The 57,671-nt window shown below is 31.1% G+C and carries 50 protein-coding genes (2 of these 50 running past the window's edge); 29 read left to right on the top strand and 21 right to left on the bottom strand.

What is annotated here, in order from left to right:
- From ABHQ57_RS09020 to ABHQ57_RS09005, 4 genes are all read right to left on the bottom strand, one after another.
- Positions 1–335, bottom strand: the 5' end (the start) of a protein-coding gene (locus tag ABHQ57_RS09020) for an SCO family protein (RefSeq protein WP_167713876.1). Its footprint begins 385 nt before the window's first position; the window shows 335 of its 720 coding nt (coding positions 1–335); it begins with the start codon at positions 333–335; its stop codon lies off the left edge, out of view.
- Entirely contained in the window at positions 332–1,108 is a 777-nt protein-coding gene (locus tag ABHQ57_RS09015; RefSeq protein ID WP_167713877.1) for a formylglycine-generating enzyme family protein, read from the bottom strand. The genes ABHQ57_RS09020 and ABHQ57_RS09015 overlap by 4 nt, the downstream gene beginning before the upstream one ends.
- Positions 1,109–1,137: 29 nt before the next feature.
- Positions 1,138–2,592, bottom strand: coding sequence for a copper-containing nitrite reductase (gene nirK, locus ABHQ57_RS09010; RefSeq protein WP_167713878.1), 1,455 nt, complete (start codon positions 2,590–2,592; stop codon positions 1,138–1,140).
- 139 nt (positions 2,593–2,731) lie between these two features.
- A complete protein-coding gene (locus ABHQ57_RS09005; protein WP_159491212.1) occupies positions 2,732–4,162 on the bottom strand; it encodes an aspartate aminotransferase family protein in 1,431 nt (476 codons plus the stop codon).
- 138 nt (positions 4,163–4,300) lie between these two features.
- Here ABHQ57_RS09005 and ABHQ57_RS09000 point away from each other — a divergent pair, with 138 nt between their 5' ends.
- Positions 4,301–5,941, top strand: a complete 1,641-nt coding sequence (locus tag ABHQ57_RS09000) for an OstA-like protein (protein WP_167713879.1) — start codon at positions 4,301–4,303, stop codon at positions 5,939–5,941.
- A 5-nt stretch (positions 5,942–5,946) separates the two neighbouring features.
- Positions 5,947–7,125 (top strand): aspartate aminotransferase family protein, encoded by a 1,179-nt coding sequence (locus ABHQ57_RS08995; protein ID WP_167713880.1) that lies wholly within the window; start codon positions 5,947–5,949, stop codon positions 7,123–7,125.
- Between the two features lie 112 nt (positions 7,126–7,237).
- Here ABHQ57_RS08995 and ABHQ57_RS08990 read toward each other — a convergent pair whose 3' ends face one another.
- The 7 genes from ABHQ57_RS08990 to ABHQ57_RS08960 form a co-directional block, all read right to left on the bottom strand.
- Positions 7,238–8,392 carry a hypothetical protein gene (locus ABHQ57_RS08990; RefSeq protein ID WP_073184171.1) on the bottom strand — a complete coding sequence of 385 codons (1,155 nt, stop codon included), beginning with the start codon at positions 8,390–8,392 and terminating at the stop codon, positions 7,238–7,240.
- A 235-nt stretch (positions 8,393–8,627) separates the two neighbouring features.
- Entirely contained in the window at positions 8,628–9,602 is a 975-nt protein-coding gene (locus tag ABHQ57_RS08985; protein WP_167713881.1) for a hypothetical protein, read from the bottom strand.
- A 155-nt stretch (positions 9,603–9,757) separates the two neighbouring features.
- Positions 9,758–10,351, bottom strand: coding sequence for a hypothetical protein (locus ABHQ57_RS08980; protein ID WP_167713882.1), 594 nt, complete (start codon positions 10,349–10,351; stop codon positions 9,758–9,760).
- Positions 10,352–10,502: 151 nt separating this feature from the next.
- Complete coding sequence (locus ABHQ57_RS08975; protein ID WP_167713883.1) at positions 10,503–11,033, bottom strand: hypothetical protein; 531 nt, start codon at positions 11,031–11,033, stop codon at positions 10,503–10,505.
- A 160-nt stretch (positions 11,034–11,193) separates the two neighbouring features.
- Complete coding sequence (locus ABHQ57_RS08970; RefSeq protein WP_167713884.1) at positions 11,194–11,622, bottom strand: hypothetical protein; 429 nt, start codon at positions 11,620–11,622, stop codon at positions 11,194–11,196.
- A gap of 151 nt (positions 11,623–11,773) precedes the next feature.
- Positions 11,774–12,457, bottom strand: a complete 684-nt coding sequence (locus ABHQ57_RS08965) for a hypothetical protein (protein ID WP_167713885.1) — start codon at positions 12,455–12,457, stop codon at positions 11,774–11,776.
- A gap of 230 nt (positions 12,458–12,687) precedes the next feature.
- Entirely contained in the window at positions 12,688–12,825 is a 138-nt protein-coding gene (locus ABHQ57_RS08960; protein ID WP_167713886.1) for a hypothetical protein, read from the bottom strand.
- A 285-nt stretch (positions 12,826–13,110) separates the two neighbouring features.
- On the opposite strand from ABHQ57_RS08960, the gene ABHQ57_RS08955 reads away from it, so the two are divergent.
- From ABHQ57_RS08955 to thrC, 6 genes are all read left to right on the top strand, one after another.
- Positions 13,111–15,543, top strand: a complete 2,433-nt coding sequence (locus tag ABHQ57_RS08955) for a PAAR domain-containing protein (RefSeq protein WP_167713887.1) — start codon at positions 13,111–13,113, stop codon at positions 15,541–15,543.
- Positions 15,503–16,549, top strand: a complete 1,047-nt coding sequence (locus ABHQ57_RS08950; protein WP_167713888.1) for a hypothetical protein — start codon at positions 15,503–15,505, stop codon at positions 16,547–16,549. Before ABHQ57_RS08955 ends, ABHQ57_RS08950 begins: the two co-directional genes overlap by 41 nt.
- 1 nt (position 16,550) lies before the next feature.
- Complete coding sequence (locus ABHQ57_RS08945) at positions 16,551–16,796, top strand: hypothetical protein (protein WP_159495147.1); 246 nt, start codon at positions 16,551–16,553, stop codon at positions 16,794–16,796.
- 306 nt (positions 16,797–17,102) lie between these two features.
- The gene (gene thrA, locus ABHQ57_RS08940) at positions 17,103–19,547 is read left to right on the top strand and encodes a bifunctional aspartate kinase/homoserine dehydrogenase I (RefSeq protein ID WP_389863373.1); all 2,445 of its coding nucleotides are present in this window, start codon (positions 17,103–17,105) and stop codon (positions 19,545–19,547) included.
- A gap of 2 nt (positions 19,548–19,549) precedes the next feature.
- Entirely contained in the window at positions 19,550–20,479 is a 930-nt protein-coding gene (locus tag ABHQ57_RS08935) for a homoserine kinase (RefSeq protein ID WP_167713890.1), read from the top strand.
- A 49-nt stretch (positions 20,480–20,528) separates the two neighbouring features.
- Positions 20,529–21,809: a threonine synthase gene (gene thrC / locus ABHQ57_RS08930; protein WP_167714292.1), complete on the top strand. Its 1,281-nt coding sequence runs from the start codon at positions 20,529–20,531 to the stop codon at positions 21,807–21,809.
- 48 nt (positions 21,810–21,857) lie between these two features.
- Here the strand turns inward: thrC and ABHQ57_RS08925 are convergent, their stop codons facing one another.
- The 3 genes from ABHQ57_RS08925 to ABHQ57_RS08915 form a co-directional block, all read right to left on the bottom strand.
- Entirely contained in the window at positions 21,858–22,982 is a 1,125-nt protein-coding gene (locus ABHQ57_RS08925) for an alpha/beta hydrolase-fold protein (RefSeq protein ID WP_167713891.1), read from the bottom strand.
- An 85-nt stretch (positions 22,983–23,067) separates the two neighbouring features.
- On the bottom strand, positions 23,068–26,625 hold the full coding sequence (locus ABHQ57_RS08920) for a M1 family aminopeptidase (RefSeq protein ID WP_167713892.1): 3,558 nt from the start codon (positions 26,623–26,625) through the stop codon (positions 23,068–23,070).
- A gap of 3 nt (positions 26,626–26,628) precedes the next feature.
- Positions 26,629–27,510: an ABC transporter ATP-binding protein gene (locus tag ABHQ57_RS08915; protein WP_167713893.1), complete on the bottom strand. Its 882-nt coding sequence runs from the start codon at positions 27,508–27,510 to the stop codon at positions 26,629–26,631.
- A 207-nt stretch (positions 27,511–27,717) separates the two neighbouring features.
- On the opposite strand from ABHQ57_RS08915, the gene ABHQ57_RS08910 reads away from it, so the two are divergent.
- From ABHQ57_RS08910 to ABHQ57_RS08890, 5 genes are all read left to right on the top strand, one after another.
- On the top strand, positions 27,718–28,848 hold the full coding sequence (locus ABHQ57_RS08910) for a sensor histidine kinase (RefSeq protein ID WP_167713894.1): 1,131 nt from the start codon (positions 27,718–27,720) through the stop codon (positions 28,846–28,848).
- Positions 28,841–29,542: a LytTR family DNA-binding domain-containing protein gene (locus ABHQ57_RS08905; RefSeq protein WP_167713895.1), complete on the top strand. Its 702-nt coding sequence runs from the start codon at positions 28,841–28,843 to the stop codon at positions 29,540–29,542. Before ABHQ57_RS08910 ends, ABHQ57_RS08905 begins: the two co-directional genes overlap by 8 nt.
- A 66-nt stretch (positions 29,543–29,608) precedes the next feature.
- Positions 29,609–31,381: a long-chain fatty acid--CoA ligase gene (locus tag ABHQ57_RS08900; protein WP_167713896.1), complete on the top strand. Its 1,773-nt coding sequence runs from the start codon at positions 29,609–29,611 to the stop codon at positions 31,379–31,381.
- A 72-nt stretch (positions 31,382–31,453) separates the two neighbouring features.
- Positions 31,454–33,226 (top strand): long-chain fatty acid--CoA ligase, encoded by a 1,773-nt coding sequence (locus ABHQ57_RS08895; protein ID WP_047787841.1) that lies wholly within the window; start codon positions 31,454–31,456, stop codon positions 33,224–33,226.
- A 41-nt stretch (positions 33,227–33,267) separates the two neighbouring features.
- Positions 33,268–34,890: an RluA family pseudouridine synthase gene (locus tag ABHQ57_RS08890; protein ID WP_167713897.1), complete on the top strand. Its 1,623-nt coding sequence runs from the start codon at positions 33,268–33,270 to the stop codon at positions 34,888–34,890.
- On the opposite strand, the gene ABHQ57_RS08885 is transcribed toward ABHQ57_RS08890, so the two are convergent.
- Entirely contained in the window at positions 34,891–36,186 is a 1,296-nt protein-coding gene (locus ABHQ57_RS08885; protein WP_159495138.1) for an MFS transporter, read from the bottom strand.
- A gap of 67 nt (positions 36,187–36,253) precedes the next feature.
- Positions 36,254–37,063 carry a M48 family metallopeptidase gene (locus tag ABHQ57_RS08880; RefSeq protein WP_167713898.1) on the bottom strand — a complete coding sequence of 270 codons (810 nt, stop codon included), beginning with the start codon at positions 37,061–37,063 and terminating at the stop codon, positions 36,254–36,256.
- A gap of 132 nt (positions 37,064–37,195) precedes the next feature.
- On the opposite strand from ABHQ57_RS08880, the gene ABHQ57_RS08875 reads away from it, so the two are divergent.
- The 6 genes from ABHQ57_RS08875 (at position 37,196) to ABHQ57_RS08850 (ending at position 42,335) form a co-directional block, all read left to right on the top strand.
- Positions 37,196–38,068: an alpha/beta hydrolase gene (locus ABHQ57_RS08875; RefSeq protein ID WP_167713899.1), complete on the top strand. Its 873-nt coding sequence runs from the start codon at positions 37,196–37,198 to the stop codon at positions 38,066–38,068.
- Positions 38,065–38,532: a peptide-methionine (R)-S-oxide reductase MsrB gene (msrB, locus tag ABHQ57_RS08870; protein WP_167713900.1), complete on the top strand. Its 468-nt coding sequence runs from the start codon at positions 38,065–38,067 to the stop codon at positions 38,530–38,532. Before ABHQ57_RS08875 ends, msrB begins: the two co-directional genes overlap by 4 nt.
- A 111-nt stretch (positions 38,533–38,643) precedes the next feature.
- Entirely contained in the window at positions 38,644–39,198 is a 555-nt protein-coding gene (locus tag ABHQ57_RS08865; RefSeq protein WP_159616684.1) for a DUF1572 family protein, read from the top strand.
- A 171-nt stretch (positions 39,199–39,369) separates the two neighbouring features.
- Entirely contained in the window at positions 39,370–40,698 is a 1,329-nt protein-coding gene (gene ffh, locus ABHQ57_RS08860) for a signal recognition particle protein (protein ID WP_073182820.1), read from the top strand.
- An 89-nt stretch (positions 40,699–40,787) separates the two neighbouring features.
- A complete protein-coding gene (gene folD, locus ABHQ57_RS08855) occupies positions 40,788–41,672 on the top strand; it encodes a bifunctional methylenetetrahydrofolate dehydrogenase/methenyltetrahydrofolate cyclohydrolase FolD (RefSeq protein WP_167713901.1) in 885 nt (294 codons plus the stop codon).
- 234 nt (positions 41,673–41,906) lie between these two features.
- Positions 41,907–42,335, top strand: a complete 429-nt coding sequence (locus ABHQ57_RS08850) for a hypothetical protein (RefSeq protein WP_167713902.1) — start codon at positions 41,907–41,909, stop codon at positions 42,333–42,335.
- A 196-nt stretch (positions 42,336–42,531) separates the two neighbouring features.
- Here the strand turns inward: ABHQ57_RS08850 and ABHQ57_RS08845 are convergent, their stop codons facing one another.
- Entirely contained in the window at positions 42,532–43,101 is a 570-nt protein-coding gene (locus tag ABHQ57_RS08845; protein ID WP_167713903.1) for a hypothetical protein, read from the bottom strand.
- Position 43,102: 1 nt separating this feature from the next.
- Positions 43,103–45,103 (bottom strand): type VI secretion system tube protein TssD, encoded by a 2,001-nt coding sequence (gene tssD / locus ABHQ57_RS08840; protein WP_167713904.1) that lies wholly within the window; start codon positions 45,101–45,103, stop codon positions 43,103–43,105.
- Positions 45,104–45,497: 394 nt separating this feature from the next.
- On the opposite strand from tssD, the gene ABHQ57_RS08835 reads away from it, so the two are divergent.
- Positions 45,498–46,127 carry a hypothetical protein gene (locus ABHQ57_RS08835; RefSeq protein ID WP_167713905.1) on the top strand — a complete coding sequence of 210 codons (630 nt, stop codon included), beginning with the start codon at positions 45,498–45,500 and terminating at the stop codon, positions 46,125–46,127.
- 96 nt (positions 46,128–46,223) lie between these two features.
- Positions 46,224–47,060, top strand: a complete 837-nt coding sequence (locus ABHQ57_RS08830; RefSeq protein WP_167713906.1) for a hypothetical protein — start codon at positions 46,224–46,226, stop codon at positions 47,058–47,060.
- Between the two features lie 30 nt (positions 47,061–47,090).
- On the opposite strand, the gene ABHQ57_RS08825 is transcribed toward ABHQ57_RS08830, so the two are convergent.
- Positions 47,091–47,717 carry a JAB domain-containing protein gene (locus ABHQ57_RS08825; protein ID WP_389863358.1) on the bottom strand — a complete coding sequence of 209 codons (627 nt, stop codon included), beginning with the start codon at positions 47,715–47,717 and terminating at the stop codon, positions 47,091–47,093.
- A 420-nt stretch (positions 47,718–48,137) separates the two neighbouring features.
- Positions 48,138–48,845, bottom strand: a complete 708-nt coding sequence (gene pepE / locus ABHQ57_RS08820; protein ID WP_389863355.1) for a dipeptidase PepE — start codon at positions 48,843–48,845, stop codon at positions 48,138–48,140.
- Positions 48,846–49,102: 257 nt separating this feature from the next.
- Between pepE and ABHQ57_RS08815 the strand changes: the two genes are divergently transcribed.
- From ABHQ57_RS08815 to ABHQ57_RS08785, 7 genes are all read left to right on the top strand, one after another.
- Positions 49,103–50,191, top strand: a complete 1,089-nt coding sequence (locus ABHQ57_RS08815) for a thrombospondin type 3 repeat-containing protein (RefSeq protein ID WP_389863352.1) — start codon at positions 49,103–49,105, stop codon at positions 50,189–50,191.
- A 110-nt stretch (positions 50,192–50,301) separates the two neighbouring features.
- On the top strand, positions 50,302–51,078 hold the full coding sequence (locus ABHQ57_RS08810; protein ID WP_389863349.1) for a carboxypeptidase-like regulatory domain-containing protein: 777 nt from the start codon (positions 50,302–50,304) through the stop codon (positions 51,076–51,078).
- Between the two features lie 4 nt (positions 51,079–51,082).
- Positions 51,083–51,895, top strand: a complete 813-nt coding sequence (locus ABHQ57_RS08805) for a carboxypeptidase-like regulatory domain-containing protein (RefSeq protein ID WP_167713910.1) — start codon at positions 51,083–51,085, stop codon at positions 51,893–51,895.
- Between the two features lie 4 nt (positions 51,896–51,899).
- Entirely contained in the window at positions 51,900–52,679 is a 780-nt protein-coding gene (locus ABHQ57_RS08800) for a carboxypeptidase-like regulatory domain-containing protein (protein WP_389863346.1), read from the top strand.
- A gap of 90 nt (positions 52,680–52,769) precedes the next feature.
- A complete protein-coding gene (locus ABHQ57_RS08795; protein WP_389863344.1) occupies positions 52,770–53,567 on the top strand; it encodes a carboxypeptidase-like regulatory domain-containing protein in 798 nt (265 codons plus the stop codon).
- Between the two features lie 29 nt (positions 53,568–53,596).
- A complete protein-coding gene (locus ABHQ57_RS08790) occupies positions 53,597–54,088 on the top strand; it encodes a DUF6702 family protein (protein ID WP_047789562.1) in 492 nt (163 codons plus the stop codon).
- A gap of 71 nt (positions 54,089–54,159) precedes the next feature.
- Positions 54,160–56,388 (top strand): M1 family metallopeptidase, encoded by a 2,229-nt coding sequence (locus tag ABHQ57_RS08785; protein ID WP_253680327.1) that lies wholly within the window; start codon positions 54,160–54,162, stop codon positions 56,386–56,388.
- Positions 56,389–56,454: 66 nt separating this feature from the next.
- On the opposite strand, the gene ABHQ57_RS08780 is transcribed toward ABHQ57_RS08785, so the two are convergent.
- On the bottom strand, positions 56,455–56,889 hold the full coding sequence (locus tag ABHQ57_RS08780) for a hypothetical protein (RefSeq protein ID WP_047789560.1): 435 nt from the start codon (positions 56,887–56,889) through the stop codon (positions 56,455–56,457).
- Between the two features lie 254 nt (positions 56,890–57,143).
- Here ABHQ57_RS08780 and ABHQ57_RS08775 point away from each other — a divergent pair, with 254 nt between their 5' ends.
- Positions 57,144–57,671, top strand: partial view of a helix-turn-helix domain-containing protein gene (locus ABHQ57_RS08775; RefSeq protein WP_047789559.1) — the beginning only. Its footprint extends 1,176 nt past the window's final position; only the first 528 of its 1,704 coding nucleotides appear in the window; the start codon lies at positions 57,144–57,146; its stop codon lies off the right edge, out of view.

Here is a 57,671-nt window from a genome sequence, read left to right as displayed (position 1 = left end):
GTATAAATCATGACCATTACCAAAGTTTTTCCTCTTAAACCTTCTAAATGAATCGTTTTATTCTCTTCGGTTTTCCATTCTGATGTTAAATTAAATATAGAACTTTCAGAAATATCAGTAGCTAAAACTAACTCTTTAGGCTCTTTTTTATCTTTCTGTGTTAAATCCATTTTACAAACCGGACAACTTCCTTCTTCTGTATATGTTTTATCTTCCTCACAAAACATCGGACATTCATATACAGTTGCTAAATTTGTGTTGCTTTTTTCTTTTTTACAAGAACTTAATAACGTAATTGAAAAAAGAAGTATCGTTATATATTTTACTACTTTCATTGTGCTATATTTTTATCTTTTACACATCTAAAACCTAAGTTTCTCATTGTGTATTTAGCTTTTAAACTTCCACGGGTAGCATAACGCATAAAAGCTGCATAATTCATTAAATCTGTTGATCCTACTGCTGCACTACCACAAAACAAATTACTATCATTGTCAACGTCTTTTCTAGATTCTCCTGATACTAATACTGAATTAAAATCAGAGGTCCATTCCCAAACCAATCCGTGCATATCATACACTCCCCAATAGTTTTTAAATGTTGACCCTATAACATTATTAAATGTTCTTGGCTTTTCATACCAACTTAAAATGTATTCATTATACGTTTTTAAAGTTCTTGCATCTGATAGTTTTTGATTTGCCATTCCCACATATTCCCATTCATCTACTGTTGGTAATCGTTTTCCTTGCTTTTCACAGTAACATTTTGCTGCAAACCACGAAACATTGGTTACAGGTGATTTTAAGTTAACCTTCTCCCCTATTTCTGTATCATCTTTCCAATTAATAAGATAACTTTTGTCTGCAAAAAGTTTAATTACTTTTGATTTTCTCCACTTTGGGTTTTCTTTCACAAATTGTAAAAAATCTTCATTAGTTATAGGATACACATCCATTAAAAAATCTTGAATCGTTACTCTTGCTGAATCTCTTCCGTACAAAGGAATATAACTACCACCTTTAATAGGAACCATTTTAGATTGACAATTCATATTTGAAATGCCTAAGAAAAATATACAAATTGTCAATCTTAAAATAGTTTTCATTTCTTATAATTTAGAGTTTAACTACAATTTTAGTGAGTACTTTTTACTTCCATTACAGTATTTACACTAACGTTGGTTTTATTATTGCCCCAAGAATTATAAACATAGGTTAGTACATCTGCTACTTCTTGATCGTTCAACGCTTGCTTGGTCATTACACTATTATATTTTTGACCGTTTACTGTAATTTCTCCTGTTTTACCATGTAAAATAATATCTATAGCTCTCTTTACATCAGCATTTAAATAATCTGATTTGGCTAAAGGAGGAAATGCATTTGGAATTCCTTCACCATTAGCTTGGTGACAAGCAAAACACGTTTTCGTATAAATCTGTTTACCATCTGCTATTTTTTGTGCTAATGATTTTTCTTGCTTGGAAGCTACAGCTTTATCTTCTTTACCATTTGGCATTTCTTGAATAGTACCTCCTTCTGGATTGTAAATACCTTCTTGTTTTACTCCTGAATAAATCTTTTTGCTTTCTTCTCCCTTTACCTTTAACATTCCTAAAGCACCTTTATTAAACGCTCTAAAAATAGCATGATCTACTAAAATAAAAGTACCTGGAACATCTACCTTAAAGTCCACTATCGCAGCTCCTCCTGCCGGAATAGAAGTTGTTTGTACATCTTTGTTAATCATAGAACCACCTTCAACATGAACATTGTCAAAAATTTCACCAATAACATGGAAAGATGATGTTAAGTTAGGACCTCCGTTACCTACAAATAAACGTACTGTTTCGCCAACATTAGCGGTAATTGCATTATCTCCTGTTAAAGCTCCTACACTTCCGTTAAACACTACATAATCTGCATCTTCGTCTACTGCTTTTCTCATATCAAAAGCCTGTAAACCAGGTTCTCCGTTTTCTCCTTTTGTATAAAAATCTCCTTGCATAATATAGTATTCCTTATCTACTTTTGGTAAACCTCCTTCAGGCTCTACTAAAATTAAACCATACATTCCGTTCGCAATATGCATTCCTACAGGTGCAGTAGCACAGTGATATACATATAATCCAGGGTTTAATGTTTTAAATGAGAATGTTTTTTCATGACCAGGCGCTACAAATGAAGAAGTAGCACCTCCTCCAGGTCCAGTTACTGCATGCAAATCGATATTATGAGGTAATCTATTATCTGGGTGATTAGATAAGGTAAATTCTACTTCATCTCCTACTCTAGTTCTTATAAAGCTACCTGGAACAGAACCACCAAACGTCCAGTACACATATTCTACACCATCTGTCATAGTTCCTTCTTTTTCAATAATTTCCATATTTACCAGTAACTTTTTAGCTGATCTATTACCAACAGGTGCCGGAACATAAGGCGGAGCTGTTAATTCTGCTTCTATCGTTCCTTTAACTGCTATATCTGAAGCACTTTTCATTGCAATACTTTCAGATTTTTCATTTTTACAACTTGCCATTAAAAACATAGCTGCTAAAACCATTGAAATTGTTTTCACTTGTTTCATCTCTTCTATTGATGTAGTTATTAATAATCTTATAAAAGACTTTTTTATCTTTTATACAAACAAAGCTACTAAGAGAAAAGCTTTTGAAATATGATTTTTATCATAAAAACAAAAAAAGGAGCTTAGAGCTCCTTTTAATCTATTTTTCTTTTAAAATTTCTTTACCAAATTGATGACACAACTCCAAGGTTTCTTTCACATCATCCATAGTTGTTTTTGGGTTTATCAGACACATTCTAAGCACTACTTGTTTATTTAATATTGTAGTTACTAAAAATGCTTCTCTTGATTCCATTATCTTTTGAGAAATTTTCTGATTTAATTCATCAATTTCTTTTTCTGATAAGTTTAATCCAATAGGATTATATCTAAAATTAATTACTGCCAAGGTAGCTGGTGAAATAATTTCCCAATTTCTACTTTTACGCAGCATCTTTTCTACATCATCAGCTAATTGGATGTTGTAAGTAACAGCTTCTTTAAAAGCATCTAATCCATATGTTTTAATAGACATATAAAATTTTAAAGCTCTAAAACGTCTTGTTAACTGAATTCCGTAATCGTAAAAGTTAATCTCAGATTCATTTCCTTCAATATCGCGTAAATATTCTGGTTTTTCACTAAAAGTACCACTTAACCAAGAAGCATCTTTTACTAATAAGCAACCAATTTCATAAGGTTGGTAAAACCACTTATGCGGATCTACAGTAAGAGAGTCAGCTCTTTCAATTCCTCGTAAAGCTTTGGCTCCTTTTTCAGCTAAAATAGCGGCTCCACCATAAGCTCCATCAATATGGAACCATAAATCTTCCTCTTCACAAATGTCAGCTATTTCATTTAAAGGATCTACAGTACCTGTGTTGGTGGTTCCCGCAGAAGCGATGTAACAAAATGGTTGCAACCCTTCTAGTCGGTCTTTTGCTATAGCATTTTTTAATTTGTTAATACTAATTCTAAACTCTAAATCTGTTGGTAAAATTCGAATTTGCTCTTTTTTAAACCCTAAAACACGAATTGCTTTAATATTTGAAGAGTGTGCCTGATCAGACAAATAAATCACCGCTTTAGAAAAATCATCACCACACTTTAAACGTCTCGCGGTAACCAAAGCTGTTAAGTTTGCCATAGAACCACCACTGGTAAAAATTCCTCCTCCTTTTTCAACAGGGAAATTATACATTTTTAGTAACCAGTTCATTGTTACAATTTCTAACTCAGCTGCTGCTGGAGAAACCATCCATCCACCAGAAAAAATATTGAATCCAGTAGCTAAACTATCAGCCATAGTACTAATAAAGTTACTAGGTCCAGGTACAAATGAATATGCTTTAGGGTGAGAAATAACTGTACTGTTTGGTATTACATTATCCATCACAAAATCTAGTACCTTTTCAGCAGACATTCCTTCGTTTGGTGCTTCTTGTAAGAAAATACTATCCATTTCTTTTCTAGAAGCACTAGCTACAGGCTTTTTTTGCTCTAAAGTAGCCCAATGTTCTGCAATTATATCTACAATTTTATATCCGTAAGACTTCATCTCTTCTTTTGATAAATCAAAATGAGCGCTCATATCTTTATAATTTTTTAATTTGCTACAAAATTAACCATTTACTAAATGACAGCCTTTTATTTATCTTGATAATTTTATTTCTTTATTAAGATTTTGGCATATTCTTTTCATTATTTTTGTGCATTAAATCGTATTATTTTGAAAAAACTATTTCTACTAACTTTTATATTATTTTCTGTTGTAAGTTTTTCTCAAACAAAAAAAATCAAAATACTTTCTACCGAACTAAGTACTGCCGATGAAAGCAAGTACCCTGGAGCTACTATACTTATAGGAAAAGTTAAAATGTCACACGAAGGTGCTACTTTAGATTGTAAAAGAGCTCTACTTTACAAAGACAAAAACTTATTTAAGGCCATTGGTGAAGTAATTATTGAACAAGGAGATAGTATTATTCAATACAGTGATTTTGCTACCTATAACGGAAACACTAAAAAGGCGAAATCTTGGGGAAATGTAGAAATAAACGATAAAGAAATGACGCTAAAAACTGATACGCTTCATTTTGACAGAATTAATCAAATTTTGTATTACCCAAACGGCGGAACTATTCGTGATACTAAAAACACCTTGAAAAGTAAAAAAGGAACCTATCTTTTAAGAGAAAAAAAGTTTACTGCTAAAACAAAAGTAACAGTTGTAAACCCTGAAAATCATTTAGAGTCTGACCATTTAGATTATTATACCAATACTAACTTAGCTTATTTATACGGGCCAAGTACCATTACTAATTTAAAAGATAGCACTAAAGTATATTCTGAAAGAGGTTTTTACGATACGAATACCGATGTTTCATACTTTGTAAAACGTGCAAAATTATTTTTAAAAGAAAGAACCGTTTCTGCCGATAGTTTGTATTATGATAAACGTAACGGTTTTGCTTCTGCAACCAACAATATAAAAGTAGTTGATACCGTTCAAAATATGGTAGCAAAAGGAAATTATGCTGAATTATACGAACTCAAAGATTCTTTATTTATAATTGATAGAGCTGTTGCTATTTCTGTATTTGAAAAAGACTCTATGCATGTTGCGGGCGATAAAATTTTACTTACCGGTAAACCAGAAAAACGTATTGCTAGAATTTTTAACAATGTAAAAATATTCAAGTCCGATTTACAAGGAAAATGCGACTCTATTCACAGTAGTCAAGAAACGGGATTAACCAGAATGTTTAAAAATCCCATATTATGGTCTAATAAAAGTCAAATTACAGGAGACAGCATTCAGTTAGTATCTAATAAAGAAACAAATAAACTTGACTCTTTAAAAGTATTACAAAATGGTTTTATGATTCAACAAGACTCCGTTCATACAGAAAACTTTAATCAAATTAAAGGAAGAAATATTTATGGTAAGTTTGAAAAAGGAGAATTAAGAACAATGTTAGTTAAGGGTAATGCAGAGTCTTTATACTACAGTAACAACGAAAAAACACAAGAATTAGAAACAATTACCAAAGAAATAGCAAGTGATATTGAGTTTATTTTAGAAGATGGAGAAATAATACAAACTAAATACTTTAAAAAATCTGAAGGAAAAACTTTTCCTCCTTCTGAATTCCCTTCTGACGAAAAAAAATTCAAAGGCTTTTTATGGCGAGGAGATGAACAACCCTTAACTGTGGAAGATATTTTTATAAAAGACGCTACTTCTACCGTTCCATCAAAAAGAAAAAAACAACCTGATGTTGTAAAAGAAGCTAAGGAAATGTTTATCGAAGAAACTTCAAAAAACAAGAAAGAACAAAAAAAGCTAAAACTTAAAAAATTAAAATAATTTCTGTGAAAGACGATTTTTTTAAATACCAAGGCCAAACCACACCTCACCCATTAGCTATTGAAATCTCACACGCCAAAGGAAGTTATATTTATGATAGCAACGGAAAAGCGATGTTAGATTTTGTTGCAGGAGTTTCTGCAAATAGTTTAGGACATAATCATCCTAAGGTAAATGAAGCTATAAAAAATCAATTGGAACAATATACCCATGTAATGGTGTATGGTGAGTTTATACAAAAACCTCAATTAGAGTTGTGCAAAGCCTTGGCTGCTACCTTACCTCCTAACCTTTCGTCTGTTTATCTGGTAAATTCTGGTACCGAAGCTACCGAAGGTGCTCTAAAATTAGCCAAACGTTTTACGGGTAGAAGTGAAATTATTGCCGCTAAAAATGCGTATCATGGAAATACACAAGGTGCTATGAGTGTTTGTGGTGCCGAACAACAAAATCGTGCATTTCGTCCGTTAATTCCAGGAAGTAAGTTTATTGAATACAACAACGAAATAGATTTAGAAAAAATAACATCTAAAACAGCGGGTGTTATCTTAGAAACCATCCAAGGAGGTGCAGGATTTATCGAGCCTAAAAATAACTACTTAACAAAAGTAAAACAACGTTGTGAAGAAGTTGGAGCTTTATTAATTTTAGATGAAATTCAATCAGGAATTGGACGTACAGGAAAATTTTGGGGATTTGAAAATTACAATGTTATCCCTGATATTATTATTACAGGAAAAGGTTTAGGTGGTGGAATGCCAATCGGCGCTTTTATAGCTTCTTTTGAAATAATGAACTGTTTAAAAGAACACCCGAAATTAGGACATATTACTACGTTTGGCGGCCATCCTGTAATTGCGAGTGCTGGATTGGCGACCGTACAAGAAATCACTTCCTCTAACTTAATGGAAGAAGCCTTACGAAAAGAAAAAATTATTCGCGATGCCTTTAAGAATCATCCTGCGGTTAAAGAAATTAGAGGAAAAGGATTAATGCTTGCTTTACTAGTAGATACTCCTGAAGAAGCTTCACAAGTTATTTTAAACTGTTTAGATAAAGGGCTAATTTTATTCTGGCTACTTTTTGAAGGAAAAGCCATTCGTATTACCCCTCCACTCACCATTTCTGATGAGGAAATAGAAAAAGGGTGTGAACTTATTGTAAGTGAGTTGGATAAGTTGTAGTTTATCAACAATTCAACACCCTAAAATTATTATTATGTAAGAATTAAAAATAAATATAGTAACTTTAAACAACTGGACTAGTGTTTTTCATAGGAGCCATTGTTATGTGTAGTTATTCTATTTCTAAATCAAAGTTTAATTTAATTAAAGAAACTTTATGAGATGGGTAATTAGTTGATAAAGTATAAATATTTTTATTAGTTAAATCTATAGATTGTCCCCATTGCTCGTCATTTTCATTTCTATGATAATATGACTTTTCAAGGTTACCGTTAAGATCATATTTTGCTATTGCCATTCGTCTTGGTCCAAAACCTATTTGCTCATTAACAGCTCCGATTAAATATGTATTACCATTATTGTCAGTTTTAAAATCTTCAATGAACTCAAATCTGTTATAGGGAAAATTGTTAATAGTAATGTTTTTTTTCCAAATTAACTGTCCTTCAAATGATACTTTACAGAAAATATGTCTACCATTTTGTCTATCGGGCATTACAGATAAAATATAATTATTTGTTTTATTAATTATGAAATTATCATATCTAAATGTAAAGTCAAAAAAAGTGTGAAGCTTTAGTTCCCACAATATATTGCCTTGTAAATCAGATTTTATGATATATGGTTCTATTTCAGAGATACCTAATTCTTTTTTAAAACAAGATAAGATAATTGATTCGTTATCAAGACTGATAATGTCATTGAAATTTTTATACTCATCAGGAAAGTTTATTTCATTAATAAAATTGCTGTTTAAGTCAAATATCAAAATGCTTGATTTTCTATTTTCTTGATTTCCAACAATTAAATTTTTTAAGACAAAAAGATTGTTTGAAATAATCACAAAATTATTCACAAAAGTTTTATTATCTAGTTCTTTTTCCCAAATAAGATTGCCTTTATTTGAAGTTTTTATAAGCATAGATTTATTCTCATAGTCAGTTAGATAAGAATATGCTATGTAAAGATTATTGTTTTGTGGAATAGTAATTATATTTCTAGACTCAATGTTTCCGTTATGAAAACTAGAATTTTGATTAAACTGATCTCTAATAGGGGATTTCTTGTCTGTTATATTTAAGTTTTGGTCTAGATAATTAATAAATAGACCTTCAGAATTATTGTCTTTAAAAGAAATCCCAGAAACTAAAATATCATTATTAAAGATATTTAGATCTAACCAACTTATATAATAAGGATTTTCAACAGGGTAATATTGTTTCTCTCCAATAATCAATTGAGTAGGTTCACCTTGTTCTTCACTCATATCGATATCATCACTATTACAGCTAATGAAAGTTAAGAAAAATAAAAGTAAAACTGTTTTATTCATTTTTTAATTAATATTTTGTAGCTTATTACACATAACGGTTTGGGCTATGAACAGTTGGGGATTTTATGCCCTAACTTTTCAGTTTAGCACCGACCTTTGTTTTATGTTTATAGTTTGGTTTTATCACTTTCACCCCAATTGTTTATAGCCATTGTTAGGCACAGTTTTTTTAAAATCCGTAATATTTTCCAATTGCTTCGGCTAATAAACTTCCAGCAGCTCCAATTCCAACATTCCACGAACCATCTAAAGCTTTATTAACCATTTTTCCAATCCAACCATTTACTTTCGCTCCAAAAGTCTTCTTTACTGGGTTTGGTTCTTCTGTGTCAATGATTTCAACTAATTCAGCTGTGTCCTCTGCTGATATTCCATTTTGTTGTAAGAAATCAGAAAGTTCATCTTTGTTCCCTTTATTTATTGTAATGTTAGCTTCAATTTTAGCTTTGTCGCCAGTATTAATTACATTGCCATCTCCAGTCGTTGTAATATTATTTGTCGTCATATAATGTAATATTGTTTTGTTATTTGCTTCTCTTTGTTCGTTATAGTCAGTCAATCCAATTTCGTAGCCAAATTGCTCAGCGATTTCCATTGAAAATGCTAATAGATTTGTTCTTACAGTTTCAGTAATTCCGAGCATTTTACTGCTATTACCAATTAATCTTGCTCCAGTAACCTGCATTCTTATGTCACTTCTATAAAGTTTTGTCGCATAAGGTTGTATTTGAGGTAATAGCTCTAACGGAATAGGAAATTGAAGTTCATAACTACTACCTTTTTCGCTGAATTTTGAATTCATATTTTCTATTTCTCTGATACTTTCGTAAACAGGAATATATTTGCAAAATTCTTGAATGTCTTTATCAAGTCCAAAAATTGGTATTTCTTTATTTGGATGACTGTTCCAGCCAGCTTGAAAGTCCACGTACAATCTTGAGCCAATTTTTCTATAATCAGGTAGATTTGAATCCACCGAATAGCCTTTAATTTCATTTAGTGTGTATTCAGTCAATTCCGTATTTTTAGTAATTCGACCAAAATAATTAAGTTTCATCAACGGATTGATAAGACTTTTTTCAGCGTCTATTAAATCATTGATTACGTTATTTAAAACAAAGGTATTATTTGTTTTTTTTGTCATTTTGGTTCAAATTGTGCCTAACGTGTTTGGCTATGGTTTCGTTGCGTGAAAATCCGCGAGGATTTCTCCGCCGTAAACCGAAGATAGCAAATTTGCGAGGATTTTCGGTAGAAAATCCGAAGCAATGAACTATAGTCGGTGTTGTAAGTAGGGCTTTATCTTTTCAGTGCTATATTTTCATGAACCCATTTCACTTCGTCTTTTGGTTCAATTTCTCCAAGTTTACTACTACATCTACTAAATGTTGCTACAGGAAAGTCATAAGGTTTACTGTCGTCAAAATATGGTCCAACTACACCTAACATCCATCCATTTTCAGCAGCCCAATGTGGCTTATTTGTCATATACTTAAATACATGATAATATACATTGTTACCGTCAAAATCTATTTTTACTTTTTCAAGATGTTTTATTTCATCAGGTGCTTTGTCCAATTCAGTTGGGAATTCAAGCCAGTTAACTAGTTTGCTTTCTGCACCACTTTCAATTGTCAGATATTCTTTAGGGAATAGTTCCGTTTTATTATGTTCGGATAGTATTTGATAAGTCAGTTCGCGAGTTTTATTATCTTTTGCATATTCCAGGATTTCATCTTTCTGTATTTCTCTGCCGTTTTCTAATTTTTCCACAAGCGGTTTAATTCTTTCAAATCTCAACTTATGAGTTTTAGCACTTTCTCTTTTGAATGCAAAATATCTGTAAATTATGAACAGAACTATAATTCCAATTATTATAAATATTATTTTCATACGTCGTTTTTCAGCCTTACTTACAACGTTCTCGGCTATGAGTAGTTGCGTGGTTTAGCACTGAGATTTGCAAGCAAACACCGAGTTGGAAATTCCGCAGGAATTTCCAAAGTAGGCAAGAACAAGCAATTACTTATAGCCATTGTTGTGCTTAGTTTTTTATTTGTTCAAATTTATAAGTTTTTACCCATTCACTTCCAGCTCCTAAAATTAAAATCGCACCAGAGTTACTTATTCCTTGTACTAAAATTAATTCATTTTCCGATTTAGATAGGATAGCTTTTGCCTCATAATCCTTTGCATAAATTGGATAAAACGGAATTAATTCTCTATATCTTTTAAGCGAAAAAGATTTATCCTTGATTTTTCCATTTAGTCTAATTGATTTTAGTTTTTTTTGGTCACGAGTTAATGAGATTTCAATTTCATTTGGTTTAATCAATTCAAGTTTAATTATGTCCGATTCCAAGTCAGTTGTGTCATTGTATTTTTTTGAGTTTAATTGTAGTGTTCTCCACAAAGTCAATTCAGTGTTTGAATCAGAAGTATTACTATAAATTCCATTAATATCCGCACTATTTATTTCAACTTCACTTTTTTTAATCAGCTTTTTTGTTCCAAAACTTGGTATACAAGATTGAAGTACATAACAGTAACAAATTAATATTCCGATTTTTTTCATCAAATTAAGCACAACGGGTTTGCATAGAAGTCAGTTTGGGAGAAAATGGCAACGCCTTTTCGACCTTTGCACTGACTTTGGTTAAATGTACTTGATTTTCGATAGAAAATCAACCCCAAATTGCTTTTATGCGTTGTTGCCCACCGTTTTTTATTGTTCATCATAGCCAATTCAGAACTGAAAAAAAACCGATAATTGTCAGTCCAATTAGCAGAATTCCAATTCCGATACATCCTATTTTATAAGCTTTGTCTTTCCAAGTTTCTTTATATTCAGGGAATAATTTGTCTTTAGATTCTCTGTCTTTGTTCGTAAGTTCTACATAGTCAAAGAAGAATTCTCCATTTTCATCAGTCCAGTCTATGTTCAACTCAACAGATTCGACCTTGTTTTTTTCATACTCACGATTTTCAGATTCAAGTCCGGCTTTTAGTAATTCAACTGCATAAAGTTCAAGCCCTTTCCGGTTTGCTTTTATACAACTTTCATCTGGTCCACCACCATATTGATAAAATCCGAAATATGCTTTCTCTCTTTCATTTCGATTTTCTAATTCTGTTATTATCTTTTTTAGTTCTTCGTCTGTCATTTCTCAAATGGTGGGCAACGGTCTCGGCTATGAGTAGTTGCGTGGGTTAGCACTTAACTTTGCAAGTACACACCAAACTGAAAATCCGCAAGGATTTTCAGAAATAGGCAAGAACAAGCAATTACTTATAGCCATTGTTGTAAGGCGTTTTTTATTCAGTTTTATATTCTATTTTCACTTCGTTTCCTAGGAAAAACGATTCATTCTCCTTTTTTACAAAATTCAAATTCGGTTCATGGATTATTTCCAAGTTGTTATTGTCAATCCATTTCGCAGAAACTTTTTTACCTTTTCCATTAAAGTACATTATTCCAGCTCCACCACCTGAATTCCATTCCATTATTCCGCTTGTATGGATATATTTTCCGTTCGTAAATTCTTCGTTGATTCTGAATTCCTTTGTTCCATCAGCAGTTGAAATTCGGACGAGTTCGTTTGTCGTAAACTCAAATTTTTGTCGAACTCTTCTTTTTGCTTTTGGCTTTTCAGTCGATATTAATTTCAAGAAGTTCTGTAATTCAGTTTTTCTTTCCTGAATTGTCTTTTCATCTGCACCAAGTTCTTTCCACAATTCCAAGTCAGTTCCGCTATCAATTATTTCTTTTACTTGCTTTAAAATTTTAGGCTCAAGAGATTTTGTTTCCCATTGCGCTAAAGCAAGTCCGAATAATGAATTATTTCGGTCGTCCGAATCTGAAAAATAATCAGCAAATTCCGTTTTTATTTCGTTTGAAACCCAAACTTGATTTCCTCCATTATTATACTTTTCGAAAAAGTTCGAGTAAATATCTAATGTGGTATCATTTCCTTTTATTTCAGTGTTCCAAACTCCCATTCAGTTTCGATTTTCAAATGCCTTACAACTAGTTTATATGCGTAATAAAATTACTTATATATTCCTTTTACGGTAGGATATGCGGAACTTTTAGCAATTTTATTAACACCTTCAAATATAAAGAAATAAGATAAAAAAGTGTAATTTTTTTATCGGGATTACAAACTAAGCCTAATTAGGTTGTCTTCCTTCTTCAATAATAAAAGCAATTTTAAACAAGTTGACACACTTTATTGAATACTCCCCCATTGGGTCGCTGATATCACGGCGTGCTCCGAAGACACCACGGCACGGGTTGCTAATATCACGGCATGCTCCGTTAACACCTCGGCACGGATCGCTGATATTACGGCATGCTCCGAAGACACTACGGCATGAGTCGTTATTATCTCGTTACGATTAGTTAATACTTTTCTCTACTATGTTATTATTTTTTTTCTTAGGATATAATAAGCTAAAAGTATTTTCATTGTTTTTTAGAACATTATTTATGCTTTTAACTCAATGTTAAAGAACAAAAGATATATCATTACTTTTCTAGCTGTAACCATGGTTTCTTTTTTTGGCTCTACAAATAACCTCACTAAAAAAACATAAACAACTGATAATTAATGCTTTTTTTTATTATTTTAGTTCGCAAAAAATAAAAAGCTATGTCTAAAAAACCAGTTGTAACTCTAGGTAGTAATCACCTATGTCCAATGTGTAGTGGGTCTACACCTCATGTTGGAGGACCTGTTACCCAAGGAGAGCAAAACATTTTAATTAACGGTAAACCTGTGGCAACTATTGGTAGCATGTGTATATGTAATGTAGGTATGGATACTATAGTTACTGGAAACCCAAGCATTCTTGCTAATGGTAAACCTATAGCATGTATAGGTGATATGACTGCACATGGGGGAACTATTACTTCTGGAGAGAATAATGTTCTTGTTAGTAGTAGCTCACCACAATCAACTGTAGTGATGCCTATTGATCAAATTCCATTTCCTGATATTAGTTTTAAAGACAGAATTGGGGCTGCTTTTACTGGTAACACAAAAATGCTTAAACAAGCTGAAGCCAATCAACAAAAAATAAAAGAACTTGCTGAGCAACAAGAGCAAGAAAAAAAAGAAAAAGAACTCCCAAAATTACAAGGTGAAATTATTTTTATAAATGGTTATTTAAGCGACTTTAAAACAAACAGCGAATCACACTGGAATGCTATAATGGATTTAAACCCAGATAAACCAGGTTGGTTCACCTCAAGAGGTGAAAACACTAATGAATATAAACGTACTGATCATGATGATTATTATACTGCAGAACAACGTGAAAAGGACCTCCACAAAAGTAAATTTAGAAAAATTGTTGAAGAAAAGTTTAGAAATCCCAATACGTTAATTTTTAAAACTCCCGAAAGTAAATATTATGGTTACTGGAATGATATTGCTAATGACTACAAAGCTACAAAAACCTACGCCAAATACTTTAATGCAGAAGGTAGAGTGCACTACATTAATGGTTCACATGGGCTAGGAAGTAGCGGAGCACATAGAGTTGATCATGGTATTGCTTTAGGCTATGAATGGGCTCGTTATAATTGGAAGCTCATCAAAAAAGAAAAGGTTGATGCTAAAAAAGAAGAATCTCCACAAATAGAAAGCTATTCTCCACATTATAAACCCATAACTATTGTTGGTCATAGTCAAGGTGCTTGTATGGCAGCAGGTGTAAAACTGGGTATTATTAAGTATGCTAACGAAATGGGATGGAAAAAAGTAGCCATAAATACCATTTTTTTAGGAGTGCATCAACCTAAAGGATTGTGTGGAAAAAACTACGATAGTCTTATTAAGAAAAAAACACAAGAGTACATGGTTTACAAAAATGCTGTACTTAGAGGAAAAAATGAAGATAGCGGACATAAATTTTTAAGTGCTATTTCTGAATTGTATAGTCCCAAATATAAAAAGGTTTTTAACAAACGAGGTTTATTTGAACATGTAAAAGCTATTTGTTACGATTGGAACGCTTATAAGAGTAGAGCTGTACAATTTACTTTTCCGAACGACAGAGGTGATTTAGTAACTATAGATGGAGATATACCAGAAATAAAAAGTGCCTGTCACCCTAAAAGAGATAAAACGTTATTTAGTGCTGAATATTTTCATAAACAAGATAGTATTCCTTCGTATTACCAAACACAACAAAATAAAAAAATCATTGATTTGTCTATGTATGGAGCTGAAAGTGGCTATGTAGTTATTCCTCCTTATGTAGCTGAAGAACGTTACGATTACGATGCTTTAGAAAAGCTAGACTCTCCCACTATAAATCAACAAATACACGGTATACATTGGAAGGGTTATAGTAGAGTAGCCATACGTTGGGGTGCAGCTATGAATGCCTTCAAACTAGCTAAATCAAGCTACCAGAACTATACAAAACATAAATTTACCGCAAGTGCTGTTGGTGATCTTTTAATTGGGACTTACACGTTTATAGAAAACAATCATAAAAAAATAGCGTTATATAAAAAACTAATTGCTAGTTATAACAATAAAACGATTAAAACTAACCTTACTAATTTGTTTGAAGGACATTTTAAAACTCCTATTAAGGTACCAAAACACCTCACCCGTAAATGGAGATATTCTAGCAACGAAAAGTATGCTATCATTCTATATAATTTAGCCTATGTAACTTATCAAAATATGCTACTACAATACGCTCCCTTACAAAGTGCTGATTTATATGCTCACTTTGCTCCTGTGGGGCATATTTTACACACAAAATTATTACAAGACAATAGTGGTAGTTTTAATGATCAGTACGGTAATACTTCTATATTTGAACGTATAAAGAATGCTGGAAAAGATAAATTCTATAGAATGAAATATAAAGTAGAACTTGGAAAAGAGTTAACAGATGAAGAAAAACGAAAACAAGAAAAAAAGAAAGTTGAAGAACTAAAAGATAAACTTATTGATTCTTCTATTGCTGACACAGAATATATAAATAATGTTATCAAAGCATACGTACACAAAAAGAAAAGTTATGAATCTAAGTTATATGATGAAAGTAAAAATAAAAATTAGTGCTATTTGTTTGCTTTTGTTAACTAGTTCTAGTTGTAATTATTTAAAAAAGAAAAAAGCTATACAAAAAATGGAAAAAGAATATACAGAATATCAAGATTTACATAAACATCAAGGAACAGAAAATTATGATGTAATTACGTTGTTTAAAGAACACTCTATAATTGAAGAGAAATTAGCTGAACAAAAACAACTATTTTTATCTGTTATAGGTAAAGAAAAAGAAAAGTCTAAAAGAATAAAAGTAGATTTTTTCGGAAACCTATTAGGCACAGGTTTATCTTCTGAAACACTAATAGATGGTACTATGTCTGGGTATAAAACATATGGAAACTGGCTCATTAATAATGACACTACTTTAAATAAATATATAGACCCTTTTTTAAATAAAGAAATTAAAGATCCTTTAGATTATAATTTCAAAAATGTAGAAAAAAGAGAATGGTTACAAAAGTTCAAAGAACTATATTTAGATGCCTCATATGTACATATTGACTCATATGATTATTATTTTAAAATCAAAGAAAAGTGGTATTTAATTCAAACTTATAAAAAAGCAAAAGAGTTAAATATTGATATAAAAAAACAGTATCCTACCAAAATAGCTCCCGAAGAAGTACGTATGGTAAAAATTCCTGAGGTCTTTGATAATTTATTAGAAAACAAAACCCTACAATTAGCAGAATATGTAGAAATGGACAAACAAAAAAGTAGTGGTTTAAACCCTATTAGTTTTTCCTCTGGTTATTACATGTTCGAATTACATTTACCACAAGGGGATATCTTAAAATTTAGACGTTATGGTGCCATGGGGTTTAATGCTGATATGAATATATATCAAATACCTAAAGAATTAGGTGGTAGCGACGAAGTTTTTTTTATAGAACAATTACCAAGACAAACTTATCCTGATAAATCCTTTGCTGGTTTTTATGCCATACGACCTAAAAATTACAAAAAATTATCTGAGTATAAATCATATTCCGAAAAAGAGAAAAAAAATTAGCATGAATAAAAAAAGTGATAATTTTGGTTGTACACATGTGACATATGGTATTGTTTTCTCTGATATCATTGCTATAATTATATGGCATGAAAAATATATATCTGGTAAATGTAGTTTTTGTACAGGCTTAGGTGAGTTTATTATTTTGTTATTGTATTTAGGAGTAGCTTCAACTATCGGAGCTTTTCTATCACTACCTTTTCATTACATCTATCACTACATTAAAAAGAAAAAACAAAATAATTAATGTTAGCTTCATAAATTCTACTAAAACACTCAAAGTTTTATTTTTAACAAAAAAACAACAACTTTTCTTGTTTTTTAGAACATAATTTATACATTTGGCTCAATGTTAAACAACAAAAGACATATCATTTCTATTCCAGCTGTAACTACGGCTTCTTTTGTTGGCACAACAACTACAATTATTATTACAACCCTTTAGGGGTTATTTTTCTACATATCATTTCCGTATATATTTATTTTTTCAAAAGACTTGAAAACAGATAAATAGCTTAAAAAATCTTATTTTTAATTTATTATTCATTTTAAAATGAACGTTTTAAAATTTGGTGGTTCTTCGGTAGCCAACCCTCAAAACATAGAAAAAGTAGTACAAATCATTGCCAATGCCTCTGTAAACAGTCCACTTATTGTGGTGGTTTCTGCTTTTGGTAAAACAACGAATAAACTTATTGCATCGGCAGAACAAGCTGCTCAAAACAATGCGAATTATCTTGAAAACTATAAAGAAGTTGAGTTAGTACATTTTGAAGTAATTGAAAAATTAGTCCCTGATAATCAGCAAGAAGAAGTTAAAAAGCACATAACTTCCCTTTTTAAACAATTAAAAACCTTACTAGAAGGTTGTTTGTTACTAAACGAAATTACCCCTAAAACACTAGCTACCATTAGTGGTTTTGGTGAATTATTATCTTCTTACATTATTGCAAGCATAGCCAGTAAGGAACTGGATGTAGTATATAAAGATAGTAGAGAGTTAATCACCACTTCCAACGCTTTTGATAAAGCCCAAGTTGATTTTCAACTAACCAACGCTAATTGTAAGGAGTATTTTGACAAAAATAAACACCAAGTAACTTTATTACCTGGATTTATTGCTCGTACAAAAGAAGGGAAATCAACTACTTTAGGACGTGGAGGTTCCGACTATTCTGCGGCTATTTATGCGGCTGCTGTAAATGCTAATGAATTACAAATATGGACAGATGTTAGTGGTATGTACACTGCAAATCCGCATATGGTAAAGCAGGCATTTCCTATTCCACATATTTCGTATCAAGAAGCCATGGAATTGTCACATTTTGGGGCAAAGGTTATCTACCCTCCTACCATTCAACCGGTGTTGGAAAAGGAAATTCCTATCCGTATAAAAAACACGTTTGAACCTGAAAATGTAGGAACACTCATTTCTAAAATTACAGAAAACGGAAAACCTGTAAAAGGAATTTCTCATATCGAAAATATTACGTTATTAACCCTAGAAGGAAGTGGCATGGTAGGTGTTTCTGGCATTTCTAAACGTTTGTTTGAAACTTTATCGACACACAACATCAATGTAGTGTTAATCACGCAAGCTTCTTCAGAACACTCTATTTGTGTAGGGATTTATGATGAAGATGCCCAAAAAGCAGCCTTAAAAATCAACGAAGCTTTTGCTTTTGAAATAGAACGTCATAAAATAGATCCGATTATTGTAGAACAAGGCTTGGCAATTATCGCTTTGGTAGGTGATAAAATGAGAAATCACCAAGGTTTGAGCGGACAAATGTTCAGCTCTTTAGGCAAAAACAACGTAAATATTCGTGCCATTGCCCAAGGTGCTTCAGAAAAAAATATTTCTGCTGTTATCAATAGTTCAGATGCCAAAAAAGCATTAAATACGCTACACGAACAGTTCTTTGAAGAGAATATAAAGCAATTAAACTTGTTTGTTACGGGTGTAGGAAATGTTGGGGAACGCTTTTTAGCACAAATCCACCAGCAGAAAAAGTACTTAAAAGAACAGTTAAAACTGAATGTACGCGTTGTAGGGATTTCCAATTCTAAACAAATGATTTTTGATGAAGGTGGTATCAGCTTAAAATCATGGAAAGAACAATTACAAAACGGAGAAAAAAGTTCTTTAGAGCTTTTTTTCCAAAGAACAAAAGCGTTGAACCTTCGTAATTCAGTTTTTATTGACAATACAGCCAATCAAAAAGTTTCTGAAATATACGAACACTATTTAGCCAACAATATAGGGGTGGTTACTTGCAATAAAATAGCCTGTGCTTCTGAACTCAACAATTATAAAAAGTTAAAACACATTTCACGAAAATACAGTGCACCATTTTTATTTGAAACCAATGTGGGTGCTGGTTTACCTATTATTGATACGCTTAAAAACTTAATTGCTTCTGGTGATCGAGTGCATAAAATACAAGCGGTGTTATCGGGTTCTTTAAACTTTGTTTTCAATAATTTTAATGAAAGTATTTCTTTTCATGATGTCGTACAACAAGCACAAGAACAAGGATACACGGAACCAGATCCTAAAATTGATTTGAGTGGTGTTGATGTAGCCAGAAAAATATTAATTCTTGCACGTGAAAGTGGTTATGAACTAGAACTTTCAGATATTGAAAACAATGCTTTTTTACCTGAAAAGAATTTAAAAACTACTAATAATGATGATTTTTATGCTTCTTTAACTGAATTTGAGGCACAATTTCAACAATTATACAAAGAAGCTGCCGATAAAAATTGTCGCTTAAAATATGTTGCTGAATTCAATGATGGAAAAGCAAGTGTTGGCTTACAACACATTCCGTTTAATCATCCTTTTTACAATTTAGAAGGAAGCGACAACATCGTATTGTTTTTTACAGATAGATATCCTGTAAATCCCTTACAAATAAAAGGAGCCGGTGCAGGTGCTGAAGTAACTGCTTCTGGGATTTTTGCTGACGTGATACGAATTGGAAATAATATATAAAAATGAACTATTTAAAAATATTTTCACCAGCAACCGTTGCCAATGTTTCCTGCGGATTTGATGCTTTAGGCTTAGCGCTCGAAACGGTTGGTGATACGATGACTTTTACCAAAACAATTACAAAAGGTGTTAAAATCACAAAAATAACTGGAGCTGATTTACCATCTAACCCACAAATAAATGCTGCGGGAGTGGTTGCGCTAGCGATGTTAGAAAAGCATCCAGTTGATTTTGGTATCGACATCACCATTCACAAAGGATATACTCCAGGAAGTGGTTTAGGAAGTAGTGCTGCCAGTGCTGCGGGAGCTGCGTTTGGTGTAAATCAGTTATTGGGAAATAGCTTCTCCTCTCTTGAATTAACTCAATTTGCCATGTTAGGAGAAGAAGCCACTTGCGGAACTCCGATTGCCGATAATGTTTCTGCGGCTATTTATGGTGGTTTTACACTGGTACGTAGTTACAAACCTTTGAGTATTGTAAAAATTCCTGTACCTGCTGATTTAAGAGTGGTGGCTATCCATCCTCAAGTTGAAGTAAAAACTAAAGATGCTAGAGAGGTATTACCGAAAGAAGTTCCTTTAAAAGATGCGGTTACACAATGGGCGAATGTTGGCGGATTGATTAGTGGATTGTATACCAACGATTATCAATTAATCGCAGACTCTTTAACAGATATCATTGTTGAACCTGCTCGTAAACATCTGATTCCTCATTTTGATGAAGTGAAGCAACAAGCAATTAAAGCAGGAGCTTTAGGAGCAGGAATTTCAGGTTCAGGCCCTACAATTTTCACTTTATGTAAAGGGGATGCAACTGCCGAAAACGTTTATAAAACCATTCAAAACACGTATCAAGGCAAACAAATTGATTTTAACATGATTCTTTCAAAAATCAACACAGAAGGAATTAAAATTTTAGAAACTAACTAATATTAAATGTTCACTAAGCGTAGTCGAAGTGAAAAACAAACACGAAATTATGAACTATTATAGTCTCAATCATACATCACCTAACGTTAGCTTTGAAAAAGCTGTAGTAAACGGATTAGCTCCAGATAGAGGATTGTATTTCCCTGAAAACATAACTCCATTACCTAAAGAATTTATTGAAAACATTGATGAGTATTCTAATGAAGAAATTGCGTATGAAGCCATTAAACAATTTGTAGGTGATGAAATTCCGCAAGGCATTTTACAAAAAATCATTAAAGAAACTATCAACTTTGAGTTTCCTGTGGTATCTATTGAAGAAAATATCGGTACACTAGAATTATTTCACGGACCTACCATGGCTTTTAAGGATGTGGGAGCTCGTTTTATGGCTCGTTGCTTGGGGTACTTTAATCGCGATAAAAATCAACAAGTAACCGTATTGGTAGCTACTTCAGGCGATACTGGAGGTGCTGTTGCTAATGGTTTTTTAGGAGTTAAAGGTGTAGATGTGGTCATCCTCTACCCTAGCGGAAAAGTAAGTGATATTCAAGAGAAGCAATTGACTACTTTAGGACAAAACATTACTGCTTTAGAGGTTGATGGTGTTTTTGATGATTGTCAAGATATGGTTAAAACTGCTTTTTTAGATGCTGAAATCAACCGTACGTTAACCTCAGCAAACTCTATTAATATTGCTCGTTGGTTACCCCAAATGTTTTACTTTTTCTTTGCCTATAAACAAGTTTATAAAAAGCATAAAGAAATAGTTTTTTCGGTACCTAGTGGAAATTTTGGAAATATTTGCGCAGGAATTATGGCGCAAAAACTAGGGTTACCCATTAAACATTTTGTGGCTTCGACCAATGTAAATGATACTGTTCCTAATTATTTGGCTAGTGGTGAATATCAACCTAAACCATCTAAAGCGACCATTTCTAATGCCATGGATGTTGGGAATCCAAGTAATTTTATCAGGATACAAGAATTATTTAATAACGATTTAGCGCTTTTAAAAGCTGCATTTTCTTCTTTTTCTTTTTCTGATGATGAAACTCGTGAAGCTATGAAAAACATCTATAAAACCTCAACCTATATTACAGATCCACACGGAGCTGTTGGATATTTAGGTTTGAAAAAATACGGATTACAAAACGAGTATGGAATTTTCTTAGAAACAGCACATCCCGTAAAATTTTTAGATGTTGTGGAAGAAGTTTTAAATGTAACTGTTGAAATTCCACCACAAATAGCATCTGTAATAGACAAACAAAAAGAAGCTATACAAATTAGTTCCTATCAAGAATTGAAAGATTTTTTAAATGCTTAACACAAAAATGCCTCAAAAGTGAGGCATTTTAAATTTTATAAGGTTCATTTACAATTTGCCCTTTGCTTCTTGTAAGCCTTCTTTCATAACTTCGTCAAATTGAGAGTTTGGATAATCTTTTATACCTCTTTCAAAATACTTACTGGCATTTTTATAATCCTTATACTTTAAATAAAACTGCCCCAGCCTGTTTTGCCAGTATGCGCTTTTATATCTATTGGTTTCTAAAACGTCTTTAAATTCTTCCATAAAAAAACTAAAGTATTTAAAGTTATCACGTTTCCATGCTAACCAAATCAATGCATTTTTTGTACTATTATCTATTTTTCCGTCACCACCAAAACGTTTAGCTCTTTCTTTGAAATAAGATTTTAGATAAGGGATTCCTCCTGCTTTTTCATAGGCATCAATACTTTCAAACACCAATGAATCGTAGTTGTGATAATAATACATGATTCCCTTGTACATAGCTAAATGAGGCATTGTTTCATGTACCTCATCATTAAACAACTCATACTTCCAAAGTAAATTTTTAGGATTGTGCTTTTTTAATATTTTATTAAACTCTTCTGTAGATTCAATATAATATATATCTCTTTTAGAATTAGCCATGTATAAATACACATCACTATCTGATTTAAAATTTTCAACTAGCTTTTCAGAAGCATAGCCTCCATCCGTTATAATTGCTCCTTTAAATAAATCGTTTTCTTCTAAAATAAGTTTACTTATATAATATGCAGCAGCCTCCCAACCATAAATAACACGTTCGTTCGTAGTTCTAAATTTATCATCTATAAATTTGATTACTTCGTCTTTTAAAAAAGAAGTGAACTTTTGTCTCTCTCTATTAAATAATGTTCTTCTTAAAGGATTTTCATTTTTTATTCCTACAACAATCATTTCTGGAATTGCTCCAGGTGTTCTCAATGATTTCTGAATAGCTACACCATTGGTAAAAAACCACTGACCATCTAAAATGTACAAAACAGGATATGCTTCTTTTGAAGTAGTATAACTATCGGGTAAATAAACCTGAATCTCTCTATCTTGATTTAAAATAGTTGATTTAATAGTATAATTAGTTCCTATGGTTACCTTTCTTTCTGGTGTTTGAGAAAATAAATAGAGGGACCAAAATAAAGTGAGTAATAGCGTAATATGTTTAGTCATTTGATAAAAAGTTTAAACTCAAATGTAAAAATATGATTGCCATATAATTAACATTTGAGTTTTTTTATAAATACTTTAACTAAAATTAAAGTTCTATCACATTATCTACTAAATTTTCATCATTTCTTGTTCCGTAAGGATCTATAGCAATATAACTAGGTTTTTCATTTACTATGAACGAAACTTCTATGAGTTCTCGGTTGATTTGTTTAGACTCATAATACAACACAGTACTATTATCTTTTACTTGTAAAGGATGGGTTGTAAAGATTCCTATTTTGATAGGCTCATTAATCCCAATTTCTTTAATATCTCCGTTTTCCATTGTTTCAAACCGTTTTGCTTTTATGGTGGCGATAACTTCATAGGTTCCATCCGGCAACTCCTTATACGAACTTTTTTCTACAGCTATATCGTAAGTTATTACCTTTTTAAACCAATCTTTTACCAATGGGTGATATTCTTCGGGAGTAATCTTATATATTTCTTCAAGTAATTCTATAGTATGTGCTTTAGGAGAACTTTCAAATCGATGTCGGTGTGTAATGGTTTTTACTATGTCATTAACTTGCTTCTCTCCTATCAAATCTCTTAATGCCATTAATACGGTATAAGCTTTACCATAAGAAATATAACCTTCTTCTTGTACTTTATAAATTGGAGGTTCAATGTTTTCACCAAACGCTCTTCCTAAAAAATATCTCCTGCGTGCATCTTCAGCTAACTCATATAAAACACCTTTTCCGTACATCTTTTCTAACACTACGGCTTCTGTATATTTCGCTAATCCTTCTACTAATAAAGAACCACCCGCTACTGGCTTAGCTATTAACGTATGCCCCCACCATTGATGTGCTACTTCATGAATTGTTCTTTTAGCGACTAAATTAAAGGTGTTTTCATCACGAACATCTGACAAGTATAAACGATCTTCTGTCATACTAATAACCCCTGGATGTGCAAATCCACCAAATCCCCAATGTGAAGGAACTTCTGCGATTCGAACATGTTTAAAATTATACGTTCCAAAATTTTCTTGACAATATGCTAAGGTTTCTTTTGTACTTTTCTCTATTTCATCAATATTAAAATCGTGACTAGCGTTGTAATATTGTTCTATAGAGATTCCATTATATATTGCTTTTTTAGTTGTATATTTTGCAGAAAAATAGGCTACCATAGGTAATATTTTTCCTTTGGATTTGTAGTGGTAATAGTTTCTATCGTTTTCTGACCAAGTTTTAATTAAATCTCCTGAACTTATGGCTATTTGGTCTTTATTTGTAGAAACAACTGTTTCAAAACGCACTTTTTCAATTTTAATATCTTCTAAGGCTATATGCACATCTGAGTTATCATCCTCATCTCTTTCTGGTAATCCTCTTTTTTTACGTTCTGTTTTATCCAAAATTTCAAATCCAGAAGCATATCCTATAATAGGCTCAAAATTTCTAAAAGTTATATAGGTACCATTATTAACAATACTTTTGTCTTCTTCATATCCTTTTAGTTCTTTTTCTATAACAAAAGTATAAGCTACAGAATCGTTGGGTTGTAGTTTCTCTTTAAATTCAAACACATAGGCTCCATGTGTAGTATCTTTTGTTGATAAACGAGCTCTTTCTAAATGAATTTGTTTTATAGGTATTCGTTCAGTTATTAATAATTTGGATACTGCTTCATTACTCTTGTTTTTTAACACATAATTTGCCTTGACAGTATATTTTCTTTTCTTCGGAAAAATAGCTACTTCTGTTTTTTGAGAAACTGGATATAGCTTTTCTAACGTTTGATAATGTTTATACTTACGTTCGTAATCTTCACTAAGATTTAAGTTATCATCATTCGTATGATAATCTGAAAGAAAATTGGTATTGTAAAACACTAAGCTTCCTGCTCCAATAACTAACAAAGAAAAGCTTAAAAGTAATATCCTCTCTGTTAAGTTGTAACCTTGCTTTAGTTGCTTTATTTTATATGAAACCCCTTTTACCATTCCTCTATTCCAAACTTTAAAAGCTATTAAAACAAATAAGACTCCTATTCCTAGCCAATACAACCCTAAATGATTAAACTGTGTAGTATTGCTATTATACATAGCCATATCTCCCAAGGCTACTCTAGGCATAAAACCAATACTTGTTAAAGGGTGTTCTAAACCTAAAAGATTAGCTTTCATACTTATTATAACTAACAAACCAAAAGCTCCCATTCCTACATACTTACTTTTAGCTATACTATTTATAAACACGGCTAGCATAGCGTATATGATAAGCTGTAAACCATAATAATAAAATACAGAAGCATACATACCAATGTTTATACTTTCAAAACCTAAACTAACTTGAAAAGTAATACACATAAATATTCCTAAAGCAATTAATAATATGGGTAATAATGATAAACTAATAAACTTAGCCGCAAAAAACACCCAATTTTTAGTTGGAGTTGCCCCAATAATTAAATTAAAATTTACGCTATATTCTCTCCATACTATTTCTGAACCATAAAAAATTAGTAATAAAAGACCGAAAAGGGTTAACGGATTTGTAATAAGTTCTATTAGTTGATTTGTAAATGGATATACACTTACTCCGTATTCACGTCCTTCAACAAAGTTTGCATACAACTCAGAAAAAACAATTAGTAACCACATAGCTACAATTACTAAAAAAGGTAAACTTTTAAATACACTGTTTAACTCTAAACGTACTAATGACAAAAGCCCTTTTATTTGTGCTGTAAAATTGTATGTTCCTTCTATTGCTTTATAAGGAGTTAGCTGTTTTATATTATTTTTTAATGTTTTTTGTTTCTTTACTTTCTTCGTAATTTTTCTAAAAGAAAACCTTTTATAGGTAAGGAACAATATTCCAAGGGAAAAAGCTATCCAAAGTATTCTATTCCATAAAAACAATCCTGAAAAAGAAAGTAACTGCGTATTCTTCTGATGAGCTGTCCAATACTGAGTTTGCTCAAAAAAAGCTGCTATTCCAAAAGAATCTGCTATTGCGGCTACCGACATCATTTCTGGTGATGCAGGAACAGATTGGGCTAATAAGGGTGAATTTAAAAAAATAGAACTCACAAAATATAACATATAAATGCATACTGCACTTGCGTAAGTTGCAATGCTATTTTTAGTAAATATACTCACAGAAAATATTAAAGAAGTACATATAAAAATATTAGGTAGCACTATATAAAACCAAGGCTGTATATAATTAAGTAAACTAAAAGTTCCTAACCTTTCTGCATCTAAACCAGAAAAGTAGTTCCCTAATATATATCCGACTATAAAAGGAGAAAAAGCCAAAACACTAAATATAAATGCTCCTAAAAAGCGACTCCAAAAATAATGCTGTTTTGTTATTGAAGAACTATAAATTAAGCCCTCCATATGATGTTGTTTATCTCTTATGGTAGCAGTTACCGTAAAAAACATAATAATAAAAACACTTCCTAAAGTAAAAAGACCTGTATGAAAATAAACTTGATAAACAGCATTAAAGTTTACTCCAGTAGGCGCATAACCTTGACTTCCTGTAAAATAGCCTAATCCTAAAAATAATATTGAAAATATTGGAAAGGCTCGTTGTTTTAATTGATAATACGTTTCAAATTGTAATAATTTCTTAAACATAGACTAGGCTTTTTTATGGTGAAACAACGTAGTGAAATAGTAATCCTCTAAGTTTGGAGTAATTCTTTCAAATCCATTTGATAAAGTAGCTTCAGAGAAAACCCTTATTTGTGTTTCGCCTGATACTAATTTGGTTGAAATTATATCATATGTCTTTCTATAGTGTTCAATATCACTTTTAGCTATAATTTTTGTCCAAATATTGTTTTGAATACTCTCTACCAGCTCTTTTGGGTTTCCTTGAGATATAATTTGTCCTTCAGATAATATTGCCATTTTAGTGCATAGGTTTCTAACATCTTCTACTATGTGAGTAGATAAGATGACTATCACATTCTCTCCTATTTCACTTAAAAGATTTAAAAAACGATTGCTTTCTTCTGGATCTAAACCTGCCGTAGGCTCATCTACAATAATTATTTGAGGGTTTGCCAACAAAGCTTGCGCAATTCCAAAACGTTGCCGCATTCCTCCTGAAAATGTATGTACCGCTTTTTTTCTGTGTTGATAGAGGTTTACTTGCTGTAATAAAGAAGTTACTTGCTCTTTTCGCGCTGAGTTATTAGTAATACCTTTCAGAATGGCTAAATGATCTAACAATCTTTCGGCTGATATTTTAGGGTACACACCAAATTCCTGAGGTAAATACCCTAAGTATTTTCGTATTTCTTCTGGCTTATTAATAATATTACAGTCGTTAAACACAAGTTCTCCTGAAGAAGGCTCTTGTAAAGAAGCGATAGTACGCATTAAAGAAGATTTACCTGCTCCATTGGCACCTAACAAGCCAAACATTCCGTTCGAAATTTTTAAGTTAATTCCGTTTAATGCTTTAACTCCGTTAGGATATGTTTTTGTAAGGTCTCTAATTGTTAATGTATTCATATGTGGTTAGGTATTTGTTTTCTACAAATCTCCAATACCTTACCTTTCTGATAAATTAAAAATGATATATCAGCTTATTTTTAACACACATAATATTTATTTAAGTACTAACTAAAACTCAACTAAAAAAGCTACTTGTTCGTATAAAAAACAATAGTGTTTGTCAATATAATTGTGAAAACAGTTTTACATGAGTAATTTTGAAGTATGATTGATTTTTTAAAGAAATACAAAGCTTTTCTTATTGGCTTTTTAATTATAATTCCGTTGTTCATTTTATTAGATTATGTCAATTTTCTAAACATCCCAAATGATCAACCCGCTGAAGTTATCGTCATCACTCTTTTTTGGGCGCTAATTGTTGCCTTACCCATACATAATTATGAATATTTAAAAAGAAAAAAGAAAACGATAATGGGTATTCTTTCGCTTTTTCTACTGTTGTTTATTACGGTGTTGATTGATTCTTTTATGAAGCTTCCAGATAACCCAATCACATTCATTTTATTAATAATATTTTGGTGCGGATTAGCTTATTTTTTAGTACCTAACTTCATTAAAAAATATTGGAAATTCATAGCCCTTCTATACACTCCATTGCTCTTATACTTTTTTTATCTCAGATTATTTTCTGGTGATTTAGAAGCTTATTTAAAAGTAAAACAAGAAACCCCTTTTTATATATTCTTTTTGCCTATTCCTATTTTCTTTTTTCTTTGGATTTTTGAACAATTGAAATGGGTACAAGAGTTAAAAAAAGAAAAATCTAAAACTGAATTATCACTATTAAAAACCCAAATAAACCCGCATTTTTTCTTCAACACACTAAATAACTTGTACGCACTTACAGTAAAAAATTCTCCTCAAGCACCAGAAGTTATTTTAAAATTATCTGACATGATGCGCTATACCATTTACGATGGAGAAAAAGAAACAGTAAAAGTTTCAGAAGAAATAGAATACCTAAATAATTACATCGAACTACATAAAATCCGATATAAAAAGTCTGTAGAAATTACTTTTAATCACGACATCGATACCTCTTTAAACATTCCTCCTTTATTATATATTATTTTACTTGAAAATGCCTTTAAACACGGTATAGAAACACTTGCAGAAAATGCTTTTATTCATATAAATTTATATGAAGATGCTCATTTTATTTACTTTGACATAGAAAACAATTTTGATCCTAGTGAACTCAATAATTCTAAAGGTATTGGATTACAAAACCTAAAACGAAGATTATCTTTGCTATACAAACAACAACATGAACTAAGTATTAGTTCCACAAATAATATCTATAAAACACAGTTAAAAACACCAAAGCATGCTTAACTATATAATTATTGATGATGAGCCTTTAGCTCATGAAATTATAACAGAATTTTGTAGCATGCTCCCTCATGTTCTATTAGTAAAAAGTTGCTATAATGCTATGGAGGCTATGCAATTTTTAAATGAGCATACTGTTGATTTTATGTTTTTAGATATAAACATGCCCAAGTTAAAAGGCTTGGATTTTTTAAAGACGCTGTCTAATCCACCTAAAACCATTATTACCACTGCATACAAAGAATACGCTATTGAAGGATTTGAACTCAATGTTGTAGACTATCTTTTAAAACCTTTTAGTTTTGATCGTTTGGTAAAAGCTGTCAATAAAGTATCAGACACTTTACCTATCAAAACAATTAACAAAGAAAGTATACAGACAAGTCAAATCAATACTCGTATTTTTATCAAAGGAGATAAAAAACACCATCAAGTTGATTTAAATGATTTGTTATTTATAGAGGCTTACGGAAATTATACTAAACTATTTTTAATAGATGAAATGATTGTAAGCCACGAAAAGATTTCTCATTATGAAACTATCTTAGATGAAAACAATTTCCTAAGAGTACATAAATCATTTATTGTTGCTGTAGATAAAATAAAGTTTATAGAAGGGAATCGTATTATAATTCATGAGCATAAGGTTCCTATTGGTCAAACCTATAAAAGCCTAGTTAGTAAACTTTACAACTAACATTTATTTTATTTTTCTTTTATCTCTTTTATTTTCATAGATTTATGCATCAACAAAATCATTTACATGCATATATCTTCAAAAGTTACACGTCTTTTTGATTTCCCATATCACCAACTAGAAAACTACCCACAACAAGATTGCTTAGTTTCTAAAGAGAATAATGAATGGAAAAGTATTTCTACTAAAAAATATATTGAAGATGCTAACATCATAAGTAAAGCTTTATTGAATCTTGGAGTGAAACCAGGAGATAAAATTGCTGTAATTACTTCTGTAAATCAACCAAAATGGCATTTGTTAGATATTGGAGTTATGCAAATTGGTGCAGTAAATGTTCCTTTATACCCTACTTTTTCAGAAAAAGATTATGCATATATCTTAAACCATTCTGATAGTGTGTATTGTTTTGTTTCTGATGATGAACTCTATCAAAAAGTAATCAAAATTCAAGGACAAACACAGCTCAAAAAAGTATTCACTTTTGAAGAACTAGATGTAGATTATGGGTGGAGTTCTTTCTTAAGTCTTGGTAACGAAACAGCTCTTCAAACAAAAGTAAACGAATTAAAAGAGTCTATAAACCCATCTGACTTAGCCACCATTATCTACACTTCTGGTACCACAGGTACCCCAAAAGGAGTAATACTCTCTCATAATAACATTGTTAGCAACGTTTTTGCTGTTGGAAAAAGACTTAATCTACAAGACAATCAAAAAAAAGTGATAAGTTACCTTCCCATTTGTCACATTTTTGAGCGTGCAGCCTCTTATTACTGTCAATATATGGGCTTTGAAATTCATTTTGCTGAGAGTATTGATAAAGTTGGAGATAATTTACGGGAAATTCAACCTCATTTTATGGCTGTAGTACCTCGTTTATTAGAAAAAGTTTTTGATAAAATTGTAGATAAAGGCAGTAACTTATCTGGTCTAAAAAAGCGATTGTTCTTTTGGGCATTACAATTAGGTGAACAATATCAACCCTATAAAGCAAACGGTTGGTGGTACGAATTCAAGCTTTCTATAGCACGAAAACTTATTTTTTCTAAATGGAAAGAAGCTTTAGGAGGAGATTTAGAATTTATGCTAGCAGGTAGCGCTCCAACTCAAGCTAGGCTTGTAAGAATCTTTACTGCGGCAGGCATTCCTGTTTTTGAAGGCTACGGACTTACCGAAACCTCTCCTGCAATTTCTGTTACCGATATGCGAAACAACGGGTTTAAAATAGGAACTGTTGGGAAGGTAATTGAAAATGTAACTGTAAAAATAGCTGAGGATGGGGAAATCTTAGTGAAAGGACCTAATGTAATGATCGGCTACTATAAAGATATAGAAAAAACTAACGAATCAATTATAAATGGTTATTTCCATACAGGAGACATTGGAGAACTAGATAATGAAGGATTTTTAAAAATTACAGATCGAAAAAAAGAAATCTTCAAAACTTCAGGTGGTAAATACATCGCTCCTGCTATCTTAGAAAGTGAGTTGAAGAAGTCACGTTTTATAGAGCAAGTTATGGTAATTGGTGAAGGTGAAAAAATGCCGGCTGCATTAATTCAAATTGCTACTGAATTTGTTCAAGAATGGTCAAAAAGACACCACCATACAATTACAAATATTACTACAGATGAGAAACTACTCAAACGAATTCAAAAAGAGATTGATATTTGCAATGAAAAATTTGGGAAGTGGGAACAAATAAAACGCTTTGAAATTACTCCTGATGAATGGTCTATCAATTCGGGTCATTTAACTCCGACATTAAAAATGAGACGAAAAATAATCTTAGAAAAATACAATAGTTTGTGTCAAAAAATATATAATCCTCAATAAATCAACCAGTAAACTACAACTTGTGCAATCGGGGTATTTTTCATACTTTGCAGAGCCCAAAAATTTGAACATATGTCGATTGAAATTACACGTCTTTTTGATTTTCCTTATTATCAACAAGAAAACTATAATTTAGATAACACATTTACCACAAAATACAACGGTAAATGGCAATCTATTTCAACCAATGAATATATTAAACAAGCCAATGCTATAAGTAGAGGTTTGTTACGATTAGGAGTACAACCTAATGATAAAATTGCTGTAATTTCAACAAATAATAGAACTGAATGGAATGTTTGTGATATTGGAATATTACAAACAGGAGCTCAAAACGTTCCTATCTATCCAACTATCTCTAAAGAAGACTACGAATATATTTTAAATCACTCAGAAGCTACTTATTGCTTCGTTTCTGATGAAACTATTCTAGAAAAACTAAACCAAATAAAAGCAAATACTCAACTTAAAGAAATATTTACTTTTGACGATATAACTGACGAAAAAAGCTGGAAAGAGGTTTTAAAATTAGGAGAAGACGAAAGTAATCAAAATGAAGTTGAAGAACGTAAAAATGTTATTACAACTAACGATTTAGCAACCCTAATTTATACTTCTGGTACTACTGGACGCCCAAAAGGCGTTATGCTTAGTCATAAGAACATTGTATCAAATGTTTTAAGTAGTGAGAAAAGAGTACCATTAGTATATGGACAAGGTCGTGCATTGAGTTTCTTACCTGTGTGCCATATTTTTGAACGTATGCTTCTATACCTATATCAATACTGTGGTATCTCTATTTATTTTGCTGAAGCTATTGATAAATTGAGTGAAAATGCTCAAGAGGTTAAACCGCATGTAATGACCGCGGTTCCTAGATTGTATGAAAAAATTTATGATAAAATTTATGCCAAAGGAGCCGACTTAACAGGAATTAAAAAGAAATTGTTCTTTTGGGCTATTGAGTTAGGTTTACAATACGAACCTTATGGAGCTAACGGATGGTGGTATGAAAAAAAACTAAATATTGCTAGAAAACTTATTTTCTCTAAATGGCAAGCTGCTTTAGGTGGAGAATTAAAAATAATGGTTTCAGGTTCTGCCGCGTTACAACCACGTTTAACTAGAGTATTTACAGCTGCTGGAATGCCGGTAATGGAAGGTTATGGTCTTACCGAAACTTCACCTGTAATTGCTGTAAACGATATGCGTAATGGAGGTTTTAAATTAGGAACTGTAGGTCGATTAATTGATGGTGTTGAGGTTAAAATAGCCGATAATGGAGAAATTTTAGTAAAAGGACCAAATGTAATGCAAGGATATTATAAAGATCCTGAAAAAACTGCTGAAGCTTTACAAAACGGATACTTCCATACAGGTGATAAAGGTGAATTATGTGAAGATGGTTTCTTAAAAATAACTGGACGTACCAAAGAAATGTTTAAAACCTCAGGTGGTAAATACATTATTCCACCATTACTAGAAGGTCAATTAAAACAATCTCGCTTTATTGAGCAAGTAATGGTTATTGGTGAAGGTGAAAAAATGGCTGCTGCATTTATTCAACCAAATTTTGAATTTGTTCGTGAATGGGCAATTAGGCACAATATAACTGTTGGAGATAATAAAGACTTGGTAAATAACCCTAAAGTAATAGAGCGTATTCAAGAAGAAGTAGATTACGCCAATACTAAGTTTGGTAAATGGGAAACTATTAAAAAGTTTGAGTTAACCGAAGAAGAATGGTCTATTGACGGAGGACAGCTTACTCCTACCATGAAAATGAAACGAAACATTATCAAAGAAATGTATAAAGACTTATACGATAAAATTTATAGAGATTAATCGTTTAAAGTGTTGTGAAAGCAACACTTTTTCTTTTTATTATGACCAAAATTATTTCTTTTTCTTCGGATGTTTCTACTATTGAAATACCTAAAAAATTCGATTATCCTTATAATTATTCACCTCATACTCTAGCAAAAATAGCTGCTAAAGAACTACAAGAATATTTAACAAATCAAACTGATTTTTCGCACAACTTTGGAATTAAAAACCCTAAGGATACTAACTCACTAGGAAAAATGTTTGGAGTCTTAGTTGTGCAAGATCAAAATGGAACCTTAGGTTATTTAGCTGCATTTTCTGGTAAACTAGCTGAAAGCACACAACACAAACATTTTGTGCCCCCTGTATTTGATGTTTTAAATAAAAACGAATTCTATCTTACAACAGAAGAACGACTTAATGAGTTAACCCATAAAATAGCAAGTCTAGAAAGTTCCTCTGGTTTTATTGATGCAAAAAAAGCATATCAAAAAACACAACAACTGCACAAAAAGCTTTTAGCTGATGAGCAATCAAAAATTAAACAACGAAGAAAACTTAGAAAAAAACTAGGGCAACAAAACAATCAGTTAAATATAAATGAAGAGTTTTACTTGCGTGAATATGAAGTGTATTTAAACGATAAAATAGCGGCATCAAAAAAAACGTATCAAGAAAAGCAACATCAAGCTCAGGAGTTAAAACAACAGCGCACAAACCTTTCAGCTTGGACACAACAAGAAATATTTAAAAAGTATGCGTTTCTTAACTATCAAGGAGAAACTAAAAACTTATTAGATATTTTTACAGACTCCACTCAAAACATTCCTGCTGGTGCTGGTGATTGTTGCGCTCCTAAATTACTTCAATATGCATACAATCATCAATTAAAACCTATTTGTATGGCTGAATTTTGGTGGGGAAAACCTTTAAAAACTTCCATAAGAAAACATCAATATTTTTATCCTGCGTGCACTGGTAAATGCAAGCCTATTCTAACGCATATGTTACGAGGAATGACTGTAGAAGAAAATCCGTTAGTTGCTCTATTAAAGGAAGAAAAAGAAATTACAATTATTTATGAAGATTCAGATTTGTTAGTCATCAACAAACCACATGAACTCTTATCAGTAGCTGGAAAAGAAATAAAAGACTCTGTGTTCAGTCGTATTCAAAAATTATATCCAAAAGCAACAGGTCCGTTAGTAGTACATCGGTTAGACATGTCAACTTCTGGAATTCTCTTAGTTGCTAAAAATGAAGAAACTTATAAAGCTTTACAAGCACAATTTGTTCATAAAACTATACAAAAACGCTATGTGGCTTTATTAGATGGTATTTTAAAAGAAGATAAAGGAAAAATTGAGTTACCCATTAGAGTAGATTTAAACGATCGCCCTAAACAACTTGTGTGTTACCAACACGGAAAAGAAGCATTGACTACTTGGGAAAAAGTTGAAGTTCTAAACAACAAAACAAAAGTATACTTTTATCCTATAACTGGACGCACGCATCAATTACGTGTGCATGCTGCACATAATTTGGGACTAAACACTCCTATTGTAGGTGATGATTTATACGGAAACAAAGCAGATAGATTGTATTTACATGCCGAAAAAATCACATTTGTACACCCTACTTCAAAAAAACAAGTCAGTTTTACCTCTCCAGTTCCTTTTTAGTTATTCTACGTATTTTGTCTTTTTTAGTGTGCTTAAAATGATAAATGAGGCCAAAAAGAAAATAGCTAAACACAACACACTCCATTGCATAGAACCTGTAATCCAATTTAGTGTTCCATATACAGCAGTTCCTAAAACAATGGCTATTTTTTCAGTAACATCATAAAAACTAAAATACGTAGCATGATCTTCTGTTTCTGGCAATAATTTTGAATACGTAGAACGTGTTAAGGTTTGAATAGCCCCTTGTACCAATCCCAGTAAACCACCTAGTCCATAAAAGTAAATAGCTACATTTTCTTGAGATTTATCTAACATGAAAGCACAAAAACAAACTAACATCCATACTACAATAGTTACTTTTAAAGCTGTTATATTCCCCCATTTTTCTGAAAACCTTGAAAATAAAATCGCTCCTAAAATTGCTACTATTTGTACTAATAAAATGGTAATTATTAAACTTGTAGACGACAAGCCTAATTCTGAAGAACCAAAAATAGCAGCCATTAAAATAATAGTTTGTACACTAATACTTAACAAAAAGAAAGAAATTAAAAAACGTTTTAACGTTGGATAGTTTAATACTTCTTTTATCACTATTTGTAACTCTTTGTACCCTTTCCATATATAATCTTTTTCAGGCTTTTTATTATACACATTACCAGGTAATCGTTTAAAGGTTATTTGAGCAAAGCCTAACCACCATAAACCTACCATGACAAAAGAAATTCTAGATGCCATTCCTGCACTAATTCCTAGAGTTTCTGGGAACATAATCATCGCCAAATTGATGAGTAATAAAATTACAGAACCTACATAACCATATACAAAACCTTTGGCACTGGCTCTATCTTGTTGTTCAGGATGGGCTACTTCGGGTAAATAAGCGTTATAAAACACCAAACTTGCCCAAAAGCCAATACTTGCTAAAACAGTAAATAAAATACCTATCCATACAGTATCAATTCCATCAAAAAAGTACAAACTCATTACCGATAATGCTCCTAGAGTACAGAAAAACTTCATAAACTTTTTCTTACTTCCTGTATAATCTGCAATACCCGATAATATTGGAGAAATAAAAGCCACTACTAAAAACGAAAAAGACAATGCATAACTATATAAACTATCTGGATGCTCCCAGTCCATTCCTAAAAAGCTTACAATTTTACCTTCTGTTACTCCGCTGTAATACAACGGAAAAACAGCTGTGCTAATTACCAATGAATATACTGAGTTGGCCCAATCGTAAAATGCCCATCCGTTAATTAGCTTCTTATCTCCTATTTTATACATATAAATTCTAATAAAAAAACCGCTCATATAACATGAACGGTTTGCAATATACTATAATTTATCAATCTTATTTACTCGCAGACACGTTGTATTTTGCTGCTAACTTTTTAGCCTCTGGTAAAAAGTTTCTTAAAGTCTGAATACGAGTTTGATTAGATGGGTGTGTACTCATAAACTCTGGAGGAGCTCCTCCGCCTGAGCGTTCACTCATTCGTACCCATACTTCAGCAGCTTCTTCTCCTTCATATCCTGCCATAATCATAAAAACTAACCCTAACTTATCTGCTTCGGTTTCATGTTCCCTACTAAATGGTAACATTACTCCTACTTGAGTTCCTAAACCATACGCCATATTCCACATTTCAGCATTTTTGCTATTTTGAGTACCTAAGGCTAGAGCAACTCCTCCTAATTGTTGTAATTGACCTGTAGACATACGTTCTTGTCCGTGTTTTGCAAATGCATGAGCAACCTCGTGCCCCATCACAGCAGCAACCCCATCTTCATTAGCACAAATAGGCATAATTCCTGTATAAAACACCACTTTTCCACCAGGTAAACACCAAGCGTTAACTGTTTTATCTTCTACTAAATTAAATTCCCATTCATAAGCATTTGCTTCTGTAGTCATTCCATTAGCTCTCATAAAACGATCTACTGCTGCTGAAATATTTTTCCCTACTCGTTTTATTTGATTTGTTTGTTTTGTATTTGTAGATAATTTATTTTCTTCTAAAAACCCTTTGTATTGTGCAAAACTTGCAGGTAAGATTTGAGCATCGTTTACAAAGTTTAATCTTTTTCTTCCCGTAATTGGCACAGTACTACACGCTACTAAAAAAGCAGCTAAAAATGTTAGGGCTATAATTTTTTTCATTGTTTAATAGTTTAAAATTCTATGTTCTTGGTTGTATCTTTTATGACACGAAATTAACTTATTTGTCACAAACTTGATAATATATTATGTCTTTAAAGCTACAAATTCTATCTTTATCTTAAAAACTAATTCATGAATTTTACGCATTCAAAAACAGCTTTACCAAGTATAAAAATTCCTAAACCTGTCATACTTTCAGCTAAGACTTTACAGTTTATATCTACTAACAAAGCAGCTAAATTTGGTACAAGGCTTTTTACAACTCCTGTTAACTTTCCTATTCCTAAGAGAGAAAAAGTAATGTTAGAGAGTGCTCAAAAGAAAACAATAAATGTGCCATCCATCTCAAAAGACATTCAAGTACTATCATATGGTTACTCAACTAAAAAAGTATTATGGGTACATGGTTGGGCAGGAAGAAGCACCCAATTATATATGATTGCTGACAAACTCTTGGAAAAAGGCTATATGGTTATTTCTTTTGACGGACCTGCGCATGGAAAGTCTACAGGAAAAACTACCGAAATGCCAGAGTTCTTAGAAACCATTACTGAACTCAACAAACAATTTGGACCTTTTGATGCTGCTATAGGGCACTCGTTTGGCGGTGTATGCTTGTATAACGCTCTTTCAGAAAATTTTGCTGTAAACAAATTGGTTACTGTTGGTGCTGCTGATAAAATATCAGATGTTATTTTAAACTTTACTAAAAACTTACAAGTAAAACCAGTTATAGCTCATAAAATGAAACGCTTATTTGATAAAAAATGGCAACGAGATATTGATATACACTCCTCTAGCGTAAAAGCTAAAGATGTAAAAATACCTACTTTAGTTGTTCATGATTCATTTGATGGCGATGTTGATGTAAGTTGTGCAATAGCAATACGTCAAAACTTACAGAATGGAAAACTTTTAATTACGGAAGGCTTAGGACACACCAGAATTCTTCGTAACTCAAAAGTTGCTTCCAAAATTGTTGATTTTATAAGTAAAGAACCATGAGAAAATTAGTTGTTTTATTCCTTTTAGCAATAACAGTTAGTACTACTGTAAATGCTCAAAACAAGAAAAAGTACGCGGTAAACAAAACCAACAGTGAGTGGAAAAAGTTATTAACTCCAAAACAGTACTATGTACTTAGAGAAGCGGGTACAGAACGACCTAACTCAAGCCCTTTAAACTTTAACAAGAAAGAAGGAACCTATATATGTGCTGCCTGTAAAACCCCATTATATAAATCTGAAAACAAATACGATTCAGGTAGTGGTTGGCCTTCTTTTGATAGAGCTATTAAAGGAAATGTAGAACTAGATACAGATTATAAAGTAGGTTATGCTCGAACAGAATTAAAATGTAATACTTGTGGCGGACATTTAGGACACTCTTTTAATGATGGCCCTAAAAAAACTACAGGTAAACGTCACTGCATTAATGGAGTTGCTTTAGAGTTCATTCCTAATAAATAAAATTGTAAATTAAGGCTGGTTAAAACCAGCCTTTTTTATTGGCACAGAGAACTTTTTTCCTATAAATGCCTCGTGAGTTTGCCCCGAGGTAGTTTACTAAAAAATTATACCATGCAAAACTCTTATTTAGAAAGTGTAAAAAAACAAATAACCTACTATAAAAGTTTAGGCGATAAAACTTTTAATCAACTTACCCAAGAAGCGCTATTTTACCAATACAATCAAGAAAGCAACTCTATTGCGGTAATTGCAAAGCATATTGCGGGTAATATGTTATCTCGTTGGACTAACTTTTTTACTGAAGATGGAGAAAAATCGTGGCGAAATAGAGATGACGAGTTTATAAATACTTTTACAACCAAAGAAGAAATGATTGCCTATTGGGAAAAAGGTTGGGATTGCTTTTTAAACACTATTAACTCTTTAGAAGAAACTGATTTAGAAAAAATCATCTACATAAGAAACCAAGGACACACAGTAACCGAAGCAATTAACCGTCAAATTTGTCATTATCCGTATCACATCGGGCAAATTGTATTTTTAGGCAAAATGCTACAAAACGAAAAATGGGTATCGCTATCCATTCCTAAAAATGCCTCTAAAAACTTCAATCAAGAAAAATTTAGTCAAGAGAAAAGTCGCAAACATTTTACGGATGATTTATAGCTTTTACTCCTATTGTTACCAATACAAGAACTAAAAAAAGTGACTACTACTCTTACTAATTATTAAAAATCGAACACTTTTATACAATAATGTAGAAAAAATCTACTAACAAATTGCTAAAAACTAACAACTAATAACTAAATTTGTGCCTCTAAAAAATGAAGCCGATACATGTTTAATAATTTAAGCGAAAAGTTAGATAAGGCGTTACATACGCTGAAAGGACACGGAAAAATTACCGAAGTTAACGTTGCAGAAACTTTAAAAGAAGTTCGTAGAGCTTTATTAGATGCCGATGTTAACTTTAAAATAGCTAAGAATTTTACCAAAACAGTAAAAGAAAAAGCCTTAGGTCAAGACGTATTAACAACGTTAAACCCTGGGCAATTAATGGTAAAATTGGTTAAGGATGAATTAACCGAATTAATGGGTGGTGATACCGTTGGTATTAACTTAGGTGGTTCACCTACTGTAATTTTAATGTCTGGTTTACAAGGTTCGGGTAAAACAACCTTTTCTGGTAAGCTAGCTAACTATCTTAAAACTAAGAAAACTAAACAAGTTTTATTAGTAGGATGTGACGTATATCGTCCTGCCGCAATTAACCAGTTACGTGTTGTTGGAGAGCAAATAGGTGTTGAAGTATATGCTGAAGAAGGAAATCAAAATCCTGTAGAAATTTCTCAAAATGCTATTAAGCATGCAAAAGCAAACGGTAAAAACGTGGTGATTATCGATACCGCGGGTCGTTTAGCTGTTGATGAAGAAATGATGACGGAAATTTCTAACATCCACAAAGCTGTAAGTCCACAAGAAACTTTATTTGTGGTAGACTCTATGACAGGGCAAGATGCTGTAAATACTGCCAAAGCCTTTAACGATGTATTAAATTTTGACGGAGTTGTTTTAACTAAGTTAGATGGTGATACTCGTGGTGGAGCTGCTTTATCTATTAAATCGGTAGTAGACAAGCCTATTAAATTTATAGGTACGGGTGAAAAAATGGATGCAATTGATGTATTCCACCCTAGTCGTATGGCTGATCGTATTTTAGGAATGGGAGACGTTGTTTCGTTAGTAGAGCGTGCCCAAGAACAATACGATGAAGAAGAAGCTAGAAAATTACAAAAGAAGATTGCTAAAAATCAGTTTGGTTTTGATGATTTCTTAAATCAAATCAATCAAATCAAAAAGATGGGTAGCATGAAAGATTTAGTAGGTATGATTCCTGGTGCAGGTAAGGCCTTAAAAGATGTTGATATTGACGACGATGCTTTTAAAGGAATTGAAGCTATTATACACTCTATGACTCCTGAAGAAAGAAGTACGCCTTCTGTTATAAATGCGAGTCGTAAAAAACGAATTGCCAAAGGTTCCGGAACTTCGGTACAAGAAGTTAACCAGTTGATGAAGCAATTCGACCAAATGAGCAAAATGATGAAGATGATGCAAGGTGGTGGCGGAAGAAAAATGATGCAAATGATGAAAGGCATGAGATAATATTAAATAAAAGAGAAGTTTTGTCGACTTCTCTTTTTTCTTTTTTGATTAACAACAACACACTGAATAACACACAACAACACACACAAATGATTTTACTAGACGGTAAAAAGACATCAGCAGACATTAAAGAAGAAATTGCTTTAGAAGTAGCAGCATTAAAAGCTAACGATAAAAAAACACCGCATTTAGCAGCGGTTATCGTAGGTAATGACGGAGCTAGTTTAACCTATGTAAACGCAAAAGTAAAGGCATGCGAACGTGTAGGTTTTGAATCTACTTTACTTCGTCTTCCTGAAGAAACTACTGAAGAAGAACTATTAAACGAAATTGCTATTTTAAATATTGATAATGATATTGATGGTTTTATAGTACAATTACCCCTACCCGATCATATTGATGAACAAAAGGTATTAATGGCTATAAACCCTGATAAAGATGTAGACGGTTTCCACCCTATGAATGTTGGTAAGTTAGCTCTAAACTTACCTACGTATATTTCTGCCACTCCTTTCGGAATTTTAGAATTGCTAGACCGTTACAATATTGAAACCTCTGGTAAAGATGTAGTAGTTATAGGTCGCAGTCATATTGTAGGAAGCCCAATGAGTATTTTACTGTCTCAAAAAAGAAAAGTAGGAAATGCAACGGTTACTTTAACACATAGTAGAACAAAAAACTTAAAAGAGGTGACTAAAAGAGCCGATATTATTATTGCTGCTATTGGTATTCCTGAATTTTTAAAAGGTGATATGGTAAAAGACGATGTAGTAATTATTGATGTAGGAATTACTCGTGTTGCTGATCCTTCTAAGAAAAGAGGATTTAGATTAGTAGGTGATGTTGCTTTTAACGAAGTATCAGAAAAAGCATCGCACATTACACCTGTACCGGGTGGTGTAGGTCCTATGACGATTGCAATGTTACTAAAAAACACTTTATTAGCTTGTGAGCGTAGACAAGAAGAGTGTTAATACACACAGCTTAGTATAATAATATAAAAGACTGCCTAAGGGCAGTCTTTTTTTATAGAAAACAGTTTATACATTTCTCTTACTCTACTTATTTAATTTCCATTTTTTGCTATATTAGCTAACATTAAAAATTGCAAAAAGTACGTTTATACTACCTTTTTTATTGTTTAAAATACTGAAATTGTTTATACAAAAGAGTTGTAATACATTCAATTCAACTAAATAGAAATTATAATGAAAAGACTTATACTATTTTTACTATTTATTAACTTATTTATGAATGTAAACGCTCAAAATAAAACTGACATATTAACCAACAAAGAATATGTATCAAATATTGGTTATGGATGTGAAGAAACTCCCGAACCAAATCCTTGTGCTGGAGTAAAAATGTATTTAATATTAAACTTCTCCAAAGAACAAGTACTAATAACCGAAAAAAACATTTCTAGTTGTGGTTCAGAGTATATTACTTCAAAACTAAAATATAAATGGGAGCTAACGCAGGATTCTATTATTAAAATTTATAGTAAACCTGAAGAAATAGAATATAAATTCTTAAAGGACTTAGTTTTGAAAATAGAAAATGATAAAATGATTGGAAATAAAAAATATAGTAATAGTAAAATAGAGAATTTTATATTTAAAGAAAAGAGTAAATAATAAAACGTACTACAACACTGTATAATTTACTGCTAGTGTTATCTTATTAACTAACTTAATTCCTGAAACCCTTAATAAAACAAATATTATTAACGATAACTGCTCCTTATCTTTTTGTTATGTTTGGCTTGTTCCCATTTTTATCAAGAGCTGGCTTTTATCATTTAATAAAATAAGTTCTTAATAGTTTTTAACTTTACGAGCCTTCTTCAAATTCATTCTTAACATCTTGAAGTATTTTACCTGTTTTGCCATCTATAATAACATCATAAATATAAATCCCTTCAACATACGAAAAACGCCAGTTGCCATTTTCTTTCCTTATATCCGTATTTGTGGTATCTTTAATATCTACTTTGCGTTTTTCTAAATATTTCACCAAATCTTCCCAAGTATACTCGAAACCTTTGTCATAGTCTATTTCTTTAACTAAGTTACCTTGTTTATCATATTCTTTCCAAATACCTTTATTAAAGTCGTTAGGAAAAGTTTTACCTTCTAATTTTAATCCTCCATTAGAGTAAAATTCTCTATAAATTTGAAAAATAGCAGGAGAAGGAGGGGTTTCGTATTCTGCAAATCCAGAGTTTTTATTGCCAAACTGTTTTATATAAGTACTGTCTTTTAAATAATAACCGTCATAGCTTGGGTTATTTTTCTTTTTCTCTTGATATTGAATAATGTCAAATTTTTTCATCATTGTTTTTTTTTGAGCGTTACATGAAGCTACTAATATTGTTGATACTATTAATATTATATTTTTCATACTATTCAGGCTTTATTAATGTGTTATTCTGTATCTTTTTCCACTGCCATAACCAAGTTAATATTCGTTTTTTATTACCATAAACAGCCCAATGCGAATAATCCATAATATTATAAGTCTCTCCTTTTTTATACGTATAATTTGCTTTTGAAGAAAAAGTATGATACAAACCTAAAGCATGTAAGGCTTCGTGAGCTACTGTAGCCACATTATGCCCTTTAAACAATACAACTGCGTCCGAATTAAAATCTTTAGCTTGTCCATTAACTCTTCCTTTTTTATTTGTTTTTTTATCGAATGTGGGACATTTATCACCAATAAAATAAACTTTTAAATAGTTGTTGTATTTAGTATCCATTTTACCATTTAAATAATCGTGCAACCCCTTTCTACTATCTATGTAACCCTTTCCTTTAGGGTCTACTTTTTTATTAAACGTTTTATCATTTTTTAAGTCTAATGTTTCAATTATAATATTGGGCTTAATTAGGGCTTGTTGTAAATATTGAGTTAAAAATGTCTTTTTTCCTGTTGAACTACCTTTTCTCATCTTTGATAATTTAGTTTCAACTTCTACAAAAACAACATCCAGCTTTTTACGTTTACTTTTAGCATTGGCTAAAATGTTTAGTTGCCCTAATTGTTGATTACCATACATAACCTTAATGGTTTGGTCAGTACTAAACTCTTTTAAACATTTAACGGTTAAAAAGTCGTCTAATCTTTTTTTCTTTTTACTTTGAGCTGGTATAGTATCTGTACTTAACTTAAATAATTCGGTATTGTATTCTAAACAAATATCCAACTTTTTAGGGTTATTTATCGTTTCTAACTGCAAGCTTAATGTTACGGTTTGCTGTGGATATAAAGTTAACCAACTTTGTATGTACTCAATTTCTTTCCCTGCACTATCTTTATACCAAGGAAATGTAAGCGTTTTATACTCATTATCTTTTAGTTTTTTATATTTAAGAGGGTCTTTTTTAAACTTTTTTACTCGTTTTTTTAGTTTAAAATCATTGTACTGATTAGGTCCTACAATGTCTTCATAAGTAACATAATCATCTTTCTCTTTTTTATGTCTTATATAATCAAAACCGTATTCCCCACTATAATTTTTACTAGGTCTAAAGTCTACAATTACTTTAGGCGGTGCTATAATTTCTAAAGAAGTACTTTCTTTAGTACTATTAAAATAGGCTGCAGTAGCAACCAATTCATCTATCTCTACATTTTTAAAATCTTCCCACTCTTTCTTTATTTTAAAGTCGGTTATAGTTACTTTATTACCAGTAACATGTTCTTCTAATACTATTTCTTTAGTATTATTATCAAAACTAGTATTGTCTTTTTTTGCAATACTAATTTTTACCTTTCTTCCATTAGGATTATTCAAACCTATTTCAAGACCTAAGTTTTCTTCATAATGACTACTATTTACTACTTCATTACTCTTATTAATCCAGTTTACTTTTATAACTCGAGGTGTTGTGTCTTCCTGTGCCTTATATGGAGTATCTTCTATAGGCGGTATAAAACTCTCTTGCCATGGTTTTATATAACGAGTTCTACTTTTTCTTCTCCAGTCAGTACTATTGTTAAAAAAACGATAGTCTTGCATAGCAGGCGATATCGTTAACGTAACATACATACCATTTTGGTTATCAAAAACCTCATGGTAATTTATAAGTACACCGTCTTGAAAATTGTATTGGAATAGCTCTACTCCATCAAAATCATCTTCATAAAAAACTACTTTCCCATCTCTTAATAGATAAAGATTAAAAGGGTGATGTATTTTTTTATTGTCTTTTCTATCGGCTATGATCCATTCAATAAAGGTATCATCGTACATTTCTGGTTCAAAAGTAACGGTAAAAGCACCTCCCATTAGGGCTGATATGGGCTTACCGTTCCAGTCAGTAAGTCGAATGTAATTTAAACTGGTAGCAATTAATTCTCGTTCCTCTCCACATACAAAGAGCTTCGCTTTTATGTTCATAGAAATATTTTTGAAGGGTTAACAATTTTTTACCCTAAATATATAAAAAACATTAAAAAAACAAACAGGTAGTATATTGATTTTTAAGCTACTTACTGTAAAGTACTGTATACTAACAACTACCAATTAGTTTTGTACGAAGCTTACACCAACACAAACACGGTAGTGTACTTAACAAGTAAGTATGCTGTACTTATGTAACTACTAGTAATAACCAAATTACTTCTTGTTTAAGGACAGTATTTTAATACACAAGCACCTAAAACTATAGTTAATTACCTTTTTTTGTTATATTAGCTAGCATTAAAAAACACTAAAAAATTGCAAAAAAGCACGCTTATACTACTATATAAGGTGTGCAAATACACTAAAAAAGTTGCCTATAATAAAAAAAATGAATAATTCTGGAATAATAAGACAGCTTAAAGAGTTAAAAAAGTACAACTCTAATAATTCAGAAAAAAAGCCTAGAGGAGACAGTAATTTTATATCTTTTTTAGCACTAATAGTTTCTTGTATTGCTTTATATTTTCAATTTTTCTATTATCACTATGACTTAAAAACTGCATTCGTAAGTGGTGGAATTGAAAATGATTCTTTAAATGTAAACCTGGTATTTCACAATCAAGGAAATCAAGATGCTACAGTAATTTACTCAAGACTTTGGTTTTATCCAAAATCGCATATAGAAAAACCAAAAAGCCATCTAGGATTCAGAGATAAAAAATCTAATCCTTTTGTTTTGTCAAAGGGAGAACAAAAATTTCATAAAATAAATGAACCTATTGATTTTAAAGTTTTTGACTTTCAAGAAAAAGGAATGGACTCAAGAGATACTTTAAAAATTGAATTAGAGTTAAGATATTTGAATAACCTGAACTTAATTACAGAGAAAAAGGAAATAATTGGTTGGTTAACACTTGACAAGGGAATGAAAATTGAATATTTTTCTTTGAGTTTTAAAAACATTGAAATGGAATCAGACACATATATTTCCAGAACATATAGAGAAAAAAAACAATAATATTATATGAACTTTACTGTTTTTTTTTAGATTTTCTTGATCAATTTTTATTAAGTAATTTTACTATCAAACTATATAACAAAGCTTATATAAACTATGAATTTGGAAACTATAGATGAATTTTTATTTTTTAAGGGAAAAATAACTATTGAAAATTATTTGAGCTATTTAAAAAAAGGGCTTGACTTTGTAAAAAATAATGAAATTGATGATAATGAAGAACTACAAAAACTAATTGAAAAATATTACTCTAATGAATCTATTTATTATCAAGTAATCTCAACTACTTTTGTTAATGAGGTCTTTCATATTGTAGAAACTTACCTTAAAGCAAATTTAATCTCTGATGGAGAATATTTAATTTATCCATCAATAGATAAATATCCCGAGCATAAAGAAAAATTAATAAAGCATAATGAAAACCAAAGAAAAAATATTTCAAATGTTTTAACATCTTTTACAAAAGCAGTGTTAAAGAATAAAGAGTTAAGAGTTGAGCAGCTTTCAAAAGATGTAGGAAAAATAATGTTTCAAGAAGAAAAAGAAATACTCGTAAACTCAATAACTTGCTCAGAATCACTATATAGGTTAGAAAAATATTTAAATTGGGATATAAGTAAAGAAATGAAAGAACGCTTTAAACTTTTCATTGAAAATAGAAATGAAATAATCCATTTTAATAAGTTAACAAACTTGACTTTCTCTTGTTCTCACTCATTGTATGTTCTTTTATCTATTGCATCTAGTAATACTCAGAATTACCCTCTATTTTCCAAAATAATTAATTTAATAACAGATATTGAAAAGGAATATAATTTATTGATTCATAAAATTTTATATAATTCAGATACGTATAAAGCTCTTGATAAAATATCTAATAATTCAGAAAATTTAATTAAGGTAATAAAAAATCATAATAAAGAATGTGGCTAACAATGACTATAAATAATTGCTTGTTCTCGCTTATCTCCCCCTCCTAACACGCAACTTCTCTACCTCTTCAATGGTAAGACCTGTGTTTTTAGCGATTAATTCATTATCAAGACCACTTCTTTTAAAAGCTTTGGCAATCTCAATCTTTTCTTTCTTTTGGGCAATTTCAGCAGCCTCTTTTTTAAGACGCTGTTCCAGTACATACTTAGGAACATATTTGGTACTTTTTGCTAACTCTTGTAAAAGACCAACATCAGCAAAACTCAAATAACTTTTATCAGAAATAATTAAATGATCTATTACATGTGTATTTACTATAATACCTACTTGTATTAACCTATCTGTTAGGTTTTTGTCATTTTCTGACGGAGTTAACTCACCACTTGGGTGATTATGACATAATATTATTTTTACAGCTCTTTTTTGCAATGCAAGACTAAAAACTTCCATGGGTTCTACCAAAGTAGCATTAATAGTACCTAAACTTATTAACTCAATAAAAAGAATACGATTGTTGTTAGCTAAACCAATTACCCAAAAGTGTTCACGGTTTTGGTCTATCTTACTTTCACGAAGTAATATTTTTTGCATTATTCCGTAGATATCATCGGAATTTAAGATTTTTATCTTCTCTTGTTCTGTCAATTTTATGTCCATATCGTAAAAATAGGATTTTTTCAAAGATAGCCTATATAGTTTTTACAGAAAGTAGTTTTTTTAGCATACGTTGTTCTTTCATTTTTTATAGCTTAAAACAACATTTGTTACCTATTAAACCTGAATTATAAGGAGACCATGGCGAAGTAATCTGTTTATTTAAATTTCTATTTATAAAGTACTATTAAACTTGATATGTATAATGGAAATGTCTTTTCGTGCCTAATGCGAAAGATATTTAGTGCTTAGTAGAAGTGACATTTGGTGCCTAATGGAAAAGTCTTGATAATAAATAAGCCCAACAAGTTCGTTTCTTAACTTATCAGGCTTTAAATGGTTGTTTTCTTATAGTATGCCACAGTAACAATAAAAATAGCTTATAAAAAATCTTTTTAACTATAAAGTATTTCTTTTAAGAGGTTAAAAATACTGGCTAACCTCTGTATTTGTGGCTAACTCCTCAGCTTCCTTTCCTTGTTTAAATAAACGTGCGGTGTAAGTTCCTCTTAATATAATTGAATCTCCGTTAACCTCTAGCCAGCTACCTTCACGTAACCCTAGCACTGGTGTTTCATTAAATACATGATATTCTTTAATGCGTGTTTCACGCGTTTCACCCATGTGCGTAGAATCTGGATTTGGGTCTAAATAATGTGCGTTGATATTAAACGGAATAAACCCTAAGGTTTTAAAACTTGGTGGATACACAATAGGCATATCGTTCGTATTCATCATCGTTACTCCACAAATATTACTTCCTGCACTGGTACCTAAATACGGAGTTCCGTTTTCAACCGCTGTAGTTAAATCAGAAAGTATATCGTTTTTATATAGTTGATTTACCAATTCAAACGTATTACCTCCTCCTGTAAAAATAGCCTCCGCTTGCTGAACAGCTTCCTTCGGATTATCAAACTCATGGATACCTACAACTTTTTTATCAATAGTAGCAAAAGCCTTACGAGCTATTTCAGTATACTCATCGTAGGTTTTTCCGCTTGCTCGTGCATACGGTATAAATAATATGGTAGAGGCTTCTTTAAAAAAGTTAGTTAAGGTTGGTAAAATATATGCTAGGTATCCACTACCATGAACGGTAGATGTGCTTGCTACAATTAGTTTTTTCATTTTTTTCTTTGTTAAATGTTCTATAATTCACCTTTACAGGTGTTAAACAGGTGTTTTACAACCTACTATAAATAATATGTTTTGCGAGTATTTATGGCTAAAATATGTAGTTAAAAATAAACCGTAAAATTTTTAATATATAAAGTAGGGTTATTCAAGTCCTAGTTGTTTTGTTGGTGTAATTTAATAAATCAAAAATTTTATAAACTATGAAAAAACTATTTTTTATTTTAATATTTTCTTCCCTTTCAGTCAATATGAAAGCTCAATCAATTAAAATTATTAACAAAACATACAACTCTAATAGATGTATTACAAGCTATGGTGTAGAAGTTAATTCAACCGACAATTCTTTATATTTAAAAGTTAATAACAATAAAATACCCTTAGTCTTTAATAGTAATAAAGCTATAGTAAAAATAAAAGATGTATCAGAAAACATTGAGATAAAATTGATAAAAGATATCATTACCGATATATGGATTTTTCCTGTAACTAATCCAATCACTCTTATGTCCATTAATGAATATAAATGTCTTAATGATTTTGACTTAGATAATATTCCTAATAATATAGATAATTGTCCTAATAACTCAAATGAAAATCAAAGCGATATCGATAATGATGGTTTAGGTGATTCTTGTGATTCAAAAGACAACAGAGATTCAGATAAAGATGGAGTTCAGAACTGGCAAGACAAATGTCCAAATCAAGTAGGTCCTTCTTCCAATAACGGTTGTCCTTTTGCTGATTTAATTATTGATAAAAAAAATTCAACGACATATTCAACAGGTGAGTCTGGAACTACAAAAACACTAGATACCAACACATCACATAGTATATATATGGGGGATAATCTACAAATTAATTTAAAAATCATTAATGTTGGTGATACAAATTCTGGCTATACTAAAGTCGGATTTTACTTATCCACTACCAACAATATAGATAACGCTAAAGAAATAAGAGAAATTGACTTGGAAAATTTAAATCAAAATGATTCTCAAACAAAATTTATTAACTTTACACATTCAGACCTCATAAATGCTTGGGGAAGCGATCAAGTATTCCTTCACATAAAAATTGATAATGATAATAATGTAAATGAAGGCACTAGTGGGGAACAAAACAATACTTTTTCTAGAAGCTTATTTATTAAAAATTCAGTTAGGAGGCAATCTAAATTTCCATCTATTATAACTATTCATAATTCAAATGGAATTAAGATTGAAGAAACTACCATTAATAATAAAACTGAAGAAATTAAATTCCTCAAAGAATTACCTAAAGGTCTATACTTTATTGACCAAAATGGTAAAAAAAGTAAAATATACAAAGAAGATTAAAAACACTTAAATAAAAAGAGCTCGCTTTTAAAAGCGAGCTCTTTTTATTTAACAAAAGTTTACAAACTTCTTAAAACATTTTTAAGACTGCTTGGTAGTTTATTTGTGATATGAGAAAATTGTTACTTGTTCTTTTTACCATAACTACCTGTGCTATAACTGCTCAAAACACTCCTAAAATTATTACGGGTACTGTGTTTATAGATAGTATTGCTACCCAAGATGTACATATTATTAATAAAAAACTAACGCTTGGTGCTGTTTCTAATGAAAACGGACGTTTTGAAATTTTAGCTTCTGAAAACAACGTTTTACTTATTTCTCATCTTAACTTAGAGTATAAAGAGGTTACCCTTACCAAAGAGCATATTAAAGCTAAAAATATTGTAATTTTTGTTGATAGTAAAACGCACATGTTAGATGAGGTTGTGCTTGAAAAGCAAAGAAGTATTTTAGAAATTGATCCCGACATTCTTAACAACGCCCCTGTTGTAAATGCTAAAACCTTAAAACTACCTTATGCCAATGTTATACAACCAAAAGATGAAAAAACAGTAAAGGTAGAATCGGGCTTAGCTATTAGTGTAACGGGACTTATAAATTCACTTAACGGAACAAACAAACGAAAAAAACAATTAAAAAAGATTACTGTTGAAGATAGAAATATTGAAAAAATTAGAAAACACTTTACAGATGGCTTTTTTATACGTCAACTAAAAATAAAGAAAGAAAACATCAATCAATTTTTACAAGCCTGTATTTCTAAAGGAATTATAAACCTGTATAATAAAGACAAGGTTTTAGAACTTACGGCTGTTTTAATTGAAAATAGTAAATCCTCCCCTTACCTACTAGAAAATGAAAATATAAGAGTTACCAAAAAATAATTGCATGATTAAACAACTACCCATCACACTTTTACTACTAATTACTTTAGGAGCTACGGCTCAACAAAAACGAAAATTCGTTTACGGAACTTTAAATGATGAACTTGGTGCTATACCCAACGCTCATATTATCAACCTAAATACCCAACAAGGTACATTTAGTACCGACTTTGGTAAATTTAGAATTTTAGCAAAACCTAACGATACTTTACAAATATCTTTTGTAGGATACGAAACCCAAAAAATTAAGCTTACCCATATTCATTTTGGAATACAAGAAAATAAGATTACCCTAGTTAAAGTTCCTTTTGAATTGGATGAAGTGGAAGTAAAAAAACACAACTTAATAGGTTCACTTGCCATAGATACTAAACAAACACCTAAAGATATTGGTATGGAAAAAGCTAAAAAAGCTATTGATTTTTCTATGATTAATTTTCAAGACCCTATTATTATGCCTATTGATGAGATTGATAAAATGGGGGTTCCTAATATGAGAAAGGTAACTGACCCTACTGCTAAATTTGCTGGTGTTGGAGGCGCAATTAGTTTAGGGAAAGATAATTATTCTGAACAACTAAAAAGAACCCGAAAAACAATACAGTTTAAAGAGAATTTTCCTAAAATGCTCCTCTCAGCATTTGGAGAGTCTTTCTTTTTTAAAGAGCTTAACATACCTAAAGACAAGTATCTTCATTTTTTAGAGTATTGCAATCCACTAGGTATAGAAAAACTATATAAAGAACAACAGCTTTTAAAAGTCATTGCTATCTTGCAACAAGAAAGTAAGAGTTATTTAAAAGCAATTAATAACTAAACACATGAAAAATATACTCCCTTCAATTATTTGTCTGTTTTTTATAATAAAAGCTACAGCGCAAGAAAGTAGAAAATTCTTTTACGCTACCATACAAGATGAAGTAAGTACTGTTCCTAACGCACATGTAATAAACCTTAACACTAAACAAGGAACTTTTACTAATAATAATGGTGAGTTTAGGATTTTAGCCAAAATAAATGATACTTTACAAATTTCGTTTGTGGGCTATGAAACTAAAAACTTTGTAGTAGATGTCAATCACTTCGGAATACAAGAAAATAATATCCTACTAAAAAAAGTACCTATTGAGCTAGATGAAGTTGAAGTAAAAAAGCATAATTTACTTGGGTATATTTCTTCTGATTCAAAACATATAAAATCTGAAAAAGTAATAAATGCTGAAACATTAAACCTACCCTTTGCCGGTTCTAGAATACTTACCCCTGCTGAAAGAAGGCTACATACTGCTACAACAAGTTATGGAGGAATAATACCTGTAGACCTATTGTTAAATTGGATGTCTGGAAGATTAAAAAAATTAAAAAAACTTAAGGCTATTGAAGACAAAGAAAAAAGAATAGAAAACATACGTAGTAATTACTACATACTCATTCAACACGAACTAAACATACTAAAAGAAGATATTGACAGGTTTATTTATTTTGCTGAATCTGCCGATGACTTCAATACTCTTTATTTAAATAATGAAGTAGCAATGATTACATTTTTACAAAAGAAATCAGACGAATTTAAAAAACTTAACCCTAAAAAATACAATTAAAACCTCTTCCCTATTTCGTTGTTATTGGTTACGCTTTCTTAAAATATTTCGTACCTTTAGGTGTATACTAATCTAACCTAATAAAGTACCATGAAGAAAGTTCTAATAGCCTTATTATTTTTATCACAATTCGTATTCTCTCAAGAAGAACGAAAAACACTTTTTGGAATTGTTTATGATGAAAATGGTGTGCTAGAAAATGCTCATATTGTTAACTTTTCAACAAACCAAGCCACGTTTTCTAACGAGAATGGAGAATACAGACTTTTTGCTAGACCTACAGATTCTATTAGATATAGTAGTATAGGTTATAAAACCATTTATGAAAAACTAACCAAAGCCGACTTTAATACCTACAGAAAAAGAACTACTCTTGAAAAACAAGATTATGAACTAGATGAAGTTTTACTAAGAAACAACGAATTATCAGGTGAACTTGCCAAAGACCTTAGAAAGGTAAAGCGTGATAAAAACTTAGAAATAGCAAGTAAAGCTACCGACTTTTCAAATGTTAATTACAGTAATTACCATTCAGACGATTATATAAGTAAACACGTAAAACCTAATGTTGTAAATGTTGACCCTACAAAAGCTTTTGAAGGAATGGGTACTACCAACACATTTCCTGTAAAAAACTCAGAAAAACTAATAAAACTTCGTAAAGAATTAGCTTTTAAAGAAAATATGCCTGCTAAATTACTTAATGAATTAGGAGAAGACTTCTTTTTTGTTGAACTTAAAATTCCTATTGATAAATATTATCACTTTTTAGAATATTGTAATCCGTTAGGAATAGAAAAACTATATCAAAACCGTGAAGTGTTAAAAGTTATTAAAATATTTAGAAAAGAACATACAGGATACCTCAAACTTATTGGAAAAGATTAATTTGGCGCAATAATTGACCTTTATTAACCATGAAAAAACTTTTTGTTCTCTTATTAGTCCTTCCCTTACTATCATTCACTCTGCATAAATACTATGTTGCGTTAACTGAAATTGAATACAGAGAAGATACTCAAAGCGTACAAATGATTATGAATGTTTTTATGGATGATATTGAGCTCGCTATAAATAAAGATTACAATACCAACCTACAAATTGCCACTAAAAACGAATTACCGTCTATTAATGAATACTATTACAAATACTTAAAAACTCATTTTAAAGTTATTATTAACAATGAAGAAAAAAACTACAAGTTTATAGGTAAGGAATACGATGGTAATATTGTTTACTTTTATTTAGAGATAGAAAATGTTTCATTGCCAAAATCAATAAAAATAGAAAACAATGTTTTAGTTGAGCATTTCCCTGATCAACAAAACCTTATTAAAGCAACTGTTAAAAAGGAGCGCAAAAGTTTGTTTTTATCAAGCAATAATGATAAAGGTTTGTTAAATTTTTAATAAAGCTTCTTTTTTAGTAATAAGATTTCATTAACTTTCCGCTTATTTATTCAAAAACTAACAAGCATATAATGAGAAAATATTCTACGCTATTATTTTCAGCGCTCTTTGTATCAGCTTCTTTATTTGCCCAAGAAGCACCTAAAAAAGAACGTCAACAAGGTCATACCGACCAAAACAAATTTCGACAATTAAAAGATGTATTAGCTACTCCTAACGATCAACGTACAGCATCAGGAGCCCCTGGTCATGCATACACACAACAAAAAGTTGATTATGTAATGAACTTACGCTTAGATGAAGCTACAGATAGATTGTACGGAGATGAAGATATTACTTACCATAACAACTCTAAAGATCATTTAGAGTATTTATGGTTACAGTTAGATCAAAATATGCGAGCTCCTGATTCTAAATCTCCCTTGGCAGAATCTAATGCAGCAAGAAGTTTTCAAACTCCTGATAAATTTGTGAGTGACAATATGGATAAACCAAAAGCATTTGGTTTTAATATTGAAGCCGTAAAATATGCTGATGGTAGAGATTTATCTCATACTATTAACCGCACGATGATGCGTATTAACTTACCTAAACCATTAGCTCCTGGTGAGGTTTTTAAATTCAAAATTAAGTGGAACTACTTAATTAACAACTCTGTTGAAGACGGTGGTCGTTCTGGTTTTGAATCTTTTCCTGACGGAAATAAAAACTATACTATTGCTCAATTTTTCCCAAGATTATGTGTGTACAACAATGTTGAAGGGTGGCAAAACATGCAATTTTGGGGGCGTAGTGAATGGGCTTTAGAATTTGGTGATTACGATGTAAAAATTACTGTTCCTGCCGATCATATTTTAGAGGCTACTGGTGAACTACAAAACGAAAAAGAGGTATTAAGTAGAGAACAACGTAAACGTCTTGAAAAAGCTAGAAAATCTTTTAAAGACCCAGTGTTTATTGTTACTCAAAAAGAAGCTGAAGAAAACGAAAAGCAAGGAACTACTAAAACTAAAACTTGGCACTTTAAGGCAAATAAAGTACGTGATTTTGCTTTTGCTTCATCAAGAAAATATATTTGGGATGCTATGGCTGTAGATATTAATGGTAAAACCGTTATGGCATTATCTTTATACCCAAAAGAAGGAAATCCGCTATGGGAAGAGCACTCTACTCGTGTTGTTGCTAATACATTAGAAGAGTATTCTAAAATGACTTTTGATTATCCATATTCTAAAGCAGTATCAGTACACGCTAAGCGTCAAGGAATGGAGTATCCTATGATTTGTTTTAACTACGGACGCCCAAATCCTGATGGAACCTATTCTGATAGAGTTAAAAACGGAATGATTGGAGTAATTACTCATGAAGTTGGTCATAACTTCTTCCCTATGATTGTAAACTCTGACGAGCGTCAGTGGACTTGGATGGATGAAGGCTTAAATTCATTTGTTGAAATTTTAGCTGAATTAGACTACGATCCAAACTTTAACACTGGTAACTTACCTAAAGATATTGTACGTTACATGAGTTTAGATCAAGATAGGTTAAGCCCTATCATGTCTCAAGGTGATTATGTACATAATTTCGGGCCTAATGCTTATACAAAACCAGCTGCTGGTTTATACATGTTGCGTCAAACAATTATGGGACCTGAGTTATTTGACTATGCTTTTAGAACATACTCTAAAAGATGGATGTTTAAGCACCCTACCCCTGCCGATTTCTTTAGAACAATGGAGGATGCTTCTGGTATGGACTTAGACTGGTTTTGGAGAGGTTGGTTCTACACCACTGATTATACTGATATTGGAATTAAAGAGGTTAAGCCTTTATATTTAACCAATAAGCCAAATGAAGAAAGTAAGAAGTTACAACAGCAATATCCTTCTTATTTTGCGCAATTAGGTAAGTTAGTTTACTTAACTACTAAAAAAGAAGATGCTGATAAATCTGAAATAGAAGCATATATTAATAGCTTACCATCAGACAAGAAAGCTAATTTAAAAAATATACCTAATTATATTTATCAAGTTGAGTTTGAAAAACCAGGTGGTTTAGTAATGCCTATTATTGTGGAATTAACGTATGCAGATGGTTCTAAAAAACGCCAAACTTTCCCTGCTCAAATTTGGAAAAAAAATGAGCATAAAGTAAAAAGAGTATTTACATCTACTCAAGAAATTAAAAGTATTGTTGTAGATCCTGATTTAGAAACTGCCGATATTGATACTTCAAATAACAGTTGGCCTAAACAAACAACAAATAAGTTTGATGCTTTTAAAAAGAAAGCTAAAAACTAATATAGTTTTATTTAAACCTAACAAAAAAGCAGCCTATGGGCTGCTTTTTTATTGCTGTTATTTTAACTATTTGCTAAATAACTTATTTACTTCTTCATATGTAAGTAATTTAGAAACTGTCATAATATCTGGATCTCTACTTACATACTGTTGAATTTGTAACATTACTACTCCATCAACTTTAGTATATTTTAACCAGATTACATCTCCATTTGCTTTAATTTTATAAGGATCTCTAGGGTTTTCTTCAAAGCCTTTTACAATTATTTGATGTAATTTTTCTACATCATTATCTAAGTTTTTAAATGAAAAATGAACATATTCATGAATAGGATCATTTATATTCTTATAGTAAAAGTTGTAAGCTTTATCTCCTATTTTCTCTAAATAAACGTACTCTATTTTTCCTACTATTTCTGTTTTAGTAGTTTCAATAAATTCAATCTGAGAATACGAGGCTACAGAAAATAAAAGACCTGCTAATAAAAAAAGTTTTTTCATGAAATTTAAGGGTTTAAGTTTTATATTACTTTTTAAAAATTTTTTAAATATAACTAAAACAACAACGCTTTTTATTTATAAAAAGTATTTTCTCTTTTTATTTACATATTATCTTATTATGTTCTTATAACATTTTTTTTAGAAATAAACTAACTTACTGTAAATCAAAAATAGAATAGAAGAAATAGCTTTCTTGTTAAATTATTTTTATTTTGCAACTACTATTAATTTTCCTCTAACTCTTCAAAAAAATTATGTTAAAGCAAATTTTATTTCTCTTCTTAGTAATTTTTAATTGTATTCTTTCTTTTTCTCAAGAAATAGAGAAGTATAACGAAAGTGACTTGATAAAAATTAAAAAAAAGTTCTATTTAAATAAAGAAATTGGTGTTGATAGTTCTTTATACTTTATGAACAAGCTTCTACTAAGTAATAATACTGCTTATAAAACTTTTGGATATGCTGCTATAGAATATTTAAAAGTAAGAGAAAAACAATCTATAAACACTTCTTTTAAAGATAGTATTAATAAATATCTTCCTAAAATAGTAAGAGTAAATAAAAATTTTCCTTTACTGTTTGATATTCATATTCTCTTAGGCAACTCTAATAAAAGAAGAAAGTTAATTAAACCAGCTTTACAAAATTATATTACAGCCGAAAATTACGCTTTGTTAGCCAAAGATATTGAGCGAATTATTAAAATAAAAGGGAACATCGCACTTATTTATCAAGACATGGGAGAGCTTGATAAAGCTCTTAATAAAGCAAAAGAAACTCTT

Source organism: Tenacibaculum sp. ZH5_bin.1, from assembly GCF_042865525.1.
In the GTDB taxonomy this organism is placed as follows: Bacteria; Bacteroidota; Bacteroidia; order Flavobacteriales; family Flavobacteriaceae; genus Polaribacter; species Polaribacter mesophilus.
The sequence above is the reverse complement of the archived record's forward strand: the minus strand, read 5'-3'. Positions and strand labels throughout refer to the sequence as shown.

Excerpts from the sequence above, each read along its gene's own strand:
- ABHQ57_RS09015 (WP_167713877.1), bottom strand. The coding sequence starts at position 1,108 with ATGAAAACTATTTTAAGATTGACAATTTGTATATTTTTCTTAGGCATT.
- nirK (WP_167713878.1), bottom strand. The coding sequence starts at position 2,592 with ATGAAACAAGTGAAAACAATTTCAATGGTTTTAGCAGCTATGTTTTTA.
- ABHQ57_RS09005 (WP_159491212.1), bottom strand. The coding sequence starts at position 4,162 with ATGAGCGCTCATTTTGATTTATCAAAAGAAGAGATGAAGTCTTACGGA.
- ABHQ57_RS08990 (WP_073184171.1), bottom strand. The coding sequence starts at position 8,392 with ATGAGTGAAGAACAAGGTGAACCTACTCAATTGATTATTGGAGAGAAA.
- ABHQ57_RS08985 (WP_167713881.1), bottom strand. The coding sequence starts at position 9,602 with ATGACAAAAAAAACAAATAATACCTTTGTTTTAAATAACGTAATCAAT.
- ABHQ57_RS08980 (WP_167713882.1), bottom strand. The coding sequence starts at position 10,351 with ATGAAAATAATATTTATAATAATTGGAATTATAGTTCTGTTCATAATT.
- ABHQ57_RS08975 (WP_167713883.1), bottom strand. The coding sequence starts at position 11,033 with ATGAAAAAAATCGGAATATTAATTTGTTACTGTTATGTACTTCAATCT.
- ABHQ57_RS08970 (WP_167713884.1), bottom strand. The coding sequence starts at position 11,622 with ATGACAGACGAAGAACTAAAAAAGATAATAACAGAATTAGAAAATCGA.
- ABHQ57_RS08965 (WP_167713885.1), bottom strand. The coding sequence starts at position 12,457 with ATGGGAGTTTGGAACACTGAAATAAAAGGAAATGATACCACATTAGAT.
- ABHQ57_RS08955 (WP_167713887.1), top strand. The coding sequence starts at position 13,111 with ATGTCTAAAAAACCAGTTGTAACTCTAGGTAGTAATCACCTATGTCCA.
- ABHQ57_RS08950 (WP_167713888.1), top strand. The coding sequence starts at position 15,503 with ATGAATCTAAGTTATATGATGAAAGTAAAAATAAAAATTAGTGCTATT.
- ABHQ57_RS08945 (WP_159495147.1), top strand. The coding sequence starts at position 16,551 with ATGAATAAAAAAAGTGATAATTTTGGTTGTACACATGTGACATATGGT.
- thrA (WP_389863373.1), top strand. The coding sequence starts at position 17,103 with ATGAACGTTTTAAAATTTGGTGGTTCTTCGGTAGCCAACCCTCAAAAC.
- ABHQ57_RS08935 (WP_167713890.1), top strand. The coding sequence starts at position 19,550 with ATGAACTATTTAAAAATATTTTCACCAGCAACCGTTGCCAATGTTTCC.
- thrC (WP_167714292.1), top strand. The coding sequence starts at position 20,529 with ATGAACTATTATAGTCTCAATCATACATCACCTAACGTTAGCTTTGAA.
- ABHQ57_RS08925 (WP_167713891.1), bottom strand. The coding sequence starts at position 22,982 with ATGACTAAACATATTACGCTATTACTCACTTTATTTTGGTCCCTCTAT.
- ABHQ57_RS08920 (WP_167713892.1), bottom strand. The coding sequence starts at position 26,625 with ATGTTTAAGAAATTATTACAATTTGAAACGTATTATCAATTAAAACAA.
- ABHQ57_RS08915 (WP_167713893.1), bottom strand. The coding sequence starts at position 27,510 with ATGAATACATTAACAATTAGAGACCTTACAAAAACATATCCTAACGGA.
- ABHQ57_RS08910 (WP_167713894.1), top strand. The coding sequence starts at position 27,718 with ATGATTGATTTTTTAAAGAAATACAAAGCTTTTCTTATTGGCTTTTTA.
- ABHQ57_RS08905 (WP_167713895.1), top strand. The coding sequence starts at position 28,841 with ATGCTTAACTATATAATTATTGATGATGAGCCTTTAGCTCATGAAATT.
- ABHQ57_RS08900 (WP_167713896.1), top strand. The coding sequence starts at position 29,609 with ATGCATATATCTTCAAAAGTTACACGTCTTTTTGATTTCCCATATCAC.
- ABHQ57_RS08895 (WP_047787841.1), top strand. The coding sequence starts at position 31,454 with ATGTCGATTGAAATTACACGTCTTTTTGATTTTCCTTATTATCAACAA.
- ABHQ57_RS08890 (WP_167713897.1), top strand. The coding sequence starts at position 33,268 with ATGACCAAAATTATTTCTTTTTCTTCGGATGTTTCTACTATTGAAATA.
- ABHQ57_RS08885 (WP_159495138.1), bottom strand. The coding sequence starts at position 36,186 with ATGTATAAAATAGGAGATAAGAAGCTAATTAACGGATGGGCATTTTAC.
- ABHQ57_RS08880 (WP_167713898.1), bottom strand. The coding sequence starts at position 37,063 with ATGAAAAAAATTATAGCCCTAACATTTTTAGCTGCTTTTTTAGTAGCG.
- ABHQ57_RS08875 (WP_167713899.1), top strand. The coding sequence starts at position 37,196 with ATGAATTTTACGCATTCAAAAACAGCTTTACCAAGTATAAAAATTCCT.
- msrB (WP_167713900.1), top strand. The coding sequence starts at position 38,065 with ATGAGAAAATTAGTTGTTTTATTCCTTTTAGCAATAACAGTTAGTACT.
- ABHQ57_RS08865 (WP_159616684.1), top strand. The coding sequence starts at position 38,644 with ATGCAAAACTCTTATTTAGAAAGTGTAAAAAAACAAATAACCTACTAT.
- ffh (WP_073182820.1), top strand. The coding sequence starts at position 39,370 with ATGTTTAATAATTTAAGCGAAAAGTTAGATAAGGCGTTACATACGCTG.
- folD (WP_167713901.1), top strand. The coding sequence starts at position 40,788 with ATGATTTTACTAGACGGTAAAAAGACATCAGCAGACATTAAAGAAGAA.
- ABHQ57_RS08850 (WP_167713902.1), top strand. The coding sequence starts at position 41,907 with ATGAAAAGACTTATACTATTTTTACTATTTATTAACTTATTTATGAAT.
- ABHQ57_RS08845 (WP_167713903.1), bottom strand. The coding sequence starts at position 43,101 with ATGAAAAATATAATATTAATAGTATCAACAATATTAGTAGCTTCATGT.
- tssD (WP_167713904.1), bottom strand. The coding sequence starts at position 45,103 with ATGAACATAAAAGCGAAGCTCTTTGTATGTGGAGAGGAACGAGAATTA.
- ABHQ57_RS08835 (WP_167713905.1), top strand. The coding sequence starts at position 45,498 with ATGAATAATTCTGGAATAATAAGACAGCTTAAAGAGTTAAAAAAGTAC.
- ABHQ57_RS08830 (WP_167713906.1), top strand. The coding sequence starts at position 46,224 with ATGAATTTGGAAACTATAGATGAATTTTTATTTTTTAAGGGAAAAATA.
- ABHQ57_RS08825 (WP_389863358.1), bottom strand. The coding sequence starts at position 47,717 with ATGGACATAAAATTGACAGAACAAGAGAAGATAAAAATCTTAAATTCC.
- pepE (WP_389863355.1), bottom strand. The coding sequence starts at position 48,845 with ATGAAAAAACTAATTGTAGCAAGCACATCTACCGTTCATGGTAGTGGA.
- ABHQ57_RS08815 (WP_389863352.1), top strand. The coding sequence starts at position 49,103 with ATGAAAGCTCAATCAATTAAAATTATTAACAAAACATACAACTCTAAT.
- ABHQ57_RS08810 (WP_389863349.1), top strand. The coding sequence starts at position 50,302 with ATGAGAAAATTGTTACTTGTTCTTTTTACCATAACTACCTGTGCTATA.
- ABHQ57_RS08805 (WP_167713910.1), top strand. The coding sequence starts at position 51,083 with ATGATTAAACAACTACCCATCACACTTTTACTACTAATTACTTTAGGA.
- ABHQ57_RS08800 (WP_389863346.1), top strand. The coding sequence starts at position 51,900 with ATGAAAAATATACTCCCTTCAATTATTTGTCTGTTTTTTATAATAAAA.
- ABHQ57_RS08795 (WP_389863344.1), top strand. The coding sequence starts at position 52,770 with ATGAAGAAAGTTCTAATAGCCTTATTATTTTTATCACAATTCGTATTC.
- ABHQ57_RS08790 (WP_047789562.1), top strand. The coding sequence starts at position 53,597 with ATGAAAAAACTTTTTGTTCTCTTATTAGTCCTTCCCTTACTATCATTC.
- ABHQ57_RS08785 (WP_253680327.1), top strand. The coding sequence starts at position 54,160 with ATGAGAAAATATTCTACGCTATTATTTTCAGCGCTCTTTGTATCAGCT.
- ABHQ57_RS08780 (WP_047789560.1), bottom strand. The coding sequence starts at position 56,889 with ATGAAAAAACTTTTTTTATTAGCAGGTCTTTTATTTTCTGTAGCCTCG.